Annotated in this window: 48 protein-coding genes (2 of these 48 cut by a window edge); 19 read left to right on the top strand and 29 right to left on the bottom strand. The window is 68.0% G+C overall.

All coding sequences use genetic code 11. The annotated features are described in order from the left end of the window. Positions 1-2,673, bottom strand: the 5' portion of a protein-coding gene (locus ABZ827_RS24075; RefSeq protein ID WP_357240742.1) for a PD-(D/E)XK nuclease family protein. It extends 1,206 nt beyond the left edge of the window; only the first 2,673 of its 3,879 coding nucleotides appear in the window; its start codon is at positions 2,671-2,673; its stop codon lies beyond the left edge, outside the window. A gap of 171 nt (positions 2,674-2,844) precedes the next feature. Here ABZ827_RS24075 and ABZ827_RS24070 point away from each other — a divergent pair, with 171 nt between their 5' ends. The 4 genes from ABZ827_RS24070 to ABZ827_RS24055 all read left to right on the top strand — a co-directional run bounded on the left by ABZ827_RS24070 (position 2,845) and on the right by ABZ827_RS24055 (position 6,701). Beyond that, positions 2,845-3,618 (top strand): alpha/beta hydrolase, encoded by a 774-nt coding sequence (locus ABZ827_RS24070; protein WP_357240629.1) that lies wholly within the window; start codon positions 2,845-2,847, stop codon positions 3,616-3,618. A gap of 9 nt (positions 3,619-3,627) precedes the next feature. Continuing rightward, positions 3,628-3,924, top strand: coding sequence for an MGMT family protein (locus ABZ827_RS24065; protein ID WP_357240626.1), 297 nt, complete (start codon positions 3,628-3,630; stop codon positions 3,922-3,924). A gap of 60 nt (positions 3,925-3,984) precedes the next feature. Further along, positions 3,985-5,874, top strand: a complete 1,890-nt coding sequence (locus ABZ827_RS24060; protein WP_357240623.1) for an NTP transferase domain-containing protein — start codon at positions 3,985-3,987, stop codon at positions 5,872-5,874. A gap of 101 nt (positions 5,875-5,975) precedes the next feature. Beyond that, a complete protein-coding gene (locus ABZ827_RS24055; RefSeq protein WP_357240620.1) occupies positions 5,976-6,701 on the top strand; it encodes a MerR family transcriptional regulator in 726 nt (241 codons plus the stop codon). A gap of 112 nt (positions 6,702-6,813) precedes the next feature. Here ABZ827_RS24055 and ABZ827_RS24050 read toward each other — a convergent pair whose 3' ends face one another. From ABZ827_RS24050 to ABZ827_RS24025, 6 genes are all read right to left on the bottom strand, one after another. Next, positions 6,814-7,242 (bottom strand): type II toxin-antitoxin system VapC family toxin, encoded by a 429-nt coding sequence (locus tag ABZ827_RS24050; protein ID WP_357240617.1) that lies wholly within the window; start codon positions 7,240-7,242, stop codon positions 6,814-6,816. After that, positions 7,239-7,499 carry a CopG family transcriptional regulator gene (locus ABZ827_RS24045; RefSeq protein ID WP_357240614.1) on the bottom strand — a complete coding sequence of 87 codons (261 nt, stop codon included), beginning with the start codon at positions 7,497-7,499 and terminating at the stop codon, positions 7,239-7,241. The genes ABZ827_RS24050 and ABZ827_RS24045 overlap by 4 nt, the downstream gene beginning before the upstream one ends. 129 nt (positions 7,500-7,628) lie before the next feature. Continuing rightward, positions 7,629-8,369 carry a respiratory nitrate reductase subunit gamma gene (gene narI / locus ABZ827_RS24040; RefSeq protein ID WP_357240611.1) on the bottom strand — a complete coding sequence of 247 codons (741 nt, stop codon included), beginning with the start codon at positions 8,367-8,369 and terminating at the stop codon, positions 7,629-7,631. A 205-nt stretch (positions 8,370-8,574) separates the two neighbouring features. Beyond that, positions 8,575-9,255, bottom strand: coding sequence for a nitrate reductase molybdenum cofactor assembly chaperone (gene narJ / locus ABZ827_RS24035; protein WP_357240608.1), 681 nt, complete (start codon positions 9,253-9,255; stop codon positions 8,575-8,577). Positions 9,256-9,286: 31 nt separating this feature from the next. Continuing rightward, positions 9,287-11,026, bottom strand: a complete 1,740-nt coding sequence (gene narH / locus ABZ827_RS24030) for a nitrate reductase subunit beta (RefSeq protein WP_357240739.1) — start codon at positions 11,024-11,026, stop codon at positions 9,287-9,289. Positions 11,027-11,152: 126 nt separating this feature from the next. After that, complete coding sequence (locus ABZ827_RS24025; RefSeq protein WP_357240736.1) at positions 11,153-14,839, bottom strand: nitrate reductase subunit alpha; 3,687 nt, start codon at positions 14,837-14,839, stop codon at positions 11,153-11,155. A 586-nt stretch (positions 14,840-15,425) separates the two neighbouring features. Between ABZ827_RS24025 and ABZ827_RS24020 the strand changes: the two genes are divergently transcribed. After that, the gene (locus ABZ827_RS24020) at positions 15,426-16,085 is read left to right on the top strand and encodes a hypothetical protein (RefSeq protein ID WP_357240605.1); all 660 of its coding nucleotides are present in this window, start codon (positions 15,426-15,428) and stop codon (positions 16,083-16,085) included. 11 nt (positions 16,086-16,096) lie between these two features. On the opposite strand, the gene ABZ827_RS24015 is transcribed toward ABZ827_RS24020, so the two are convergent. The 4 genes from ABZ827_RS24015 to ABZ827_RS24000 all read right to left on the bottom strand — a co-directional run bounded on the left by ABZ827_RS24015 (position 16,097) and on the right by ABZ827_RS24000 (position 23,312). Beyond that, the gene (locus ABZ827_RS24015; RefSeq protein WP_357240602.1) at positions 16,097-17,083 is read right to left on the bottom strand and encodes an alpha/beta hydrolase family protein; all 987 of its coding nucleotides are present in this window, start codon (positions 17,081-17,083) and stop codon (positions 16,097-16,099) included. A 60-nt stretch (positions 17,084-17,143) separates the two neighbouring features. Further along, positions 17,144-17,917 carry a DUF6875 domain-containing protein gene (locus ABZ827_RS24010; protein WP_357240600.1) on the bottom strand — a complete coding sequence of 258 codons (774 nt, stop codon included), beginning with the start codon at positions 17,915-17,917 and terminating at the stop codon, positions 17,144-17,146. A gap of 46 nt (positions 17,918-17,963) precedes the next feature. Then, positions 17,964-22,286, bottom strand: coding sequence for an AMP-binding protein (locus ABZ827_RS24005; protein WP_357240597.1), 4,323 nt, complete (start codon positions 22,284-22,286; stop codon positions 17,964-17,966). 393 nt (positions 22,287-22,679) lie between these two features. After that, on the bottom strand, positions 22,680-23,312 hold the full coding sequence (locus ABZ827_RS24000; RefSeq protein ID WP_357240594.1) for a TetR/AcrR family transcriptional regulator: 633 nt from the start codon (positions 23,310-23,312) through the stop codon (positions 22,680-22,682). A gap of 106 nt (positions 23,313-23,418) precedes the next feature. On the opposite strand from ABZ827_RS24000, the gene ABZ827_RS23995 reads away from it, so the two are divergent. After that, positions 23,419-24,663: an alcohol dehydrogenase catalytic domain-containing protein gene (locus tag ABZ827_RS23995; RefSeq protein ID WP_357240590.1), complete on the top strand. Its 1,245-nt coding sequence runs from the start codon at positions 23,419-23,421 to the stop codon at positions 24,661-24,663. Positions 24,664-24,698: 35 nt separating this feature from the next. Here the strand turns inward: ABZ827_RS23995 and ABZ827_RS23990 are convergent, their stop codons facing one another. From ABZ827_RS23990 to ABZ827_RS23965, 6 genes are all read right to left on the bottom strand, one after another. Continuing rightward, positions 24,699-25,592 carry a sirohydrochlorin chelatase gene (locus tag ABZ827_RS23990; protein WP_357240733.1) on the bottom strand — a complete coding sequence of 298 codons (894 nt, stop codon included), beginning with the start codon at positions 25,590-25,592 and terminating at the stop codon, positions 24,699-24,701. A gap of 113 nt (positions 25,593-25,705) precedes the next feature. After that, the gene (locus ABZ827_RS23985; RefSeq protein WP_357240587.1) at positions 25,706-26,929 is read right to left on the bottom strand and encodes a uroporphyrinogen-III synthase; all 1,224 of its coding nucleotides are present in this window, start codon (positions 26,927-26,929) and stop codon (positions 25,706-25,708) included. After that, complete coding sequence (gene nirD, locus ABZ827_RS23980; RefSeq protein WP_357240584.1) at positions 26,926-27,324, bottom strand: nitrite reductase small subunit NirD; 399 nt, start codon at positions 27,322-27,324, stop codon at positions 26,926-26,928. The genes ABZ827_RS23985 and nirD overlap by 4 nt, the downstream gene beginning before the upstream one ends. A gap of 174 nt (positions 27,325-27,498) precedes the next feature. Next, positions 27,499-30,027 (bottom strand): nitrite reductase large subunit NirB, encoded by a 2,529-nt coding sequence (gene nirB / locus ABZ827_RS23975; RefSeq protein ID WP_357240581.1) that lies wholly within the window; start codon positions 30,025-30,027, stop codon positions 27,499-27,501. Positions 30,028-30,051: 24 nt separating this feature from the next. Beyond that, complete coding sequence (locus ABZ827_RS23970; RefSeq protein WP_357240579.1) at positions 30,052-31,563, bottom strand: nitrate/nitrite transporter; 1,512 nt, start codon at positions 31,561-31,563, stop codon at positions 30,052-30,054. A 281-nt stretch (positions 31,564-31,844) separates the two neighbouring features. Further along, on the bottom strand, positions 31,845-32,999 hold the full coding sequence (locus ABZ827_RS23965; protein WP_357240730.1) for an MFS transporter: 1,155 nt from the start codon (positions 32,997-32,999) through the stop codon (positions 31,845-31,847). A gap of 170 nt (positions 33,000-33,169) precedes the next feature. On the opposite strand from ABZ827_RS23965, the gene ABZ827_RS23960 reads away from it, so the two are divergent. Together ABZ827_RS23960 and ABZ827_RS23955 are read left to right on the top strand one after the other, a co-directional pair. Continuing rightward, the gene (locus ABZ827_RS23960; protein WP_357240576.1) at positions 33,170-33,838 is read left to right on the top strand and encodes a FadR/GntR family transcriptional regulator; all 669 of its coding nucleotides are present in this window, start codon (positions 33,170-33,172) and stop codon (positions 33,836-33,838) included. Positions 33,839-34,042: 204 nt separating this feature from the next. Further along, positions 34,043-35,533, top strand: coding sequence for an MFS transporter (locus ABZ827_RS23955; protein ID WP_357240573.1), 1,491 nt, complete (start codon positions 34,043-34,045; stop codon positions 35,531-35,533). 64 nt (positions 35,534-35,597) lie between these two features. Here the strand turns inward: ABZ827_RS23955 and ABZ827_RS23950 are convergent, their stop codons facing one another. From ABZ827_RS23950 to ABZ827_RS23940, 3 genes are all read right to left on the bottom strand, one after another. After that, the gene (locus ABZ827_RS23950) at positions 35,598-36,452 is read right to left on the bottom strand and encodes a TIGR02569 family protein (RefSeq protein WP_357240570.1); all 855 of its coding nucleotides are present in this window, start codon (positions 36,450-36,452) and stop codon (positions 35,598-35,600) included. Between the two features lie 122 nt (positions 36,453-36,574). Next, complete coding sequence (moeZ, locus tag ABZ827_RS23945; RefSeq protein ID WP_357240567.1) at positions 36,575-37,756, bottom strand: adenylyltransferase/sulfurtransferase MoeZ; 1,182 nt, start codon at positions 37,754-37,756, stop codon at positions 36,575-36,577. Between the two features lie 242 nt (positions 37,757-37,998). Then, positions 37,999-39,066 carry a DUF3152 domain-containing protein gene (locus ABZ827_RS23940; protein WP_357240564.1) on the bottom strand — a complete coding sequence of 356 codons (1,068 nt, stop codon included), beginning with the start codon at positions 39,064-39,066 and terminating at the stop codon, positions 37,999-38,001. A gap of 229 nt (positions 39,067-39,295) precedes the next feature. Here ABZ827_RS23940 and ABZ827_RS23935 point away from each other — a divergent pair, with 229 nt between their 5' ends. Beyond that, positions 39,296-39,952 (top strand): TetR/AcrR family transcriptional regulator, encoded by a 657-nt coding sequence (locus tag ABZ827_RS23935; protein WP_357240561.1) that lies wholly within the window; start codon positions 39,296-39,298, stop codon positions 39,950-39,952. Between the two features lie 53 nt (positions 39,953-40,005). Here ABZ827_RS23935 and ABZ827_RS23930 read toward each other — a convergent pair whose 3' ends face one another. The 3 genes from ABZ827_RS23930 to ABZ827_RS23920 form a co-directional block, all read right to left on the bottom strand. Continuing rightward, on the bottom strand, positions 40,006-40,233 hold the full coding sequence (locus ABZ827_RS23930; protein WP_357240727.1) for a DUF3107 domain-containing protein: 228 nt from the start codon (positions 40,231-40,233) through the stop codon (positions 40,006-40,008). 124 nt (positions 40,234-40,357) lie between these two features. Further along, positions 40,358-41,059, bottom strand: coding sequence for a ferritin-like fold-containing protein (locus ABZ827_RS23925; RefSeq protein WP_357240559.1), 702 nt, complete (start codon positions 41,057-41,059; stop codon positions 40,358-40,360). A 41-nt stretch (positions 41,060-41,100) separates the two neighbouring features. Further along, positions 41,101-42,237: an alpha/beta fold hydrolase gene (locus ABZ827_RS23920; protein ID WP_357240556.1), complete on the bottom strand. Its 1,137-nt coding sequence runs from the start codon at positions 42,235-42,237 to the stop codon at positions 41,101-41,103. A gap of 1,083 nt (positions 42,238-43,320) precedes the next feature. Between ABZ827_RS23920 and ABZ827_RS23915 the strand changes: the two genes are divergently transcribed. The 5 genes from ABZ827_RS23915 (at position 43,321) to ABZ827_RS23895 (ending at position 48,356) form a co-directional block, all read left to right on the top strand. Continuing rightward, positions 43,321-45,087, top strand: a complete 1,767-nt coding sequence (locus ABZ827_RS23915) for a DEAD/DEAH box helicase (RefSeq protein ID WP_357240724.1) — start codon at positions 43,321-43,323, stop codon at positions 45,085-45,087. Positions 45,088-45,285: 198 nt separating this feature from the next. Beyond that, a complete protein-coding gene (locus ABZ827_RS23910) occupies positions 45,286-46,572 on the top strand; it encodes a PQQ-binding-like beta-propeller repeat protein (protein ID WP_357240552.1) in 1,287 nt (428 codons plus the stop codon). 37 nt (positions 46,573-46,609) lie between these two features. Next, on the top strand, positions 46,610-47,116 hold the full coding sequence (locus tag ABZ827_RS23905) for a nitroreductase/quinone reductase family protein (protein ID WP_357240549.1): 507 nt from the start codon (positions 46,610-46,612) through the stop codon (positions 47,114-47,116). 66 nt (positions 47,117-47,182) lie between these two features. Continuing rightward, positions 47,183-47,782 carry an acid phosphatase gene (locus ABZ827_RS23900; RefSeq protein WP_357240546.1) on the top strand — a complete coding sequence of 200 codons (600 nt, stop codon included), beginning with the start codon at positions 47,183-47,185 and terminating at the stop codon, positions 47,780-47,782. Positions 47,783-47,849: 67 nt separating this feature from the next. Further along, entirely contained in the window at positions 47,850-48,356 is a 507-nt protein-coding gene (locus ABZ827_RS23895) for a GNAT family N-acetyltransferase (RefSeq protein WP_357240543.1), read from the top strand. Positions 48,357-48,386: 30 nt separating this feature from the next. Here the strand turns inward: ABZ827_RS23895 and ABZ827_RS23890 are convergent, their stop codons facing one another. After that, positions 48,387-48,806: a hypothetical protein gene (locus tag ABZ827_RS23890; protein ID WP_357240540.1), complete on the bottom strand. Its 420-nt coding sequence runs from the start codon at positions 48,804-48,806 to the stop codon at positions 48,387-48,389. 872 nt (positions 48,807-49,678) lie between these two features. Here ABZ827_RS23890 and ABZ827_RS23885 point away from each other — a divergent pair. After that, positions 49,679-50,626: a diacylglycerol kinase family protein gene (locus ABZ827_RS23885; protein WP_357240537.1), complete on the top strand. Its 948-nt coding sequence runs from the start codon at positions 49,679-49,681 to the stop codon at positions 50,624-50,626. A 252-nt stretch (positions 50,627-50,878) separates the two neighbouring features. Further along, positions 50,879-51,133 (top strand): WhiB family transcriptional regulator, encoded by a 255-nt coding sequence (locus ABZ827_RS23880; protein ID WP_357240534.1) that lies wholly within the window; start codon positions 50,879-50,881, stop codon positions 51,131-51,133. A gap of 223 nt (positions 51,134-51,356) precedes the next feature. On the opposite strand, the gene ABZ827_RS23875 is transcribed toward ABZ827_RS23880, so the two are convergent. The 4 genes from ABZ827_RS23875 to ABZ827_RS23860 all read right to left on the bottom strand — a co-directional run bounded on the left by ABZ827_RS23875 (position 51,357) and on the right by ABZ827_RS23860 (position 54,427). After that, entirely contained in the window at positions 51,357-52,871 is a 1,515-nt protein-coding gene (locus tag ABZ827_RS23875) for a histidine kinase N-terminal domain-containing protein (protein WP_357240531.1), read from the bottom strand. A gap of 91 nt (positions 52,872-52,962) precedes the next feature. After that, positions 52,963-53,178 (bottom strand): biotin/lipoyl-binding carrier protein, encoded by a 216-nt coding sequence (locus ABZ827_RS23870; protein ID WP_357240528.1) that lies wholly within the window; start codon positions 53,176-53,178, stop codon positions 52,963-52,965. A 305-nt stretch (positions 53,179-53,483) separates the two neighbouring features. Beyond that, entirely contained in the window at positions 53,484-53,738 is a 255-nt protein-coding gene (gene rsrA, locus ABZ827_RS23865) for a mycothiol system anti-sigma-R factor (protein WP_357240721.1), read from the bottom strand. A 20-nt stretch (positions 53,739-53,758) separates the two neighbouring features. Then, positions 53,759-54,427 (bottom strand): sigma-70 family RNA polymerase sigma factor, encoded by a 669-nt coding sequence (locus ABZ827_RS23860; protein ID WP_357240718.1) that lies wholly within the window; start codon positions 54,425-54,427, stop codon positions 53,759-53,761. 293 nt (positions 54,428-54,720) lie between these two features. On the opposite strand from ABZ827_RS23860, the gene ABZ827_RS23855 reads away from it, so the two are divergent. Both ABZ827_RS23855 and ABZ827_RS23850 read left to right on the top strand, forming a co-directional pair. Then, complete coding sequence (locus tag ABZ827_RS23855) at positions 54,721-55,212, top strand: aminoacyl-tRNA deacylase (RefSeq protein ID WP_357240525.1); 492 nt, start codon at positions 54,721-54,723, stop codon at positions 55,210-55,212. A gap of 104 nt (positions 55,213-55,316) precedes the next feature. After that, positions 55,317-55,622 carry a hypothetical protein gene (locus ABZ827_RS23850; protein WP_357240522.1) on the top strand — a complete coding sequence of 102 codons (306 nt, stop codon included), beginning with the start codon at positions 55,317-55,319 and terminating at the stop codon, positions 55,620-55,622. Between the two features lie 51 nt (positions 55,623-55,673). Here the strand turns inward: ABZ827_RS23850 and ABZ827_RS23845 are convergent, their stop codons facing one another. Then, positions 55,674-56,540, bottom strand: coding sequence for an SOS response-associated peptidase (locus tag ABZ827_RS23845; RefSeq protein ID WP_357240519.1), 867 nt, complete (start codon positions 56,538-56,540; stop codon positions 55,674-55,676). A gap of 184 nt (positions 56,541-56,724) precedes the next feature. Here ABZ827_RS23845 and ABZ827_RS23840 point away from each other — a divergent pair, with 184 nt between their 5' ends. Continuing rightward, positions 56,725-57,671, top strand: the 5' portion of a protein-coding gene (locus ABZ827_RS23840; protein ID WP_357240516.1) for an aldehyde dehydrogenase family protein. It continues 559 nt past the right edge of the window; only the first 947 of its 1,506 coding nucleotides appear in the window; its start codon is at positions 56,725-56,727; its stop codon lies beyond the right edge, outside the window.

Here is a 57,671-nt window from a genome sequence, read left to right as displayed (position 1 = left end):
ATGGTCCACCAGGTCCTCGGTATGCAGCAGGGTGCCCCGCGGCCGCGGATCCGGCCAGATCCCCTCCTGCACACCGGCGACCGCGACGACCTCCCATTCCCGCCCGGCCGCGGCGTGCGCGCTCAGCAGATCGACGGCTTCGTCCTGACGCGAGGGCGCCGCCCGATCCTGCGCGATCTGCTGCTGGGCCAGGTATTCCACGAAACCCTCGAGAGTGGCGCCCGGCAGCCGGTCGGTGTATCCGGCGGCCGCGTCGAACAACGCGACCGCGGCGTCGAGATCACGATCGGCCTGTGTTCCGGCCGCCCCACCGCGCTCGGATTGCGCCAGCCAGCGTTTCTCCAGCCGCGATCCGGTCCACAGCGCCCACAGCACATCTTCGAGACTGCCGTCGGCACGCCGGACCCGGCGGGCACGGTCGAGTGCGCGCACCGCCCGGTTCAGCGGCGCGACCTCGACCTCGGTCAGCCCCGCGAGGACCCGTTCGTCGCCGGAACCGAGAAGCAGTTCCCGCAGGATGTCCATCGAAGGGCGGTCGGCGACCGGTACGGCGGGATCGGAGTCGGGTGCGGCGTTGCCGGCGGCACGGTCGCCGTAGGCGCCGGCGGGTCCACCGCGATCAGCGGAGACGGGACCATCGGTGCCGGCCCGGGAGGCACCCGAGGAACACGCCGGAGCGGGGCCTCGGTCCGGGATCGATCGCCCGGCGATATCGCCGCCTCGGTCGTCCGAGCCGAACTCTCCGGGGTCTGGAGGGAGCTCGTCCTCCTGATCCTCGGGGTCAGGGGGGAGCCCGTCCCAGGGGTCGACGGCGAGGCGGTCTTCTTCGAGACCGAACCAGTTCTCGTCCTCGGCTCGGCGGTCCACATCGCGGAATGGGTCGCGATCCGGCCCTTCGCCGGGTCGCAGTCCCCGCGACGACTCGGTATCCAGCAGGAGGTGGTCGTCCGGCGATTCGGGCGGACCGGCCGGTGCCGGAGCCGGATCGCCGGACTCCGGCGCGGTCCGGGCGAGTTCCAAGGTGGTACGCCGGATACCGCGGCGCAGGCGGCGCAGACCGATCTGATCGGCGCCGCCCAGCGGGCCGCCCAGCAGGTCGAGCGCATCCTCCGGGCCGAACAGCGATTCCGTGGACCCGGTCCCCCGGCGGGCGGCCTCACTCGCGAGCACGGCGCGCAGCGCGAGCAACATCCACGCTGCGCCGCGACGGCGGGCCAGCGGAGTGTCGTTCACGGGCTGCCGGACCGGCACCCCGGCGGCCAGCAAGGCCCGGCGCAGGGGCGGTAGCAGCAGCGGTACCGACCGCACGATCACCGCCATCTGCGACCACGGCACCCCCTCGGTGAGATGGGCGCGGCGCAGCTGGTCCGCGATCAGCGAGGCTTCCTTGGCCGGGCTGCCGAGTACCCGCACACGGACCTGCGCGACCGGTTCGGGGATCGCCGCGTCCTGTTCACCGCGTTCCGCGGGACCCAGGTCGCCGAATGTGGTGCGATGCGCGGCGCTACCGGGCAGGCGGGCGGCGATCCGCGCAGCCGTGGTGTGCACGGCCGGCCCCGAACGGTGGTTGGTGTGCAGGATGATCCGGCGCGCGGCCGGGACCTCGAGCTCGGTGAGGAACCGGGCGTCGGCGCCGCGGAAGGTGTAGACGGACTGGTCGGGGTCGCCGGCGATCACGGTGGTTCCGGCGCCTTCGGCGAGGGCTCGGACCAGCATCGCGGCCTGCGGGTCCAGGTGCTGGGCGTCGTCGACGAGCAGGCAGCGCAGCCGGGCGCGTTCGGCGGCCAGCAGATCGGCATCACCGGCCAGCGCGTCCAGCGCGGCGCCCACCAATTCCGCCGCGTTCAGCGCGGGCGCCGAGGCCTCCGGGGCGGCCACGCCGACCGACCAGCGCAGCAGCATCGCCTGTTCGTAGCGTTGCGCGAACCGGCCGGCCGCCACCCAGTCCGGCCGGTCCTGCCGCCGGCCCAGTTCGATCAGATCCTCCGGGCCGAGGCCGCGTTCGGTGGCGCGCAGCATCAGGTCGCGGAGTTCATCCGCGAAACCGGTCAGGCTCAGCGCGGGCTGGAGTCGCCGGGGCCACAGGTCACCGGCACCGGCGGCGATATCGGCCAGATCGCCGCGCAGCATTTCCCGCAGTACCGCGTCCTGTTCCGCGCCGGTGAGCAGCCGCGGCGGCGGATTCCCGTGCCGGGCGGCCTGCCGGCGCAGGATCCCGAAGGCGTACGAGTGGATGGTGCGGGCCAGCGGTTCGCGGGTCGCACCGGAGATCGACGTGCCGAGGTCGGCCCCGGCTGCGGCCGGGTGCGGGTCGGTTCCCGGATCGAGCAGATGGGGATCGGCCCCGGAAAGGTCGGCGGGCGACGGGTCGCCGAGCGGAAACAGCGCCAGGTCGGCGGGAGCATGCGAATCCGGTCCGCTGTCGAAGACGGGAGCGCAGACGCCCCAGTGAGCCAGACGTTCGGTGAGCGAGTCCCGCGCGGCCGCCGCGGCCTGTTTCGAATGGGTGAGCAACAGCACCGACTCCGGGTCCGCGCCGCCGGCGATCCGCGCGACCGCCACATCGACCAGCAATGCCGACTTCCCGGTTCCGGGACCGCCGAGAACACGCCATATCCGGCCCGTACCGGATTGCGTGCCGGTTGCCGGCGCGGTGGCGAACAGCGCGCGAATACCGGCGCCCCAGGTCCGAGCCCGGGGAGCCGATGTTCTCCGGCGCACCAGCCGCACCGGCCTATCCGAACGCACCACGACCGCTATTGCAACAGACGGGGCCGACACCGCCGGTACCACGTCCGACCCGCGGGCACTGCGGGTCCGGCGCACCGCGATAAGAATGTCACCGTGTCCACACTGCATGTTCACCGATTCGGCCCGGCCACCGGCCCGGTGCTCCTGGCTCTGCACGGTCTCACCGGTCACGGCAAACGCTGGGCAGACCTGGCCCGGTTACTGCCCGATATCCGGGTGATAGCTCCCGACCTGCGCGGACACGGTCGCTCCACCGCGCTTCCGCCCTGGGACTTCGAAACGATCGTGGCGGATCTGGTGGAATTGCTCACCGCGGAAACCGACGAACCGGTGGTGGTGGCGGCCCATTCCTTCGGTGGCGCCTGCGCCCTGCATCTCGCCCGACAGCACCCGGACCTGGTCCGCAGTCTGGTCCTGCTGGACCCGGCGGTCGCGCTCGACCCGGAATGGCTGCTCGATATCGCCGGGTCCACCCTCGGTTCCGCGGACTACACCGATGTCGAGGAGGCCAGGATGGACAAGCTGGCAACGGGCTGGGGCGCGGCCGACCCCGAGGTCCTGCAGGCGGAACTCGACGAACATCTGGTTCCGGCCGAGAACGGACGGGTCGGCTGGCGGGTGAGCCTTACCGCGTTGATCGCCTATTGGGGTCAGCTCGCCCGCGAGCCGGCGCTGCCCCCGGCGGATCTGCCGACCGTGCTGGTGCGCGCCGCCAAGGTGGACCCGCCGTTCCTCACCGAGCCGGTGCGGGCGGCGCTCGGCGAACGGCTGGGGACGAATCTCACCGTCGAGGAGTGGGACTGCGAGCATATGGTCGCGCAGGTCCTCCCGGAGCGGACCGCCGCCGTGATCCGCGCGGCGCTGTAGGGCGCGCCGATGGTCACCAGCGACGAGCAGATCGAACGCGTCCGCGAACTGGTCGCGTCGATACCGGCGGGCCGGGTCGCCACCTACGGTGATATCGCCGCGGCGGCGGGCTTGTCCACACCGCGCACCGTGGGCTGGATCATGCGCACCGATTCCGGTGATCTGCCCTGGCACCGGGTACTCGGCGCATCCGGCAGACCCGCGGCCCACCTCGCCGATCGGCAGCTCCGGCTGCTCGCGGACGAGGGCGTGCCGGTCGAGGACGGGCGGGTCGACCTGCGCACCGCACGTCATAGATTTCCGTGACCTGGAGAGCCGGTCCACCGACCGGCCGCGTCGTCCCAGACGGCGAATAGCATGACCCGTATGCCGAATTCCGCGCCCGCCCCGGACGTGATCGTGCTCGCCGGGGGCAGGGCCAGCCGTATGGGTGGTATCGACAAACCGGGCCTCGTGGTCGGCGGGCGATCGATGCTGGAGACCGCGCTGGCCGCCGTGGCGACGCTGGGACGCACCGTGGTCGTCGGCCCCGCGCGCCCGGAATTGGACGCCGCGATCGTGCAGACCCGCGAACCCGAACCCGGGTCGGGACCGGTGGCGGCCGTCGCTGCCGGGCTCGCCGCCCTAGGCGACGATATTTCCCCCCATCTCGTGATCCTCGCCGCCGACCTGCCGTTCCTCACCGCGCCGGTGATCGGCGAACTGCTGCGCCACAGCGCGGATTTCGACGCGGTTTTCGCCGCGGATACCGATGGCAGGCCGCAGTACCTCATCGGGGTGTGGCGATCCGACGCGTTATCGGCCCGGCTGGGTGAACTCGGCAGTGTGGTCAACCAGCCGATGAAAGCGCTGGTACCCCGGAATACGAAGATCGTGCCACTGGCCGGGGTCGACGATTGCGATACCCCGGGTGAGATCGATGCCGCCCGCGCGGCGCTCGCCGAAGATCCGGTGCGTGATTCAGGCCACCACGGGCCGCTCGCGGCCGAGTCCCCCCGGAACGTTTCCACACCGATTCCCGGCGCCACCGGTATATCGATCTCCGGAACCGAAGCGCCGCCGCCGGCCGCGGCCCGGACACCCTCCGCCGGAGCATCTATCCCGCTGGATCGGGCCCGGGAAATACTGTGCGAGAGCCTGTCTCGGTTACCTGAACAGCACTGCGAGCTGAGCACCGCCCGCGGCGCGGCACTCGCCGCCCCGATCACCGCACTCGGCGCACTGCCCCGTTTCGATGTCTCGGCGATGGACGGCTACGCCGTCCGTGGAGACGGCCCCTGGGAGCTGCGCGCCGATATCGGGTTCGCGGGCGGGCAGCGCCCGAACGGCCTGCTCCCCGGCGAGGCGGTACGGATCGCCACCGGCGCCCAGATCCCCGAGAGCACCACCCGGGTCCTGCGCGACGAATTCGCCCGATACGACGGGCGGCTGCACCGGCTCCCGCAGACCCCGGAGCGTTCCGATATCCGCCGCCGTGGGGAGGACCGCGAGCCTGGCGACGTGATCGCCCCGGCCGGTTCCACGGTCACTATCGCGCTGATTTCCGCCGCCGCCGCGGTCGAGGTCACCACAGCGGCAGTACGCGGACCGGTCCGCGCCCGAATCGTCATGACCGGCGACGAAATCCGCAGCACCGGCCCGCTGCAGGCCGGGCAGACCAGAGATTCGATCGGCCCCGTCTTGCCGGGGCTCCTCGAGCCACACGGCGTGCGGGCCATCGACCAGGTCCATCTCCGCGATACGGCCCACGGTTTCGACCAGGTCCTCGCGACTGCCACCGATTGCGATCTCCTCGTCGTGGTGGGGGCAACCGGCGGTGGCGCCGCCGACCAGCTCCGCGGAGCCCTCGACCGCGCCGGATCCCGAATCCTGATCCCCCGCCTGTCCCTACGCCCCGGTGGTTCCACTGTGGTGGCCGAAATGGATTCGACAACAACAGTTCTCGGCCTGCCCGGCAATCCCTTCGCCGCGGTCGCCACCCTGCTGGCCCTGACCCCGGCCCTCGTCGCCGGCCGCACCGGCGCACCCCCACCCCCGTCATCGATCGGCCCGCTACACAATGCCGCCGAAATCGCCGGCCCGGTGGCCCGGATCATCCCGGCCCGGCATGCCGGGCCCCCGGCGGGCGGCTGGATCGGCGATACCTCGATCCGCACCGCACACCTGGGCGGATTGATCGACCGGGACGGCCTGGTCGTCGTCCCGGCCGACGCCCGAGACGGTGTGGCGGCCGAGTTCATCCCGATGCCCCACTGATCCGCGTCGCGGGACACTTGACTATGCCGTAGCGGCACAGTTCACCCTGGAGTACCCGCTCGGCGCGCACGTGCCGGCAGAGCCGATCCGAGGAGCCGATCATGTCCTGGAGTACTCGTGAACTCGCCGAACTCGCCGGCACCAGCGTGCGGACGGTGCGGCACTATCACGATGTCGGACTCCTCGAACAACCCGAACGCCACAGCAACGGCTACAAACGCTACGGCGTCTCCCACCTGCTACGCGTGCTGCGCATCAAACGCCTGTCCGACCTCGGCATACCCCTGTCGCGGATCGCCGGGATGGGTGACAACGAATACCCGCACGAATCACTGCTCGCCCTGGACACCGAACTGGCCGCAACCATCGAACGCCTCCAGCGCATCCGCATGGAACTCGCCCTCATTCTCCGTCAGGGCACACCCACCGATCTCCCACCCGACCTGGCCCCGATTACCACAGAGCTCAGCGAGGCCGACCGCGCCTACACCGTCATCATGAACCGTGTCCTCGGCCCGACGGCGCTCGGTTCGCTACGCGAAATGCTGACCGCCATGAACCCCGGCGACCCCACCATGGCCGAATTCGACAATCTCCCCGCCGACGCCGACGAGCAAACCCGCGCCGACCTGGCCGAACGCGCCCTCCCCTACGTCCGGAAACTCCACGCCACCTACCCGAACCTCGGCTCGGTCGACGATTCCCCGGTCGGCCCGCAGCGCGCGTCCCAGGCACTCGCCCTGGCCCTGAAAGACCTCTACAACGAAGCCCAGTTCGACGTCCTCATCCGCGTGAGCCGCCTACTCACCACGTCCGAACAGGACTGACCCGGCGAAGCGGGACCAGTTCAACCGGTTGCCCGACAGGTATCGCAGTGTGAGCGCCTCGTACGATCCACCAGAGTCGCCGCGCCACGATCTCGCCGGGGCGCATGCGCTACTACCGGAGCGGATTTACCCATTTCACACCGGTGAACCTGCCGAAATCTGTGTCGTTGGAGTGGATTTCACCCTGATTCTCGATTGCGTAGGCCGCGATCTGGGCATCCGTTGTCAGATTCCCTGCCGTACCGATCTCGATCAGTAGATTCAGGGCGATTCGCAGATGACTCGGCCCCGGGACCAGGAGGTCGACATTCGGCTGCGCCAGCCAGCTGTCGAGGTACCCGACAGCATCCGCGACCGGCAACGGCGATGCGAGCACACGTCCGCTGGTGCTGATCCGTAGAAAACCGAAGAGGGCTGGTTGGGTCAGCCCCACCCGTGTCGGGCTGTTGAGAGTCTCCTCCAACCACACCCGGGCACGCGCATGCTGCGGGAAGCCGGAGACCACCGCATAGAGCAGGAGGTTGACGTCAGGGATTATCACGAAGTACGCCGTGAGTTCTCGACGATCGCCTCGTCCTCCATTTCGTCGGCCAACTGATTGAGCCTCGACGGATCGAATCCTGGCCGCAGGGCCGATTCGTGTGGAGTCAGTCGGTACGGTTCCCCCGGGGTCACCTGCGGTTTCAGTGCACGGCGAAGTGCATCGTTGATTATCTGCTTCCGCGAGACGTGCTGGCGGCGGCTGGCGGCTTCGATCAGCTCGGTCACGTCGTCGTCGATGGTCAAGGTGGTCCGCATGGAGACATCATGATGCCTCTGTTTTCTGACGTCAAGGTGCTCCAGTCAGAAGAACAGATCTCGAATCACCGCCGACTGAGCAGCTGCACCCGTTCTTGTCCGCGCCCGGCCCGTGGCACCGACGTTTGCTCAGCGCCAGCGTTCCGGGGTGACCGGGGCTTCCCAGGCGCGGGCGTAGCGGCGTTTGTCGGGGCCCGCGATTTCCTTGCTGCGGTAGACGACGTAGGGGCGGACCAGGTAGCCGACCGGGGCCGAGAACATGTGGACCAGGCGGGTGTAGGGCCAGACCGCTACCAGGGCGAGCACGAACAGGCCGTGGGCTTGGAAGGTCCAGGGGGTGCCGACCATCAGTTCCGGTTGCGGGCTGAGGGAGAAGAGGCTGCGGAACCACGGGGAGACGGTTTCGCGGTAGTTGTAGGTGCCCCACAGCAGGTTGCTGCCCATGGTGTTCAGCAGGCCGGTGATCAGGGCGCCGGCCAGCAGGAGGTACATGAACTTGTCGTTGGTGGTGGTCGCCTTGCGGACGGCGGGAACGGTGAAACGCCGGTACAGCAGGATGCCGATACCGGCGATCACCATGAGGCCGGCTGCCGAGCCCGCGGTCACCGATACCAGGTGATAGACGTGCTCGCTGATACCCACGGCCGCGGTCCAGGATTCGGGGATCAGTACACCGAGTACGTGCCCGAAGAACACACCGAGCATGCCGAAGTGGAACAGCGGGCTGCCCATACGCAGCAGCCGGGATTCGTAGATCTGTGAGGAGCGGGTGGTCCAGCCGAACTGGTCGTTGCGGTAGCGCCAGATATGGCCCAGTACGAAGGACGTGAATGCCACATAGGGCAGGCTCATCCACAAAAAAGTCGTCACTGGGCCCTCCTCGGAGCAGGTTCATGTGGTCCGCGGGCGGCGGAGTGCGTACGGAGGTATCGCATCACCGGGCCGACCTCCGCGGAACCGGTACATCCGGTACGCCGAGACCGAAGCGCAAACAGAGATATCGCTTCATCGGGCTGCCTCCTCGAACCAGGTACATCCGGTACGCGGAGGCCGCAGCGAAGGCGGAGGTATCGCATCATCGGCGGCCTTCCGATCGGTCCGGCATCGCCGGGTCCATGGCGAAAGGTTCCAGGCCGACCTCTTCCTCGGGTGGGCCCTGCGCGGCGAGTTCGGCGATCTTGCGCCGGTCCGCGGTGGTCGGCGGGGCCAGGGTCGCCACCACGGCGGCCAGGACACCGGCATAGGGCGAGCCGGCGTCGGACAGTGACAACCGCAGTAGCTCGATCACCGGGACGTGTTCGCCGAGAAGCCGTTCCCCGCCGACCGGGTCGACGGTGGCGGCGAATTCCAGGAGCACCGGCAGGTGGTCGGGGAGTTCGCTGTCGCCGAGTTCGACACCGGCGTGGCGATAGGCGTGTTTGAACCGCAGCAGCGCCATACCGCGTTTGCGGGTGTCGCCGTAGGCGTAGAAGGTGAGGTGCAGGCTGGCGCGGCGGCGCATATCGAAGGTTTCGACGTAGTGCGCGGCCAGGTCCAGCTGCGGGGTGACGCGCAGGTGTTCGCAGAATTCCGATAGGTGGGCGCGGATCGGTTCCGGCAGCTCGTCTACCGCCGCGGTGACCTGGTCGAGCATGGTGATCGTGGCGGTGGCGGGATAGTCGAGCAGCAGGGCGGCGGTGCGCCATACGAGCCGGCGATCCCGTTCGCTCATCGCGACCGCGGGTTCGGGCCGGCGGCGGAGTTTCAGGAGAGCCATCGTGCGCTCCGCTCGCCGAGCGCCGGGCCCGTCACCGGCCGACCTCCGAGGTCCGCGGCGCGCTGTCGCCGTTCGTGTTCACCGCGGAACCGTTGCCGGACGATCCGTTGCCCGGTTTCGGCGCACCGGTGGACGATCCGTTGCTGCCGTTACCGTTCGCCGCGGCGTGCCCGCCGGACCCGTTCCCGTTGACCGGCACCAGTCCCTCGGAACTCTTCCCGTCCCAGTCGAGCAGATTGATCCGGCCTGACTTATCTTCCGGCGCGGCACTATTGGAATCCGTGAGATGGAACTTCTCGACCATCTGATCGAAGGCGGTCATCCCCGGCCCACCGTCGTTGTCCAGGCTGCAGCCGGTCGCGAGCGAGTCCAGTTCGTGGGCCTGGGCGCCCGCGCCGGTCGGGATCACATAGCGGTGTTCGTATTTCGCGATCGCGAGCAGCCGGTACATGGCCTCGATCTCCTCCGGTTGCAGCCGCACCGAGGGCGCGATCGCCGGGTCCGGTTCCTGCCCGAGATTGATCGACCGCATGAACGCGCGCATCCCGGCGAGCCGCTGCAACGCCGCGCGCACCGGGCCGACTTCACCCGCGGTGAACAGTTCGGCCAGGTACTCCACCGGGATCCGCAGCGCGTCGATGGCGCCGAAAAGGTTCGCGTGGTCCTCGCCGTCGTGCCCGGTTCCGGACAGCACATCCACCACCGGCGACAGCGGCGGTACATACCAGACCATCGGCATGGTGCGGTATTCCGGATGCAGCGGCAGTGCGATCTGGTAGTCGACGATGAGTTTGTAGACCGGTGAATCCTGTGCGGCCTGAATCCATTCCGGCGAGATCCCGGCGCGTTCCGCCTCGGCGACGACGCGCGGATCGTGCGGATTCAGGAAGACCCCGAGCTGGCTGGGATAAAGATCCTTGTCCTCGGTGACCGACGCCGCCTCGAGAACCGCGTCCGCGTCGTAGAGCATGACACCGATATAGCGCAGCCGGCCGACGCAGGTTTCCGAGCACACTGTCGGAATGCCGACCTCCACCCGCGGATAGCAGAACGTGCATTTCTCGGCTTTACCGGTTTTGTGGTTGAAGTAGATCTTCTTGTACGGGCAGCCGGTCATGCACTGCCGCCAGCCGCGGCATTTGTCCTGGTCCACCAGGACGATCCCGTCCTCGGCGCGTTTGTAGATCGCGCCGGACGGGCACGAGGCCGCACACGACGGGTTCAGGCAGTGCTCGCAGATGCGCGGCAGGTAGAACATGAAGGTCTCTTCGAATTCGAGCTTCACCTGCTCGGAGACCCGGGACAGCAGCGGATCCTTGGCGACCTGTTCCGGCCCGGAACCCAGATCGTCGTCCCAGTTCGCACCCCAGGTGACCTTCGTATCGTCACCGGTGATCAGCGATTTCGGCCGGGCGACCGGGGTGGTGTCGATGGCCGGGGAGGACAGCAGATTGTCGTATTCGTAGCTCCAGGGCTCGTAATAGTCCTCGATGGTCGGCAGATCCGGGTTGGCGAAGATATTGAGCAGCCGCTTCAACCGCGACCCCGATTTCAGGGTGAGCTTGCCGCGTTTGTCGAGCGTCCAGCCGCCCTTCCATTTCTCCTGATCCTGGTACTGCCGCGGATAACCCTGTCCGGGCCGGGTTTCCACATTGTTGAACCAGACGTATTCGGTGCCACCGCGGTTGGTCCAGGCCTGTTTGCAGGTCACCGAGCAGGTGTGGCAGCCGATGCATTTGTCCAGATTCATGACCATGGCCATTTGCGCCATCACACGCATAGGAATCCTCCGTTGTCGCGGGTAGCTCGGGGGCGGCGCATCAGTGCCTTTTTCGACGTGACCGGGACCGCTACGTGATTACACTGCGCTACTTTCTCCGCGCTCGACCCGATCACGTCAGTACTCGACCTTCTGGCTGCGGCGGCGGATCGTGGTGACCTCGTCGCGCTGGTTACCGGTGGGGCCGTGGTAGTTCAGCGCGAACGACTGCTGGGCGTAGCCGCCGATGAGATGCGTGGGTTTGATCATGATCCGGGTCAGCGCATTGTGGATACCGCCGCGTTTACCCTTGCCCTTGAAGGCGGCGCCGTCTCCCGCGGTTCCCTCGATCCGCGGGACGTCCACCGCCCGGTCCTGCGCGTGGTACATGAACACGGTGCCCTCGGGCATCCGGTGCGAGACGATGGCGCGGGCCACCACCACACCGTTGCGGTTGATCGCCTCGATCCAGTCGTTGTCGGCGACCCCGATCTTGGCGGCGTCCTTTTCCGACATCCAGATGGTCTGCCCGCCACGGGAGAGGGTCAGCATGTGCAGGTTGTCCTGGTAGGCGGAGTGGATCGACCATTTGGAATGCGGGGTCAGGTACCGGACGGTGACGCCGTGATCGCCCACCTCGCCGACTCCCGGTTCGGAGAACAACGCGGTCATATCCAGTGGTGGCCGGAAGGTCGGCAACTGCTCACCGAGCTCGATCATCCAGTCGTGATCCAGATAGAAATGCTGGCGGCCGGTGAGCGTATGCCACGGTTTGAGCCGTTCGGTGTTGATGGTGAACGGCGAATACCGGCGGCCGCCGGTTTCGCTGCCCGACCATTCCGGCGAGGTGATCACCGGTACCGGACGGGCCTGAGTGTCGGCGAACGTGATCCGCTTGCCCTCGTGTTCGGCCGCCAGATCGGCCAGTTCGGTACCGGTGCGGCGTTCGAGAGCATGGAAACCCTCCACCGCGAGGCGGCCGTTGGTGGTACCCGACAACGCCAGGATCGCTTCGGCGGCCTGGCTGTCCTTGGCCAGCGACGGCCGGCCCTGCGCCACCCCCGACACAACCGTTCCGTTAATCCCCGCGAGATATTCGACCTCGGCGCCGGGATGGGTGGCGACCCCCTTCGTCGTGACGCCGAGCGAATCGACCAGCGGCCCCAGCGCGGCCATCTTCTCGGCGATCTTCGGGTAGTCCCGTTCGACGACCACCAGCTTCGGCATGGTCTTACCCGGGACCGGTTCGCACTCCCCGGCTTTCCAGTCCAGCACCCGGCCACCGGCCTGCGCCATGGCGTCCGGTGAATCGTGCTGCAGCGGTACCGCGACGATATCCTTGCGGACACCGAGATGTTTCTCGGCGAGCCAGGAGAAACCGCGGGCGATCCGGTGGAACGCCTCGAAATCGGTTTTGGCCTCCCACGGCGGCGAGATGGCCGGGGTGAAGGCGTGCACGAACGGGTGCATATCCGTCGAGGACAGATCGTGTTTCTCGTACCAGGTGGCGGCCGGGAGCACGATATCGGAGAACAGCGTGGTGCTGGTCATCCGGAAATCCAGCGACAGCAGCAGATCCAGTTTGCCGGTGGCGGCTTCGTCGCGCCAGACGAGTTCCTCGGGCCGGATCCCGGTGGTGTCGTCGGTCTGCAGATTGGAGTCCGCGCCGAGCAGATGCCGGTGGAAGTATTCGTTGCCCTTGCCGGAGGAGCCGAGCAGGTTGGCCCGCCACACCGTCAGCACCCGGGGGAAGTTCTCCGGGGCGTCGGGATCCTCGCAGGCGAAACGCAGATCGCCGGATTTCAGTCCGCCGACCACATGCTCGGCCGCCGAGCGTCCGGCGGCTTCGGCCTCGTCGGCCAGGTCCAGGGGATTGCGGTCGAAGGTCGGGTACGACGGCATCCAGCCCAGCCGGGTCGCCAGCGCGATATTATCGGCGGCCGTGCGGCCCGCGAATTTACCGCTGCCCAGGGGCGAGGAGAAGGCGTCGGCGGTGAACGGGTCGTAGCGCCACTGGTCGTTGGTGAGGTACCAGAAGATCGTGCCCTGCATCTGCCGCGGCGGGCGCTGCCAGTCCAGGCCGAAGGCGAGGGTGGACCACCCGGTCACCGGGCGGCATTTCTCCTGGCCCACATAGTGGGCCCAGCCGCCACCGTTCACACCCTGGCAGCCCGTGAGCAGGGTCAGCGTGAAGAACGAGCGGTAGATCTCGTCGGAGTGGAACCAGTGGTTGGTCCCGGCGCCCATCAGGATCATCGACCGGCCGCCGGAACGCTCGGCGTTATCGGCGAATTCCCGCGCGATCCGCCGGGCCTGAACAGCGGGGACGCCGGTGATGGCCTCTTGCCAGGCGGGTGTGTACGGCTCGGTGGCGTCGTCGTAGCCGGTGGGCCAGGTGCCGGGCAGCCCCGGGCGGCCCACGGCGTACTGCGCCAGCAGCAGATCGAAGACGGTGGTGACCCGCTTCCCGGCGACCACCGTGGTCGGCACACCACGCGTCAGCACACCCGGGGTATCGGTATCGAACCGGGGAAACTGTACGGCCGCAACTGTGTCCGACCCCACCCTGCTCCCACCCGAGTCGGTACGGCCGTACAGCGTCAGGAGCGGCTCGACGCCCCCGAGATCCAGATTCCAGCGCCCGGCCCCGTTCTCGCCGAACCGATCCCCCAGCGATCCGTTCGGCACCACCGGCGCACCGTCGGAATCCAGCAGCACGGTCCGGAATTCCGCGCCCTCGTCCTCGTTGCCCAGATCGGCGGAGGTGAGGAACTTCCCCGGCACCGCGACCCCGTCCGCGCCTTCCTCCACCGTGATCAGGAACGGCAGGTCGGTGTACTTGCGGACATAGTCGAGGAACCGCGGCGTACTCCGGTCGACGAAGAATTCCCGCAGCACAACGTGACCCATGGCCATGGCCAGCGCGGCGTCGGTCCCCGGCCGGGCGGCCACCCATTCGTCGGCGAACTTGGTGTTGTCGGCGTAGTCCGGCGACACCACCACGACCTTCTGGCCGCGGTAGCGGGCCTCGGTCATGTAGTGGGCGTCCGGGGTGCGGGTCACCGGGACGTTGGAACCCCACATGATCAGGTATCCGGCGTCGAACCAGTCCGCCGATTCCGGCACATCGGTCTGATCGCCGAATACCTGCGGCGACGCCACCGGGAGGTCGGCGTACCAGTCGTAGAAGGACAGCATCGACCCGCCGAGCAGCGAGATGAACCGGGCCCCGACCGCATGACTGACCATGGACATCGCCGGAATCGGGGAGAAACCCGCGACCCGGTCCGGGCCGTACCGCTTGATGGTGTGCACATGGGCCGCGGCCGCGATCTCGGCGGCCTCCCACCATTCGGCGCGGACGAACCCGCCCTTACCGCGGGCCGTCTTGTATTTCCGGGCGCGTACCGGATCCTCGACGATATCGGCCCAGGCCAGCACCGGATCCTTGAGTTTCTGTTTGGCCTCCCGGTACAGCTCCAGCAGCGTGGACCGCACGTACGGGTACCGGACCCGGGCCGGCGAGTAGGTGTACCAGGAGAACGACGCGCCGCGCGGGCAGCCGCGGGGCTCGTATTCGGGTTTGTCCGACCCCACCGACGGATAGTCGGTCTGCTGCGATTCCCAGGTGATCACACCGTCTTTCACGTAGATCTTCCAGGAGCACGAACCGGTGCAGTTCACCCCGTGGGTGGACCGCACCACCTTGTCGTGCGACCAGCGGTCGCGGTAGAACTCGTCGGCACTGCGGCCACCGACCTTGTGCACCGTGCGATGGTCGGCGGAAACCTCGCCGCGCTGGAAGTATTTCCCCAGCCGCAGCAATGCGTCGCCGGCGCCCGGGTCGCCGGGACGGGTGTCCGAAGCGGTATGCGGCGAGCCCGGAGTACGTGAAACAACCACGACGCCCCCTTTTCTGCAAGCGGTGAGATCGGGCTGATGTGTTCGACTGTAAGGACGCCGCCGGACCAGGCCAAACGGCCTTCTCACAACGAAAAAGGCCAGGTGGTGAGCTGTGAGGTCACCGCAATCCGACGGTCACGGCGGGCCCGGTCGCGACCTCGGCGGTAGGAAGAACCACCAGGGAAAACAGGGGTGCCGGCCGCTGATCCGCGCCACGGCGGGCCCGATCGGGGCAGCACGGTGAGACTTCGGAAATCGGCGCTTCTCCGGCGGTTTACATTTGTTTACAGATACCGGAGTGGCCGTCGTCACTGCTGAGCGCGGCGCGGCGGCGCTTCCTGGGCCTGGGAAGGCGACCGCACCGGCCCCGGACAGGGATCGTCTACGCTGACTGCCCGATCCGACCGCATCGGCGGTCGCTCGAGCACATTCGAGGTACACGATGTTCAGCGATTGCCGACGGGGTCGCAGGCGGAAGCGGATAACCACCGCGCTCGCGGTGGCATTGGTGACAGCGGCCGGAACGGCGCTGCTGCCCGGGCCGGCCGCGCAGAGCACACCGAACGTGACCGTCCATCCCGGTATGGAGATCCGGCACACCGCCATCGCCGACGGGAAATCGGTCGTCAACCGCTGCACGATCGGACTCACCGGGTCGATCGGATCGGCCCGGTACGCGGTGACCGCCGGCCACTGCTACCACCCCGGCATCGTCACGGACGCGCACGGAAACCCGATCGGCTGGTTCGAATTCAACCGCCCGGACGAGGGCCTGAAATTCGGCTTCGCGCTGATCCGGCTGTACGACGGTATCGGCGTCACCGCCTCCATGGGGCAGTTCGGGCTGTCCACCATGGATATGAAACCCCAACTGGGACAAGAGATCTGTAAGCTCGGTGCCACCACCGGGTGGAGCTGCGGAAAGATCACCGAAGCCACCGAGGAGTGGCTCTACGCGACAGACGCGCTGGGCGCCGAGGGCGGCGATTCCGGGGCCGTGGTCTACCGCCAGACCTCCGACGGCCATGCCGCGTTCATCGGCATCCTGGTCGCCTACGACGACGCACAAGGCCGCAGCGCGATCGTGGAACCCGCTGCCTGGCTCTTCGACCAGATCGACCGGTACGGCCCCACCCGTGATGATCCGTTCATCTGGTACCGAGTCTGATCCGGGCCGGCTCAGACCCCGAGAGCACCCGCGAAAACCGGCCAGGACCGGTGCAGATCGTCCTGCCAGTACGCCCATGCGTGGGTGCCCGGATGGAAGTTCACGGTCGCCGGGATCCCCTGGGCGGCCAGGGCGGCGGCCAGCGGGCCGCTGCAGGCGTTGACGACGGATTCCATGGCACCCCCGACGAGCATCCGGTCCGCCAGCCGCAGCGGATCGCCGTCGACCCCGCGCGAATTCAGTACCTCGTGCTCGCCCGGACCGCCGGTACCGGAGGAGATATAGAGCGCCGTCCCCCGCAACCGGTCCAGGTGCAGCATCGGATCATTGTCCAGCCAGGCCGGATGGCCGGGCCCGCCCCACATATTGGTGGCGTTCGCGCCGAACGGCGCAAGCTGTGAGTACACGATCGCGCGGGCGATCGGATCACTGGTCCGGGTGCAGCCGCTGTACGCACCGACGGCCCGGTACAGGCCGGGCGTGTGGATCGCCAGGTTCAGCGCCGAGGTCGCCGACATCGACAGACCGGCCACCGCGTTGCGGCCGGTCATCCCGAACCGTGCGTCGAGCAGCGGCGGCAATTCGCGGGTGAGGAAGGTTTCCCATTTGTTGCGGCCCAGCGCCGGGTCGTCGGCGATCCAGTCGGTGTAGTAGCTGGCCCGGCCGCCCATCGGCACGATCACATTCACCGGTTTATCGGCGAAGAATTCCGCCACATCGGTACGCCGCATCCACGGGCCCCCGTCTTCACCGCCGTCGACGGCGTTGAGCAGGTACAGCGCCGGAGCGCCGGCACCGGGATGTGACATCCACAGGGTGATCGGCTTGTCCATGGCGGCCGAATGCACCACCACCTCGAACTGCCGACCCCCGAGCGGGCGCACATCCAGAATCCGGGTGGGCCCCTCCGCGGCCGCGGGCCCCACCGCGATTCCGGCCGGTATCAGCGCGAAACACAGCGTGAACAGGTACACCAGGCAACGCGGCAGCCGGTACATGCCGAGGTTTCTACCACGTCGCAAACCCGGTCCGGTGGCAAATCACCGGCCCGGCGGCAATCATCCGGCGTATTCGTCGCGGGCATGTACCCGCAACGCGGTGATCGCCCCCGCGTTCATCTCGGGCACCCGCATCCGCTCGGCGATCGACCACCGCAGCGCCCGCGGCAGTTGCGGCGCGATCTTGCTGAAATACGCGTACAGCCAGTCGGTGCGCGCGACCAGGAACGGATAGTCGGTGGTCATCATGGGGCGGATCACCAGCATCGGCAGCGGTGCGTCCAGCGGGTGGAAGGCGGCGTTCCACAAACCCGGCACCCGGCAGCCCGGATAGAACTGGCCGAGCATCAGGCCGTCACGCACCAGATCGGACTTGTGGCGGCGGTGCGCGGTGTCGATCCTGTCGTACCGGACGAGGTCCGGGAAAACCGTCACCGAGGCCAGCCACCGGGCGTCGGTTTCGCTCGCTCGCAGTTGGTTGTAGAGCTCGTGCGCATCGCGGACCACATCCGATATCTCCTCGAGGGTGAGGTCGTCGCCGCCGGGAACTACGGCCGCCCAGAGGGCGTGCCGCGCCGCGGTCTGCCGCATGAACGGGCATACCGGACCTTCCCGGCCGAGCTCGGGGTGCGGGTGCAGGAGATGGTCGGCGATCCAGTGTGTGAGCACCTCGGCGTCGGGAAAATCACGGGACCACCGCGCGGAGTCCTTGTAGACATCCCGCCACAACCAGCCCGTGCGCGGGCCGATATGCGCAGGCAGCGGCACCTCGGCCGGAGCCGGGGGCGGCACCCACCCTGTCACCGGCGGGATCATGGCGCGGTACCCGGTCACAAAGCCTCCTTCGAAGCAGGTACAGGTGGTCGGCGCAGATATCGCATCATCGGCCGGCCACCGTTTCGGCGAGCCGCGCCAGATGCCGGGCCAGAATCGGGCCGATCACCGCGACGACCTCGGGATTGGTCAACTGCCCGTGGGCGGCGTCCACCGGGTGCTCGATCAGCTCACCGGCGATATACGGTCGCCACAGCCGCGCGTCGAGGAGTTCGGTCATACCGCGGGTCGCCGAGAAGTACAGCAGGTCGCCGTCGAACACCCGGGGCCGGTAACGGGCCGATACCTCGACTCCGGAGATATAGGCCCGATGCAGGCGGTCCAGCTGGTCCGCGGTCAAACCGGTGCCCAGTGTGGCGCCCGCGGCCGCCAATTGCGCGGCAGCCTCGGTGGCGGTGAGTTCCGGGGCCCGCGCGACCTGATCCTCATCGGGTTCGTCGCCGAGCAGATGCGTCAGCAGATCCCGCATCCGCGGACGGGGCGGTGGCGGCGAATCCTCCGGGAAGACGACACTGTCCAGCATCGCCAGCAGGGAGACCGTGCGGCCGAGATCGCGTAACCGCACCGCGACGGCATGGGCCAGCTGGCCGCCGAGCGACCAGCCGAGCAGCTGGTAAGAACCCTCGGGCTGGACGCGCAGGATCTCCCGTACATAGCGATCGGCGAGGGCGCCGGCCGTGGTGATATCCGGTTCGCCGGAGGTGAGCACCGGCGACTGGACCCCGTAGACCGGACGGTCGTCGATCCAGCGGGACAATCCCGCGTAGCACCATGCCAGCGGCACGGCGGAATGGAAACAGAACAGCGGCGGACGAGAACCGCTGCGGCGCAACGGAAGAAGAATCTCCAGTCCTTCCGTCGCCGCGGGCTCGAAACTGTGACCGTTCACCGATCCGTTTCCCGAATACGGCGACGCCGCGGCGGGCGATCCGTCGATTCCGGCACCCGCCGCAGTCGTCCCGGGTCGCGCGGCAGCGGCCGTCGGATAGCTCGCGATACGGTCGGCCAGATCCACCACCGCCGGCGTCGTGTACAACCAGCGCACGGTGACCGGCACGCCCGTCGCCTCGGCGAGGTCGGCCGAAAGAGCCACACCCAGTAGCGAATTACCGCCCAGGGCGAAGAAATCGTCGTCCAGGCCGACATCCGGCCGGCCGACGGTGCGGCCGATTCGTTCCGCGACGAGCCGCTGCGGGCCGGTCTCCGGTGCGCGATAGGCGCGCGGCAGCACCGGTTCGGGCAGCCGGTCGCGGTCCAGTTTCCCGTTGGCGGTCAGCGGAATCCGATCGATCTCCACCACCACCGCCGGGACCAGCGCGGCGGGCAGCGCACCGCGCAGCCGGCGCAGCGTGACGACCGGATCGAACCGGCGGCCCGCCGCGACAACGACGTAGCCGATCAGGCGGGCACCCGGTCCCGGTCCACCCGCGACCGTCACCACTGCCTGGGCGATCTCGGGGCACGCGGTCAGCGCCGATTCGATCTCACCGGGTTCGACCCGGCGGCCGTGCAGGGTGAGTTGCCGATCGACCCGGCCCAGGTACTCGTAGCCACCGGGATCGGCACGCAGCAGATCCCCAGTCCGGTACAGCCGCTCACCGGTACCCGCCGGATCGGCGACGAATCGGGCCGCGGTCGACGCCGGATCGTGCAGATAGCCGAGCGCCACCCCGGGGCCGCCGACATACAGTTCACCGCGTCCCCCCACCGGCACGGTCCGCAGCCGCCGCTCCAGCAGTCGCGCGCGGACACCGGGCAGTGTGGGTCCGACCAGGACCGGATCGTCCGGCGGCAGCGGATCGCTCTGCGTCGTCATCACGGTCGCCTCGGTCGGACCGTAGCCGTTGTACAACCGCACCCGCGGCGCCCAGCGACGCACGAGTTCGGCGGACGGGGTCTCGCCACCGGTCACCACCGCCCGCAGGCTCGGCAGCTCGGCCGGATCGAGCGTGCCGAGTGCGGCGGGAGTGCTGAGCAGATGGGTGATACCGGCCGTCCGGATCAGGTCGGCGAGCTGTCCACCCACCGCTGCCCCGGGCGGGGCGACGACCAGCCGCGCCCCGGCCGCGAACGCGGCGAGCAACTCCAGCAGGTGAGCGTCGAAGGCAGGAGAATGTGCGTGCAGGACAACGGAATCCGTTCCTACCCCGTAATGATCGACAATGTACTCGGCGAGCATGCCCAGCCCCCGGTGACCCACGACCACCCCCTTCGGCGTACCGGTAGTACCCGACGTATGGATCAGGTAAGCGGGATGATCCGGGCGCAATTGCGCCCAGGGGACCTGACTCTTCCCGGCTTCCTCTCCCCGGGCACCCGGCCGCGTCCCCGATGCCGGGCCGGGCTTCCCGGCTCCGGTGCCGCCGTCCGCTCCGGCCACGCCGTTCGGCCCCGGCCCGGACACCGGCCGTTCAGCCCAGTCTGATGCGTGATCAGTTGCGGCATACGGTATTTCACGCGGACGAACGACCGTCTCATAGCGATCTCCCGCCACTGACCGCCCCGCTGCGCCGGAACCGTTCGAGCCCGCTCCGGCAGCACCATCCACCTCCAGCCAACATATCCGCCCGGCGACTTCTCCGTTCCCGGCGCCGGCTGGGCGAACGTCGTCGGCTCCGGGCAGTGCCGGCCGCGCCCCCGCAACAGTGAGCCCCAACCGAATTAGCCCCGCTGTCAGGACCGTCGCGATTCGATCCGGCGGATCGGCGGGATCGATCGGCACGAAGTAGGCACCCGAGGTGGCGACCGCCCAGATCGCGACCACCGATTCGATCGAGCGCGGTATCACCACCGCTACCGGCACCCCCGGGCCCGCACCGCATTCGGCCAATTCCCGGGCCCAGCCGCGGGCCAGATCGTCCAGTTGCCGATACGTCAGAGACCGGGTCGCATCGCTGATCGCGACCGTCTCCCGATGCACCGAACGCATCCCCGCGCGCAGGATCTCCGGTAGCAGCGTCCCGGCTGCCGACGGCATTCCCGCACGGAGGTCCTGCCCGCGCGGACTTTCGGGCGGTCCGGCCGCGGAACCCGCCGCGCCCGCCGTGCCGACGGGCACCTCGAGGTATGCGACGAGGTCGCCGGGTGCGGCGGCGAGGAAGCGGTCGAGGTAGGCCAGGAATCCCCGGTGGTACCAGGCGAGGGTCGCGGCGCTGTACCGGGCGGGGTTGCCGTGGAAGTCGATACTGATGGTGCGCTCGTCGGGCCCCAGCTGGTAGACGTTGACCAGCAGATCCTCCACCGGACCCGACGACAGCAGCTGCGCGTGCCCGGTGAGCGGACCCAGCCGCATCGGTTCCACGAACCCGAGCACATTGATCGCCGGCCCGAACCCGCCGCGTTCCACCCGGCCGTCCCCCCGGTCACGCTGGATATCCTCGTACGGATATCGCTGATGACGCAGCGCCGCAAGGATTTTCGCCCGGACCTCGGTGAGCGCGGCGCCGACGCTCCCCCGCGCGATATCGGTCAGCCGCAACGGCACCACATTCGCCACCGACCCACCGGAGCGGCGCAATACGGCGGTGGTGCGAGCCGGTACCGGCAGCGCCACGACGGGATCGTCGTTCCCGGTGAGCTGGGAGAAATAGCAGGTGAATGCCGCGATCAGCAGTTCCCCGAAGGTGGCGCCGTGCCGGGTGCGGGCCACCGCGATCGAGCCCGCTGTCCCCGGTTCCAGCAGGGCCGAGACGCGATGGGGTCGCGTCCGGGGCGCCGCGTGATGCCCGGCCAGCCCCAGCGGCTCGGCCAGACCGGACAGTGCGGACAACCAGTACTCCCGATCGGCGGCGACCCGTGCCGACCTGCGATAGGCATCTTCCGCGGCGAGCAACCCCGCGGTGTCCAGTCCGCCGGGCCCCTCCGGCTCGGTGCCGGTGACCGCGGCCCGGTAGAGCTCCCCGGTGCGGCGCAGCAGCGCGACGGCACCCACGCCGTCGAGAACCAGATGGTGACTGCGCAGATACAGCAGGTGCCGGTCGGCTGACACCCGGTACAGGATCGCGACGGTGAGCGCGTCGGTCCGCGGATCGAGAGGTGTGAAATGGTCTTCCTCCATACCCCTGAGTGCCTCGGCTACCGGATCCGGACGGCCGGTGAAGTCGCGAACGGCGAACTCGAGGTCCGCGTCCGCGAGCATTTGCTGCCGGGGCGCGCCATCCACCGAAATCACCCGGACACAGGGTGATTCGATCTCCCGGGCGGCCCGGCGGCCGCACGCGCGCATCAATTCGACCTCGAGCGGTCCGCACAGGTCCAGGTACATCGCCACGGTGTTCGGAATATCCGGGTACAACTGCTGGGCCACCCACCAGCGCAACTGGGCGGCCGACAGCGGAAGAAGATCCGGTTCCGTTCCCTGGTATGTCACCTCGACCGCGCCTCCTGCGTCGTCCGGTCGGCTCCGGCACGGTACAGCGCGCAACACCTATATCCACGCATCGTCGGGGCAACTGACCCGGCCACTACGCCTACCTGCGGAAATCACCTTGGCCGAACACTACGCCTGCCGAGCCGCGCAAGACAGGTATCCCGCGTACCGATGGCACGGGCGATATCACCGGCGGACAACAGCCGGATTCCCGGCCCGCCGGCCGGGGCCGCGCCGATACCCTTATACGCACGACGAGTGGATACGAGCACCGCCGATATCGACGAACCCCGCGGCCACACCCGCCTCGTCACCATCGGGTAACACCGGGACCCGGACGCCTCGCCGCCTGCCGAGACACAGCGCATTTCAGGCCGTGGTCCGGTGGAACGTTCAATACGATTCGAGCCGCTCCAGGACGGCGAGCACGAGAACCTGGGTCGCCGCGACCACCTGGTCGCGAGCGCGGCGGCGATCGTCGAGCAGCCACTGGGTGGCGACGGTGGTGATGGCGCCGATGATGCCCTCGGCAATGATCTGCAGCTGCGCCGGCGGTAGCGGGCACACCGAGAACGCCTCATCGGCCAGCGCTCGCACCGAGGTCCCGAAACGTTCTGTCTGCGCGGCGTATGCCGTATCGATCGATGCGCTGACACCGAGGATTTCCAGCAGGGTGATCCGGGCGTGCCTGGGATCGTTGTCGATCGCGCCGAAATATCCGGCCAGTGCCGCGTGCAGTCGCGCGCCCATCGAGTCGGGTGCGGCGATTACCGCGTCGACCATCTCCTGATGGATCTCACCGGCGCACCGCTGATAGCAGGCCAGCAACAGAGCTTCACTGTCGGAGAACGATTCGTAGAAGTAGCGCTTGGACAACCCCGCTTGCGCGCAGATCTGTTCGATCGTAGTGCTGCGGTGCCCGACGGTGCCGAAAAGGTCGATACCCGCGTCGATCAGGCGCTCGCGCCGGGCCGCGACACGTTCGTGCGCCGCGGCTCCTCGATATGCGCGCGATGGGCTCGACATATCTGGATGTTGACACAGCTCATTCCCGTCAGGAAACTGGAACCACGCAGTTCCTGAAACGCCCGGCATGTGCGCGGTCGCCGCGTCGACACCGGAAGGCATACCGATGACGGCCAATACAGCAGAATCGACCGAATCCACCGTGCGGGCCCGCCCCGGTTTCCTGCATTACGCCGCGCTACTGACCCCCAACGCACTGTCGGCCGCCCGCCTGCCCCTGGACCGCGACGTCAGGCCACGCGTCGACCGGATCACCGAGGTCGCCCGTGGGGTTCGGCGCGCGGGTCGCCGGCGGATGCGCGGTCTCGTCGCCGCACCCGGCGGGCGACTGCGCTGGCGATCCGTACCGGAACCCGGACTGCCCGGCCCGGAGGGCGCCCTGGTCCGCCCCATCGCGGTCGCCACCTGCGATTTGGATCGCGCAATGATGCTGGGCCGCACCCCATTTCCGTTACCACTGCATCTCGGGCACGAATGCGTCGCCGAGGTCACCGATATCGGCGACGCGGTGACCTCGATACACGTCGGAGATCGAGTAGTGGTGCCGTTCCAGATCAGCTGCGGCCGATGCCAGGCGTGCCGCGCGGGTTTCACCGGAAGCTGCCGTTCGGTGCCGCCGGCCGCGATGTACGGATTCGGGATCACCGGCGGGCTCTGGGGCGGAGCACTGGCAGATCTCCTCGCCGTCCCGTACGCCGACGCCATGCTGGTTCCCCTGCCCGGCGGTGTCGAGCCGGCGGCCGCGGCCGGGGTCGGCGACAACATCTGCGATGCCTACCGTCAGGTCGCGCCACATCTACCGGGTCTGCTCGCCACCGACCCCGATGCCGAAGTCCTCATCGTCGGCCGGATCGACAGCCACAACCCGCTCACCTCCAGCACGCCGCTCTACGCGGCCCAGATCGCCCGTGCCCTCGGCGCCCGGAATATCAGCGTTGTCGACGGCCGCGCCGCGGTGCGTGCACGTGCCGAATCGCTCGGTGTCCGAGCCCTGGATCCGCGCCGGCACCGGTCCTGGCCCACGGCCCCGCTGACGGTCGACAGCACGGGCACACCCCGGGGCCTTCGGCGAGTACTGGCGCATACGGCGCCCGACGGGATCTGCACCTGTGTGTGGTCGCTGCATCGCCGGGCGAGTATCCCCTTGGCGGCGGGCTACGTCCGCAACGTCACCCTGCACGTCGGGCGCAGCCATGTCCGCGCCGTGATGCCCGATGTACTCGACCTCATGGCCACCGGCCGGCTCCGGCCGGAACTGGTGACAACGCTGGTCGCCGGATTCGACGATGCGCCGGAGGCACTGCGGGAGCACTGCCACGGTGACGCGATCAAAACCATCCTGACAGCCTGAGTGCCGTTATCCGGCCGGAGAGTACGGCGATCCGGTCAGGCGCGCGAACCGGCGCCCGGCCGTTGCGCGCTGTACCCGCCGGATCCCGCCGACCTCCGCGCGAACCGGCCGGACTGTTCCCGGACGGCGGCGCGGTAGCGGTCCGCGATCAACCGGACCACGGCGGGGTGCACGCCGATCGGATCGGCGACCCCGGTCGCGCCGACCCGCTGGAGGCGTTCGTGGAACAGACCGTGCGCCAAGAGGTACGACGCGATGAACACCCGTTCCTGCCCCTCCGCGCGCAGTCGCGCCACCACCTCGGGGACCCGCGGCGCGCCTGTGGCGACATACGCCGTACGTACGGGTGTCGCGAGTTGCGCGGTCAGCATGGCGGCGGCCCGGCGTACATCGGCGCGGGCGCGCGGGTCCGAGGAGCCGGCCGCCGCGAAGACCACGGCATCGCCCGGATTCCAGCCGGCCGCGCGCAACCGCACGGCCATGATCCGGGCCAGCGCCGGGTCGGGGCCCATCGCGGGCGTAACCGTCACCGCGGGATGAGCGCTGTCGCCCACTTCCCTCGGTACGTCCTGATAGACGTGGTACCCCGAAGCCAGGAATGCCGGAACAACCACGGCCGGAACAGGATTCGCCGAGTTCTCGGACCTCGCGGTGAGGTCGCGCAGCACTTCCGACGGCGCGGGACCGAGAACGTCGACGAACGCCGTGCGAACCACCGCGCCCACAGCGGGCGCACCGGTGGTGGCCGGTTCCGAAGGTGGTTCGGCGATACAACCGCACCCCGGGAACCCGTGCGCGCCGGGAAGGATCGCCGCCCGCCGATCCCGGTTACTCGCCCCACCGGCAGAGCCGTGTGCGCAACCCGTCCCGGATCCGTCCGGCCGACGACCCAATTCACGACCCACCGCCTCGGCCAGCGCGGCGATCATCTCGACCCCCTTACCGCTGCGGGTTCCGTGCGCCACCAGGACCAGCGCGGGAACCTCCGGCCGACCCGGCCCAGGCGCCTCCTGCCGACCTGATCCGGGCGCCTCCGGCGCGGTCACCCGGGCACCACCGTCCGCACATAGCGGGTGTTACGGGCCGGAACTGCGGCCGGCGGCACGGTGGGTTCGGCATTGTTGTCGGTACATTCGGCGGGATCCATCGCCAGCCGGTAGCCCCGTTTGACCACCGTCTGGATCGCCTTCGGCGCTCCCAGCCCCGCCCGCAAACGGGCGATCGCGGTCTCCACCGCGTGCGTATCGTCGCCACCACCGGGCAGGGCGGCCAGCAGATCCTCCCGGGAGACGACACGACCGGGATGCCGGGCCAGCGAACGCATCAGCGCCATCGGTGCGGGTGCCAGCTGTTTCACCGTGCCGTCCACCACCACGCACGCACCGCGCACGCTGATGGTGTGACCCGCGGCGTTGATCCGGCCGGCGCGGCGCGGCAGCTCCTCGGCCACATGGCGGGCAAGAGCACCCAGCCGCGCCCGGCCGGGCATGGTGACCGGCACGCCGAGTTCCTCCAGTGGCGCCGCGGTGATAGGGCCGACGCAGGCCGCCGGGACCCGGCTGCGCAGGGCGTGCAGCAGCCCCTCCAACACACCGGTTTCCTTGGCGCGCATCAGCATCGACGCCACCGCCGGAGCACTCGTGAAGGTCACACAGTCGATCGCGGAGGTGACAATGGCCTCGATCATATTGTCCATCGGGCCGCGATCGGCCGGCGGTTCCCACCGGTACACCGGCACCGGCACCACATCCGCGCCCGCGCAGCGCAGCACCTCACAGAAGTCCGGGATCGGTTCCCATTCGGTGGTCGCGCCGTGCAACTGGACCGCGATCCGCACCCCTTCGACCCCTTCGGCGAGCAGATGGTCCAGGACCTCCGCCGAGGATTCGGAGGCCGGCGACCACTCCTCACGGAGTTCCGCGGCCCGGATGGCTCCCTTGGCCTTGGGACCGCGGGCGAGCATGCGGGTACCGCCCAGGGTGGAGCGCAGTTGCTCGGCCAGCCCCCAGCCCTCGGCGGCCTCCATCCAGCCCCGGAATCCGATACCGGTGGTCGCCACGGCGATCCGCGGCGGGGCGGCGACAAGCTCCTCAGTCACCCGTTGGAGTTCGGTGTCGTCGGCCAGCGGGATGATCCGGATGGCCGGCGCGGACACGATCGCCGCACCTCGGCGGGTGAGCAGGGTCGCGAATTCCTCGGCGCGCCGGGCTGCGGTGATGCCGATGGTGAATCCGGCCAGCGGGGCGCTCGTATCCGGGACCGTCATACCGGAATGCCGCTCGTGGCCACGATGGCGGGTTCATCGGAGATCGAGACGAGTCCGTCGTCCACGCGTACGGAATATACCGGCAGCGACGTGGTGTCGTTGTCCAGGCACCGCCCGTCGAGCAACGAGAACGCCTGCTTCAGCAACGGCGACGCGACCACCGGCTCACCGCCGCGGTCGCCGACGATCCCGCGCGACATCACCGCCGCGCGGCCGAAGGGGTCGATATTGCCGACCGCGAACAGCGTGCCCTCGGGCAGCAGGAACAGCGCGGCCTGCTCACCATTGGGCAAAAGCACCGCGACTCCGCGTCCGGGGATCAGATAGTCGAGTCGGCAGGCCTGCGTCCACCGGGTGGTGGCCGGGGCAACTCCGGGTGTATCGACAATTGTCATGATGCCTCCTTCGAAGGCGGTACATATGGCCGTCGGAGGCCGCGGCGCCGGTGGAGGTATCGCTTCATCGCTGGTCTCCTCCACATGCCTTACCCATTGGTACCGACGTCCTGTTTCCTGGCGGTTAAGCCGTCATTTCCCACTCGTAGCGATAGCGCCGCCACGACTCCGCGCCTACGCTCCTTTGCTGCCCACGGGCATGCCCGGCAGGCCGAGCAGCACCGGAACCTTGCGTTCGCCGCTGTCGTCGAACGAGATGGTCGGATCAGCTTCGGCAGGGGCGTTGACGAAGGAGACGAAGCGCGACAGCTTCTGCTCGTCGTCGAGCACCGCGGCCCATTCGTCGCGGTAGCCGGCCACATGCGCTTGCACGGCCGCTTCCAGGTCGGCTGCGATCCCGAGACTGTCCTCGCAGACCACCTCGCGGACATAGTCGATACCGAGGTCCTCCTGCCACGGTGCGGTGCGCTGCAGCCGATCCGCGGTGCGGACGTAGAACATCAGATAGCGGTCGATATAGGAGATCAGTGTCTCGTCGTCGAGATCGCCCGCCAGCAGCACCGCGTGTTTCGGGGTCAGGCCGCCGTTGCCGCCGACGTAGAGGTTCCAGCCGTTCTCGGTGGCGATCACACCCACGTCCTTGCCGCGGGCCTCGGCGCATTCGCGGGCGCAGCCCGAAACGGCCAGCTTCAGCTTGTGCGGCGACCGCAGACCACGGTAGCGCTTCTCCAGCAGCACGGCCATCCCCACCGAATCCTGCTGACCGTAGCGGCACCAGGTGGAGCCGACGCAGCTCTTCACGGTGCGCAGCGCCTTCCCGTAGGCATGCCCGGATTCCATTCCGGCGTCCACCAGGCGCTTCCAGATGAGCGGCAGCTGTTCGACCCGGGCGCCGAACAGATCGATACGCTGACCGCCGGTGATCTTGGTGTAGAGACCGAACTCCTTGGCGACCTCACCGATCACGATCAACTGCTCGGGCGTCACCTCACCACCCGGCATCCGCGGCACCACCGAATAGGTGCCGTTCTTCTGCATATTGGCCAGGAAGTGGTCGTTGGTGTCCTGCAGCGCGGCCTGTTCGCCTTCCAGAATGTGATCGCTGGAGGTGGAGGCCAGGACGGAGGCGACAGTCGGCTTACAGATATCGCACCCCGAACCCTTCCCGTGCCGGGCGATCAGCTCGGAGAAGGTGCGGATACCGGTGGCCTGCACGATCTGGAACAGTTCGGCGCGCGACTGCTCGAAATGCTCACACAGCGCCTTGGACATCTCGACGCCGGACTGTTCGAGCACCTTCTTGATCATCGGCACACAGCCGCCGCAGGAGGTACCGGCCTTGGTGCACGCCTTGATAGCCGGGATATCGCAGGCGCCCTCGCCGATGGCACCGCATATCGCGCCCTTGCTCACATCGTTGCAGGAGCAGATCTGCGCTTCGTCGGGCAGTGCGTCCGCACCCAGTTCCGCGCCGGCCGGGGAGATCAGCGCCGCGGGTTCGGCCGGCAGCGGCCGGCCGACCAGCGGACGCAGCGCGGCGTACTGGGTGGCGTCGCCCACCAGGATCCCGCCGAGCAGAGTCTGGGCGTCGTCGGAGATAACCAGTTTCGCGTAGGTGCCCCGGGCAGCGTCGTGCAGCACCACCGACAGCGCGCCCTCGGTCTTACCGTGGGCGTCGCCGAAGCTGGCGACATCCACACCGAGCAGCTTCAGCTTGGTGGACATATCGGCGCCCGGGAACTCCCCGGCGCCGCCCAGCAGCCGGTCGGCCACGATCTCGGCGGTGGTGTAGCCGGGGGCGACCAAGCCGTAGCAGACGCCCTCGATCGCGGCGCATTCGCCGATCGCGTAGATATTCGGATCGGAGGTGGCCAGGCCCAGATCGGTGATGATGCCGCCGCGCGGACCCACCTCGAGGCCCGCGTCGCGCGCGATCTGGTCCCGCGGGCGGATACCCGCGGAGAACACCACCAGGGCGGCGTCGATCACCTGATCGTCGGACAGCGTGATCCGCAGCCGCTCGGCCGGTCGGGCTTCCTCGGCGCGCTCGATACCGGCGGTGCCCACCCCGGTGTGCACCCGCAGCCCCAGATCGGTGACCAGGCTCTCCAGGATCGCGCCGCCGCCCTCGTCGACCTGCGCCGGCATCAGGCGGTCGTTGTACTCCACCACGTGCGGAGTCAGCCCGAGCAACCGCAGCGCGTTGGCCGCCTCCAGGCCGAGCAGACCGCCGCCGACGACCACACCGTGTGCGCCCGGACCGGCCGCCTCGGCGGTGGCCTTGATGCCGTCGAGGTCTTCCAGAGTGCGGTAGACGAAGCATTCCGGGTGTTCGTGCCCCGGCACGGGCGGCACGAACGGATAGGAACCAGTGGCCAGGACGAGCGCGTCGTAATCGAGCACCTCACCGCCCGTGGTGGTGACCTTCTGCGCGTCCTTGTCGATCGTCTCGGCACGCTGCCCCAGGCGCAGATCCACCAGCTCGTCGCCGGTGTACTCGTTACCCGGTAGCGCCAGCGACGCCGGATCCCAGGCGCCCACATAGGAGGACAGGCCGACCCGGTCGTAGGCGGCCAGCTTCTCCTCGCCGAGCACGACGACCTGCCAGCTACCCGCCTCGTCCCGGGAGCGGAGCGCCTCGACGAACCGGTGCCCGACCATGCCGTGGCCGGCGACGACGACTGTTTTGCGCTGTGCGTTCATGGTGTCCTCCGTGGAGATCCGGTATCAGACCGACGACCGGGCGGACCGGGATTCGGTGGGCTTGGCTGTAGTGCGGGTGCCGGATTCGGCCCGTCGGACCAGGGCCTCGGCCGCGGCGACGATTTCGCGGTCGGCCACCGGGCGGCCGGGACGGCGCAGGAACACCGTCCAGGTGACGAGGGCGCAGGCGATGTAGAACGCCATGAACACCCAGAAAGCGGTGGTCGCGGACTGTGTCGAGGCGTACGACGACCGCAGCACCAGGTTGATGCCCACACCGCCCAGCGCGCCGATGGCGCCGACGAATCCGATGAGCGCACCGGAGGTGTTCTGGGCCCAGGCCGCACGGTCCGCGGGACTGGCGTCGAGACTGCGGGATTTGGCGTCGAAAACCGACGGGATGATCTTGGTGACCGACCCGTTGCCGACACCGGACAGGATGAACAGCGCCACGAACCCGGCCACCAATACCGCCAGCACCGGGCCGGAGAACCCGGTATCGGAACCGTCGGCGACCGTCGACGCGACGGCCACCACAACGGCCGCGACCATCATGGCCGCGAAGGTGAACAGGGTGACCTTGCTGCCGCCGATCCGATCGGCGAGCTTGCCGCCGTACGGGCGGGCCAGCGATCCGAGCAGCGGCCCGATGAACGCGATCTGCGCGGCATGCAGCGTCGCCGCCGCGGCGGTGGCCCCGCCGGCCACGAAACTGATCTGCAGGATCTGGCCGAAGGCGAAGCTGTAACCGATGAACGAACCGAACGTTCCGATATAGAGAAACGAAACCGCCCAGGACTGCGGCACTTTCAGCGCGGTGAGCATAAAGGACAGATCGGCCTTCTGATTCGGCAGATTGTCCATGAACAGCGCCGCCCCGAGTCCGGCCAGGACGACCAGCACCAGGTAGGCCGCACAGATAACCGAGGCGTATTCGTTGCCGAGTGCGGCGATGATCAGCAGACCGAACAGCTGGATGACGGGCACGCCGATATTGCCGCCACCCGCGTTCATTCCCAGGGCCCAGCCCTTGAGCCGCTGCGGGTAGAAAGCGTTGATATTGGTCATCGACGAGGCGAAATTGCCGCCGCCCAGACCGGCGAACGCCGCCACGATCAGGAAGGTCGTATAGGACGTACCGGGCTGGTTCACGAAGTAGAGCGTGAGCAGCGTCGGGATCAGCAGCGCGGCGGCGCTGAACACCGTCCAGTTGCGACCACCGAACCGGGCTGTCGCGACCGTGTACGGGATACGCAGGATCGCGCCGACCAGGGTCGGTACCGCGACGAGGAAGAATTTGCCGGCCGCGTCGATACCGTAGGTCTCCGCCGGCATGAACAGCACCATCACCGACCAGATGGACCAGATCGAGAATCCGATATGTTCGGCGACAACCGACCAGATCAGGTTGCGCGTGGCGATCTTCTTACCGCCGGCCTCCCAGGCCGCGGTGTCCTCTGCGTCCCAGTGCTCCAGTTTCGGCCGCCGGAAGAACGCCGATACGGCGCCGCGGCGGCTTTCTGTCTGTGTGCTCAAGGGGCCTCCCAACGTGGTTCGACCCCACGTTAGGAAACAGGTATTGCCGCAATGCTGCCCAAAATGACCACCGAATCAACGGTTTCTCACGCGGTCCGAATCGCACAGGTGAGAAACCGGCACTTGTTAACTCGGTGTCACAGAAGCGTTTCCGAGCGTCAAGAAATGCCCATTTTCGCCGATCGGCGCGGTGAGGGGCTGCGGAAATGATGACCGGCGTCACTCCCACGCGCAACTCGGGGAGAGAATCCGCGCCGGCACCGGGCCCCGGCCGCAACGATTCAGGACACGGCGGGGCTGTCCTCCAGCAGTCGCGGTTTACACGCCTGCCATGCCCCGATCAGCAACACCACCACCGAGACACCGAGCAGTGCGAACGGTGCCGTCCAACCACCGGTCACGGTGTGCAGCATCCCGAACACCAGGGGTCCGATACAGGCCAGCGCGTAACCGACGCCCTGCGTGAACCCCGACAGCGCGGCCGAACCGGCGGCGGTCCGGGTCCGCAGATTGATCAGGGTGAGCGCCATCGGGAAGGTGCTGGGGCCCAGGCCGAGGATGACCACCCACAGCACCGGCGCGCTCATCGGCGCGACCAGCAGGCCGGCGAAGGCCACGAGGAAGCACACCGCGCAACCCACGGCCACCGGGAAAGGATTGGCCAGGCGGGCCGCGACGGTCGGCGCCGTCAGCGCCGCGATCAGGCCCATGAGCGCGAACAGCGCGACCATCGAACCGCCGAAGGCGGCGTCCGCACCCGCGTCGGACAGGATCGTCGGCAGCCAGGTGAACACGGAGTAGGTGGTCAACGAGGTCATACCGAACATGGCCGACATTCCCCAGGCCAGCGGCGAGCGCCACAGCTTGGGCGCCGGTCCGGACGCCGCGGGTAGTCCGGTCGTATCCGCCTTATCGTGTCCACGCCGGCCGCGTATGACGCCGATCCACGGTACGGCGGCGGCGAAACCGAGCAGCGCCCACACTCCCAGCGAGACCCGCCATCCGTGCGCCTCGGCGAGCGGAACGGCCACCAGGGCGGGCAGGACGGTGCCGATCTGCACCATGGTGATGTAGAGCGCGCTCACTGTGGCGACCCGATCGGGGAAGTACCGCTTGACCAGCGGCGGGACCACGATATTGCCGATACCCATCCCGCCGAGGGCGAGCGCGGAGAACAGCAGTAGTTCGGTGGTTCCCGAGACCAGCACGCGAGCGAGCATGCCCAGGCCCGCCGCGGTCATCGCGGCCAGCACGGTCCACTCCAGGCCGAGCCGTCGCACCAGCAGGGGCGTCAGCAGGCCGGTCACCGAGAACATCAGGGTCGGGATCATGCCGAACACACCGACGACCGCCGTGGAGTAACCGATATGTTCGCCGATTTCCTCGGCCAGCGGAGTGAAGGCGGTGACGGCGACCCGGAGGACGAGCGCGGACATGATGATGGCTGCCAGTACCAGGAGGCGACCCTCGATAAGGGTGCGACGCCGGCCCGTGGTGAACGGGTCGGCCGGACGGGTGGCCTCGGGCAGCGCTGCAGTCACCGAGAAATCATAGGATGACCCTATGAGTGGGACAAGGGAGTTGTGACGGGCGGTACTCTGTCGACGTGCAAAGCGTACGCCGCACCAGCCTCATCGCCCAGGTCACCGAGCAACTGAAAGACGATATCCGCTCGGGACGCTGGCCGATCGGCACGCGGATCCCCACCGAACCCGAACTCGCCGAACTGACCGGTACCGGCCGCAATACGCTACGCGAGGCCGTCCAGGCCCTGGTACACGCCGGCATGCTGGAACGGCGCCAGGGTTCGGGTACCTATGTCATCGCCACTTCCGAGGTCGGCAGCACCCTTGCCAAGTACTTCGGCGAGGCCGCCGAACGCGATGTCCTGGAATTACGCCACGGCCTGGAAGCCACCGCGGCCGCGCTGGCGGCCCACCGCCGCGACGAATCCGATATCGCCGCGATGAAGCAGCTGCTCGAGGAACGCAACCGGCTGTGGCATATCGATCGCGCGGCCGCTATCGAAGCCGATGTGCAACTGCACCGCGCGATCGTGGTCGCCAGCCATAACGCGGTCTATCTGGAGTTCTACGATTCCGTTCTCGGCACTATCGAATCCTCGATCCGATCGCGTACCGCCCGGATCGAGGACTGGTACAGCGCCGAGCACAGCGAACTGGTGCAGGCCATCACCGACGGTGACGCCGAACGCGCGGCCAAGACCACCCGCTGTTTCCTCGACGCCCTGCTGGCCGACTATCCCGACCGCTGAAGTTCCAGCGACGTTACGTAGCAATCACCCGGATATTCCGCGCCCGTGAGCGGGATTTGCGCCGATCGTCATTGCGCGCTATTCGGTTGAAACACCCGGCTTCTAGCGTTTTCTCACGTCACAACACCGCACTCGACCGCCCGGCCGCCCAGGCCGGGCACCCCGGTTCCGGCGGGATGTCGAGCCATGACGAGAGGGGCGCCGATGACCGCGATTGTCGACACCGGCCATCAATCACCCGATACAGCAACATCTTTCACCCACCAGCGGCGCGGGCGCTGGATCGAGCGGTGGGAACCCGACAACGAGCGGTTCTGGGAATCCGGCGCCGACCGTACCGCCCGCAAGAACCTGACCTTCTCGGTATTCGCGGAGAACCTGGGATTCAGTATCTGGGTCATCTGGGCCAGCGTCGTCACGAGTATGGGTGCCGCCGGGTTCTCCTTCCTGGACGGTCTGGGCAGCGGTAACCCGGTGGCGGTGAGCAATGCCCTGCTGCTGACTTCCATTCCGACACTTGTCGGTTCGACTCTGCGGATCCCCTACACCTTCGCCATCCCACGCTTCGGCGGGCGCGCCTTCACCGCGTTCAGTGCGGGCATGCTGCTGATCCCCACCCTCGGGCTGGTGTTCTTCATCAACCAGCCCGCGACCCCGATGTGGGTTTTCGTACTGCTGGCCGCACTGTCCGGGTTCGGCGGCGGCAACTTCTCCTCGTCGATGGCCAATATCTCGTTCTTCTTCCCGGACGGCAAGAAGGGCGCGGCGCTCGGCATCAACGCCGCCGGCGGCAACCTCGGCGTGGCCCAGACCCAGCTGCTGCTGCCGCTGCTGATCACCCTGGGCACCCATCTGACCGCGAAGGACGCGGCCGGATACCGGTTCGGCATCACGCTGTCGGTACTGATCTGGGTGCCGTTCATCCTGGCGGCCATGTTCGCCGCACTGCGCTATATGGACAGTCTGGCCACCGCGAAATCCGACGGCCGCTCCTACAAACTCGCCCTGACCAACCGGCACACCTGGGTGATGGCCTTCCTGTACATCGGCACGTTCGGGTCGTTCATCGGCTTCTCGTTCGCGTTCCCGACCCTCATCAAGGCCAATTTCCCCGACCTGGCGAATATCGGCTGGATCAGCACCATCGGTAACCTCGCGTTCCTCGGCGCGTTCGTCGGATCGTTCTCCCGGCCCTTCGGTGGCTGGCTCTCGGACAAACTGGGCGGCGGCGCGAAGATCACCATCGCGGTGTTCGCCGGTATGGCGGTCTCCGTGGCCCTGATCATGGCCGCACTGGAGATGCAGAGTTTCCCGCTGTACCTGCTGGCCTTCCTGGTCCTGTTCGTGCTCACCGGTATCGGGAACGGCTCCACGTATCGGATGATCCCGTCCATCTTCAGTGCCGAGGCCAAGAAGTACGCGGCCGAGCACGGAATGGATCACGCCGAATCGGCCGCGTCGGCGAAACGGCAGGCCGGTGCGGCGATCGGGGTCATCGGAGCGGTCGGGGCGTTCGGTGGATTCGTCCTGCAGCAGGCACTGCGCCTGTCCAACACCAACTTCGGCAGCATGGAACCGGCCTTCTGGGCCTATGCCGGGGCGTTCCTGGTGATGGCCGGAGTCACCTGGTGGTTCTACCGCCGCACGTCCTTCGCCGCGGCCCGGGTTCCCTCCCTGGCCTACGCCAACGTGTGACACGGCGCAGCCGCACGCGCGAGCCGGCCGGTCGGATACCGGCCGGCTCTCGCGATATCCCCGGTCACACCATGAATCGCACCATATCGGCGGTACGCACCAACCCCGGTAGCGCCTCCGGGGTCGACCGGGGATGCAGCACATGCACCGCCAGCCGGAAGATCACCGCGCGCAACAGCATCTGCGGCCATTCGGGCAGATCGGCCCACCGTTCCAGCAGACCTTCGTCGGCACCGCCCCACGACAGCGCATCCACCACGATCACCCCCGCTGCCCACGCCGGCGGCCGCCAGTACGGGGTGATATCGGTGAGCGCCGGAGTCTGCGCGCCCGCGAACAACACGGTGCCGAAGAGATCCCCGTGCACGAGTTGCGCCGGCGTATGGACCGTTCTGCGCAGCGTGGCGAGCTGTCCGATCAGTTCGAGACTGTGCCGGCCGTCCGGGGAGTTCTCCATCACCGCGCCCGCCGCCCGCAGCGTCCGCAGCGGCACCGCCTCCCACGCCGCCCGGTCCGCGGCCACGAAAACGTCCACGTCCAGCCACGGTGTCACCGGCGGCTGGGACAGGAACCGGGGCCGGTCCAGGGTCGCGGTCGCCTTGTGCAGCCGCAGCGATACCGAGACCACCTCGTCGTGCCGGGGCTCCGGCGACCCGGTCATATAGGTATCGCAGCGCCAGCCCGACACCACATACCGTCCGTCGGTGGCCCGCACCGGCCGGGCCAGGCGCAAACCGTCCACTCGCAGGCTTTCCCGGGTCTTCGCCGACCACGCCGCCCGGGCGTGATCGGCGACGGGACTGAGCACCACATCACCGAGGCGCCAGCCGCCCTCCCAATCACCGAGGGCGACCGGGCTCATTTCGCGCAGACCGAATGTGGCCCGCACATGCTCGGGGGGTTCGACTGTGGTGGTCACGGCCGTACCGTACTCCCGGGGCCGAGCCGCTACAGTGCGCCACACCGTGCCGTAGCCGGGCCGCGACACGCCGACCCGGCACGTCCGAACGGGGAGGCTCCACCGCCTCCCCGTTCCCCGGCTCAGTACACCGGCAGGGAGGGATCCACCTGATGGGCCCAAGCGATAACGCCACCTTGCAGGTGGGTCGCGTCGGCGAATCCGGCGCGTTTGAGCGCGGCCAGCGCTTCGGCCGAACGCACCCCGGTCTTGCAGTGCAGCACGATCTTGCGGTTCTGCGGCAGTTCGGACAGCGCCTCACCGGAGAGGATCCGATCCTTGGGGATCAGCGTGGCGCCCTCGATATGCACGATGTCCCACTCCACGGGTTCGCGCACATCGATCAGTTCCACATCGCCGGCGTCGAGCATGTCCTTGAGTTCCCGGGCGGTGATCGTCGACCCGGCCGCCGCGGCCTGGCCCTCTTCCGACACCACACCGCAGAATGCCTCGTAATCGATCAACTCGGTGATCGGCTGGCGGGCCGGATCGCGGCGCAGTTTGATCGTCCGGTAGCTCATATCGAGTGCGTCGTACACCATGAGCCGCCCCAGCAGCGGGTCACCCATACCGGTGATCAGTTTGATCGCCTCGGTGACCATGACCGAGCCGATGGAAGCGCACAGCACCCCGAGCACACCGCCCTCGGCGCACGACGGCACCATCCCCGGCGGCGGGGCCTCCGGGTACAGATCGCGATAGTTGATCCCGCGATCGTCCGGGGCGTCCTCCCAGAACACCGAGACCTGCCCTTCGAACCGGTAGATCGAGCCCCATACGTACGGCTTACCGGCCAGCACGGCGGCATCGTTCACGAGGTAGCGGGTGGCGAAGTTGTCCGTGCCGTCGACGATCAGGTCGTATTCGCGGAACAACTCCACCGCGTTCTCCGGTTCCAGCCGGATCTTGTGCAGGCGCACGTCGATCCCGGAATTGATCTCCAGAATCGAATCGCGGGCACTATCGGCCTTGGGCCGGCCGATATCGGATTCACCGTGGATGACCTGCCGCTGCAGATTCGAGGCATCGACTTCGTCGAATTCGACGATGCCCAGCGTCCCCACCCCGGCGGCAGCGAGATACAGCAGGGCAGGCGAACCGAGGCCGCCCGCACCGATCACGAGCACCTTCGCGTTCTTCAGCCGTTTCTGCCCGTCCATCCCGAGATCGGGAATGATCAGGTGGCGACTGTACCGGGCGACCTCGTCCTTGGTCAGCTCCGCCGCGGGCTCCACAAGCGGGGGCAGGGACTTCGGTGATGACACGTCTGCGAACTCCTCGTATCGATAGCCGGGTGGCGGTGTGTGCGCTGGTGCGGCTGTATGGGCGGTGGCCCGTAGCCGATGCGGCGGCCGGTCGCATCGACGTCGGTTCCGGGTACAACGCGGCCGCGCCGAGCATTCTTCCCGCGGCTCGCGGGCGCCCCGCGCCCGGGCTCAGCCGCCGCCCCGCGCCCGGGCTCAGCCGCCGCCCCGCGCCCGGGTTCGGCCGCCGTTCTGTCCCGGGTTCAGCCGCGCGGATACGGCCAGGGGTTGAAGCGGCAGGTCTTACCGTCCATCGGCACCACTCCGAACGGGTCGAGGGAGGCGATCTCGTTGTTCGCCGTACCGAAGGTCTGCTGCATCATCACCGGCGCCAGCCCTCCTTCGCTCTCACACGGCTGATGCGCGTGATAGCCGATGGCGTGACCCACCTCGTGATTGATCTGGTACTGACGGTAGGAACCGATATCGCCGTCGAACGCCGGCGCCCCGCGCACCCAGCGCGCCTCCGACAGCACCACCCGGGTCTGATCGGAGTTGTAGCAGGAGGAATCGATCGGGATATCGAAACCGCAGGCCGTGCGGGTGGTATCCCGCGCGGTGAGCGAGATACGGAAATCCGGGACCCCGCGGTCGATGCGCTGGAACGCGAACTTGCGGTCGTGCACCCAGCTCTTCGGGTTACCGAGGGTGGATTCGACCAGCTGGGCCACGGAATCGTCACCACCGAACGCCCGGGTGTCGATACCGTTCTCGATTTCGACCGTATAGGTGAAGGTGTACTGCTCACCCGCACCGACCCGCGCCGAGCTGCCGGGGACGATCCGCCAGTCACCTTTACCGGCTTCGGTGAATTTCCCGCCCTCGGGCAAGGCACCGATGGGCAGATCCTCGGGGAAATGCCCGTCACCCGGCGGAGCGCCGATAACTCCGGCGCTCGCCGGCGGCGTCCCCAGCGCGCCCAGTGCCGGATCCGCGGGATCGGCATGCGTCCCCGGCCCGGCACGGACGGCGTCGACCACTACGAAGGCGGTGAGCGCCAGCAATAACGGAAGCGCGTACGCGCGCCAGCCGTAGCGTGCGGCGAAACGCCGCAGACGCGTCCATCCGCCGTTGCCCGAGCCGGCGCCGGCGCCACGTGACGGTGACGCGGTGGGATCCCACTGCGCGCGCAGCGGCTGCCGGGACTCGTCCACCCGCGCGACCGCGGACCCGGCCTCGGCCTCGGTGGGCTCGGCGACCGCGAGGTCTGGATCGTGGGGGCGGTGCGCGTCGCGCCCGCCGCCGGAGGATCGGTCCGGTCGGTCGGTCACGGGGTCCACACTCTCACAGGCCCTCTGTACCGGGGTCAACGGCGGTGGTCGAGGTAGCCGCGGGGGCTTTGGTCCGGACCGATCGGCGGGGTGTTCGCAGCACACCGCGCCGATCCCGGCCGGTACCGGGTTCCGCGACCCGGGTCGGCAACAGCACTGTGAGCGAGTATGGTGCTCGAAAGACCCGGTACACACCCCTTTGCCGGGGAATCGACTGGGAGATCCGAATATGACCGACCTCGTGGACCGGATGACGTCGCGCTCCTCGTCCGGCACCGCCCCCAAACGTGGCACCCGGCTTCCACGTGACGAAAGACGTCAGCAGCTGCTGATCGCCGCCAGCGAAGTTTTCGTGCTCCGCGGCTACCACGCCGCCGGAATGGACGAGATCTCCCAATGCGCCGGCGTCAGCAAACCGGTGCTCTACCAGCACTTCACCAGCAAACTCGAACTGTATCTGGCTGTCCTGCAGAACTATGTCGACATGCTGGTCTCGAGTGTGCGCCAAGCGCTGCGCTCCACCACCGACAACAAACAGCGGGTCCGCGCGGCCGTCGCCGCCTACTACGATTTCGTGGACAACGAGATGCAGGGTTTCCGCCTCGTTTTCGAATCCGATCTCACCAACGAACCCCAGGTGCAGCGCCGCGTCGAACAAGCCACCGAAGCCTGCGTAGACGCCGTGTACGACCTGGTCGCCCACGATTCCGGGCTGGACCCCTACCGGGCCCGGATCCTCGCCGTGGGCCTGGTGGGCGCCAGCCAGTTCACCGCCCGGTACTGGCTCGAGGCCGACCGCCCCATCCCCAAGGACGAAGCCGTCGACACCACGGTCGCGCTGGCCTGGGGCGGCCTCAAGCACGTCCCACTTCATCCGATGCCGTAACGCACGAAGCCCCCGCCGATCGGCGGGGGCTTCGAAGTTTCCGGACCCCGGCCTCAGACCGCGGCGAATCCGACCTTGCCACCGGTGACGGCCCCGATCTCCACATAGGCGACCTTCGTGGCCTGGATCAGGTACTTCCGCCCCTTCTCGTCGGCGAGAGCGAGGACCCCGCTCGTGGCACCCAGCGCCTCGGACACCAGAGCCTCGACCTCGTCCGGGGTCTGCGAGCTGGCGATCACGAGTTCACGCGGGCTATCCGAAATACCGATCTTGACCTCCACGGCCAACCTCCGAACCTAGAGTCCTGTGCTGTCCCCGCAAGGTTAGTTGAGCCCCCGATCAGGCCGGTACACCCCCGGCTGCGCCCTCAGTGAACAAGCCACCTCCACCAACCCGGCGCGTCCGCTAAAGCCCCAGCACCGCCATCCGCTCGGCATGCGCCGCCTGCATCCGGTCGAAAAGCGTCGCGATCCCGTTCAGATCCCCCGTCGCCGCGAGAACCAGTTCCGTCAATTCATCACGCTGCGCCATCACATACTGAGCCTGCGTGATCGCCTCACCCAGCAGACGCCGGCCCCAGAGAGTCAGACGGTCACGTTCCGAGCGGCTCGCCGCCACCGCCCCCCGGACCTCCTCGATCACGAACTCCGAATGCCCCGTCTGCGCCAGCACATCCCGCACCACGGCCGCGACCTCCGGACTCAGCGCCCCCGCGATCTCACGGTAGAAATCCGCCGCGATCCCATCGCCGACGTGGAACTTCACCATCGATTCCAGCCAGGTCGACGGGTCCGTGGAGCGATGGTAGTCATCCAGCGCCCGAGTGAACGGGGCCATCGCCGTGTACACATCCGCACCGCGTTCGGTGAGCGCCGATTCGAGTCGTTCGAAGTGCGCGAGTTCCGCGGCCGCCATCCGGGCCACCGCGACCTTTCCGCGCAGCGTCGGCGATAACGCCGCCTCCTCGCTGAGCCGGTAGAACGCGGATATCTCGCCGTAGGCCAGTACCGCGAACAGATCGGTGACACCCGCATGCTCGGCGGGAATCGCGGACGTGGCCGGCTCGTTCGGCGTAACACCCGGCGCGGCGGGTGACTGTGCTCCCATGGAACTCCAGCGTAGTACCTGCCGAATACCGGCGACCGGGGTCACGCCGGTGTGGTGAGGAACTTGTCGAGGTAGGCCCAGGTGGTATCGCGGGCGGTGGCGCCGGTCAGGATCGCCAGATGACCGCCGGGCGCGGTCTCGTAACGCACCGATCGGGCACCGGTGAGAGTGTGCAGGCCACGTTCGACCGCGCGGGCCGGGGTGATCACATCCGACGGCCCACCGACCAGCAGCACCGGCGCCGTGATATCGGCAAGGCGGATCCGCTCGGACCCGAAGCGGACCTCCCCGCGGCCGATCTCGTTGCGGAGCACCAGCCGGTTCCACAGCTGCTGATACGTCCGCCCGGGATAGCCCGGCATATCCGCCATGAACCGGTCGATCGCCTCCATCCGCGCCAGCGATTCGGTGCGCGCCAGATTCCCCGCCACGAACCAGGGCCGCTTGACCTCCCGATCCCAGGCGGTGATCCGATACGCGAGCTGGGTCAGCGGCGCGGGAACACCACCTACCGCGCCGAGTACAGCACCCACGGCGGCGCCGGTGCCGGTACGCCGGGCGAGCGCGGCCAGCTGCGGTGTCCCGGGCATCGCGTTGTAGTCCAGCGGCGACCCGATCGCGGTGATGGACCGGATCGGCAGGCCGGTGTCGGCGGCGGCCGCCAGCAGCGCCATCGTGCCGCCCAGCGACCAGCCGACGAGATCCACCTGCGGTTCCCCGTCGCCGCCGACCCGATCGGCGGCGGTACGCCGGATGGCTTCCGGGATGATGTCGTGCACCCAGTCCTCGAACCCCATCCCGCGGTCGGCGTAGGTGATCTCGCCGTAGTCGATGACGTAGGGCGCGCGCCCGGTCTCGAGCAGGAACTCGGCCAGGCTCTGACCGGGCCGCAGATCGAAGCAGCTGGCCGGCGCGGCCAGCGGCGGGACCAGCAGGACAGCGGGATTCGAACGGTCTCGACCGGCGACCGGGGCGGGCTCGTACCGCCGCAACTGACGATGCGGTTCGTCCCACAGCACGGTCGCGGGTGTGGGCCGGGGACCCTCGACACCGTCACCGAATGTCAGCGCCCACGCGTTACGCGCGGCCAGCTCGACGGCCCGAGTCAGTGCGCCCTCGGGATCGACCACACGCACGGCACGATCCGCCAGGGCAATACCTCGATCTGCGATACTCACGATCCGATTATCGCGTGGCTACCGGGGGCGCTGGTCGGGGGCCGGTCAACCCTGTGTCTCCACTCTGGGCGGGTCGCTGCGCTGTGTCTACGGCGGCAGCCACCGGCGTCGCGGTGGCGGGGCCCTGTTAACCGTGTGAGCGGCGTGAATCGTGCGCTCACCGTGGTCTCGGGGTGCACCACGTGCTCACCGTGGTCTCGGGGTGCACCACGTGCTCACCGTGGTCTCGGGGTGCACCACGTGCTCACCGTGCTCCCGGAGTGCACCACGTGCTCACAGTGCTCCCGGAGTGCACCATCCGTGAAGGGGCGGGCTGTAATTTTGGAGCCGCTCCGCGGCTCGAGGGCGGGGCCCCGGGTAGCCCGGTTCTTCACTCCGGCGCTCAGTCGCTGCGCTCCTTCGCTCTGTCGCTCCAGAACCGGGCGGGCCCCGCCCCGGAATGGTGGCCGTCCGACGAGGTAGGGACACGCCGAGCGGCGGTGTCGAGTTCAGGGGCCCTTGAAAGTTCCATAACGCCGGTTGAACACGCCCAGTGGTGGCGCGGAGACACCGTGCCTCGCCCCGATCGAACGTGCCCAGCGGTGGTGCCGAGTCTTACGAAGCCCTTGGAGGTTTTGGCCCGGCCCTGCTTTCAGCGCTCGAAGCGGATGCGGCGAAGCCGCGAGTCTCGAGTGCTGAAAGCAGGGCCCGAGGGGGGCCGAAACCCCGCGCGCCGGAGGCGCGCCAAATAACACAGCACCCCTCCGCGGACCAGGGCACCGAAAAGCCCAGCTACAATCGCTAGCGGACATCCGAAGAATTCGGCCGATCCGTTGGAATCGGCAGCGCCGAGAGTCGCGCACCGCGGGTGCGCCGAGCGGTGGAGCGGAATTCCGCGGGGTCCACGGAAAATGTGCGCGCACCAGATCCGCATCACCGATGCGCTGCGCCGATGTCCGAGCTTCGCTGCCCGATCGCGGGCATCTGCCGACATCCGGCGGCGGCCCGGGTGAATATCGCAGGGCGGATCCGTGGTCGTCGCGGACCGGCCGGTCCGCCCCACGCCTCGTGCGCGTGTAGCGCGATACGAGGGAAGGCACGAACCTGAGCAAGATCACAGTCGAACCGGAACCGGGTCTGGCGGAAACGCTGCTGACAGCCGAGCTGGACGCCGGACATACCGCACCGACTTTCACCGAATTGGGTGTGCGTGACGAAATTGTCCGCGCATTGGGTGAGATCGGTATCGAACGTACTTTCGCAATCCAGGAACTCACCCTGCCGCTGGCCTTGGCCGGTGAAGATCTCATCGGCCAGGCCCGGACCGGCATGGGTAAAACCTTCGGGTTCGGGGTTCCGCTGCTGCACCGGATCAGCACGATCGAATCCGGTACCAGCCCGCTGGACGGCACTCCCCGCGCCCTGGTCATCGTGCCGACGCGCGAATTGTGCCTGCAGGTGACCAAGGATCTCGAGAACGCGGCGAAATACGTCACCAGCGACCGGGGCCCCTTGCGGGTGACCTCGATCTACGGTGGCCGCCCGTACGAATCGCAGATCGCGGCCCTGCGCGAAGGCGTGGATGTCGTGGTGGGGACACCCGGACGTTTGCTGGACCTGGCCGATCAGCAGCATCTGATCCTGGGCAAGGTGGGCGTCCTGGTCCTCGACGAGGCCGACGAAATGCTCGATCTGGGCTTTCTCCCGGATATCGAACGCATTCTCGGCATGGTGCCCGATAAACGGCAGACCATGCTGTTCTCGGCGACCATGCCGGGCCCGATCATCACCCTGGCCCGTACATTCCTGACCCGGCCGACGCATATCCGGGCCGAGGAACCCCACGATTCGGCGGTCCACGATCGGACGGCCCAATTCGTCTACCGGGCACACGCTCTCGACAAAGGCGAATTGATCGCGCGGATACTGCAGGCCGAGGGCCGCGGTGCCACGATGATCTTCACCCGCACCAAACGCACCGCCCAGAAGGTCGCCGACGAACTCGGTGAACGCGGATTCGCGGTCGGCGCCGTGCACGGTGATCTCGGGCAGATCGCCCGCGAGAAGGCATTGGCGAAATTCCGCAAGGGCACCATCGATGTCCTGGTGGCCACCGATGTCGCCGCGCGCGGTATCGATATCGACGATGTGACCCATGTCGTCAACTATCAGTGCCCCGAGGACGAGAAAACCTATGTGCACCGCATCGGCCGCACCGGCCGGGCCGGCCGGACCGGTGTCGCCGTCACTCTGATCGATTGGGACGAACTCACCCGCTGGGGCGCGATCGACGCCGCGCTCGGGCTGGGCATCCCGGAACCGGTGGAGACGTATTCGCGGTCACCGCATCTGTTCTCCGATCTCGGGATCCCCGAGGGTGTCACGGGTACCGTGGGCGCGCGGAAACCGGAGCGCGAACCGGATGCCGTGGTGGTCGAACGCCCCGCGCGGGCGCCGCGCAAGCGCAACCGGAAGCGCACCCGCGGCGGCCAGTCGGTCGACGCGGGCACGGCCACAACCGATTCCAGCAGTGCGACAGGCACCGGCGAATCCGACGCCGGCGATACCGGCAGCTCGGCGAGTTCCGGCACCGAATCCGGTCAGACCGACGCCCCTGCCCGCCGACGGCGGCGCCGGCGTCGCTCCGCGGCGGGCGACGATATTCCGAGCGGCGATACCGCCGAGGCCGGCGATACCGAAACAGCCGAGCCCGCCGGCGCCGAGAGCGCCGATAAACCGGCCCGGCGCAGGCGCCGCCGGAAACCGGCCGCGCAGGACGCGACCGGCGGCGAGGCATCGGCCGACGGCGCCGCGGACGATTCGGTCCGCACGGCGCAGGCCGCGTCGAACGGCAGCACACCGCAGGATTGATCCGCGGCGAGAACCGGTCCCGGGCCGGCGGTCATCGGACCGCCGGCCCGGTCCGTATCAGTACCGGTTCCGCCGCACGCGGCCGTCGTTCGCCGGCCGGATACATCGGCGACATCCGTCAGGTGTGCCGCCGTATCCGGTCCGGACGTGCGCGGGCTGCGAATGGGCTGTCCCGAAGCACCCATTAAGCTCGCGTACGTGCTCGCACCAGAGCGGCGAACGCGCGCCGATGTCATCACCGCTGCCGCGATCGCTGTCGTCGTGGTGATCGCGGTGGTGGTGGCATGGGTGAGCAGCGATGCCGCCGGTACCGAATCGGTTGTCGCCGACCGGCCGGCCGGGCCCCCGGTGGCGGCCGGAGAACTCCCCGGCGAACTGCAGGAACTATGGCGCGCGCCCGATACCGCCACCACCCGTGCGCTCACCTCCGAGGGTGTGGCCGTCACCGGGGAAGGCGGCACGGTCACCGGGCACGATCTGCGGACCGGTGCACAGGTGTGGCGATACACCCGCGATCTGCCGCTGTGCGGCGTCGAGGCGCAGTTCGGGATGGTGATCGCGGTCTATCGCAGTGATCGCGGCTGCAGCGAGACCACCATGATCTCCGCTGCCGACGGCCGCCGCCGGACCGCGCGCAGCAGCTATATGGACGATCAGGTCCGGCTCTCCGTGGACGGCACCTACGTGGTGGCGCAGGGGCCGCGGCGGCTGGAGGTTTGGCGCTCGGACCTCGTCCGCACCCTCGAATACGGTTACGTGGACGCCAAAGAGAACTGGAAGACCCAGCCGCGTCAGGGTTGCGACCTGCGCTCGGCCGCCTCCAGCCCGTCCCGGCTGGTGGTACTCGAACGGTGTCCGGACGATCCGTCGAATCGGCTCACCGTCCTGGCCCCGGCACCGAAGGACGACAATGTGCCGGAGGAGTACGGCTCACGGATTCTGGAGGGGCCGGGGGCGGATTCGCCCGATGCGCGTGTTGTCGCGGTATCCGACAACAGGATCGCGGTCTATCAACCCGGCACCGCCGGACCCGATCCGGCCGCCCCGCGCCTGACGATATTCGATGCCAAGGGCACTCCGATTGTGGTGCAGGAACTCTCGGCTCCACTCGACGAAACCAGTACCGCCACACGGATCGGTTCGGCAGTCCTGGTATTCACCGGGAACAGCGTAATCGCACTGCAGGCCGGAACTTTCGAACCGTTGTGGACCGCGGCCGACGCGCTCGGCACACCGGCGCTCATGGCCGACCGGCTGCTGATCCCCGTCCCCGGCGCGATCGCGGCCCTCGATCCGGCCGACGGTGCCGAGGTAGCCCGGATTCCGGTGGATCGGCCGGGTTATGGCGGCGGCCCGATCTCCCTCGCGGTCCTGGGCAATACGGTGTTCGAACAGCGCGACGGCCAACTCGTCGCGCTGGGCGACCCCGATGCCGCCGATACGGGTGAGGCCGATACCGGCCGACCGGCAAAACCACTGCGGTGAAACGTTTTTGTCGGTACCCGCGGGCACACTGGCCGGTATGACAGAAGCAGCCCGGCCCACCGATTCGGCCCCCGCGGCCCAGTACTCCCGTTACGACGATCCCGACGCACCGTGGAACCGGTTCACCGAACAGGATCCGGCGGTCTGGAATACGGAGGTCATCCGCGAATTCCGGGCGAACGGCGGACGGGTCGGCGGTGACTACGCCGGGGCGACACTGCTGCTGCTCACCACCACCGGGGCGAAATCCGGTAAACGCCATGTGGTTCCGCTGGGCGCGCTCTACCGCGACGATATCCTCTACGTCAGTTCGCTCGTCGACGGCGGCTATCCCTCCTGGTATCACAATGTGCGGGCGGATCCCGCGGTGATCGTGGAACTCGGCGATCACGTCTACCACGCCGTGGCGCGAGTCCTCACCGGCGCCGCCTACGACGAGTTCGCGGCCTGGGTACTCGCGAACAACCCGTTGCTGGCCGATTTCCAGGCCACCACCGAGCACCCCATACCCCTGGTGGTGCTGACCCTGGCGCCTTCGAACTGACCGGGCGAGCGGGCACCGCGGCCCCACCTCGACCGGCCGCGAACGGAGCCGGGCATCATGGTGCGTATGCCCGGCTCCGAGGATGCCCGTGTAGTACTGCTACGCCACGGCGAGACCAGCTGGTCGGTTCAGCACAAGCACACCGGACGCACCGACCTACCGCTCACCACGGCCGGTGAGCGCCAGGCCGCGGCGGCCGGAAGGGTCGTCGCCGGGCTGGGGCTGCGCGATCCGCTGATCCTGGCCAGCCCCCGGGCCCGTGCCCGGCGTACCGCGGAACTGGCCGGGCTGAACAACGCACAGGTCGAGCCGGACCTCGCCGAATGGGATTACGGCGAGTACGAGGGCCGCACCACCCCGGAGATCCGCACCGACGACCCCGAGTGGACCATCTGGACCGCGGCCGTACCGGGCGGTGAATCCGCCGACGAGATCCGCGCCCGTGCCGATCGCATACTGGACGGCGCGCGGAACGCGCTGGGAGCTCGCGATGTGGTTCTCGTCGGCCACGGGCATTTCTCTCGCGCCCTGATCGCGCGCTGGCTGGGCTTCGAGGTCCGTGAAGGCCGCCGCTTCGCGCTGGCGACGGCCGCAGTCAGCGTCCTGGGCTATGAACACAGCGAACCCACGCTGTGGGCGCACAATTTACGTCCGCCCACCGAATGAGAACGCCGGAACAGTGGCCCACCCGATACCGACGGTCCGCGGGCCGACCCGCACCGAGGAGTTTCCTGTGTCCGTGACATCGAGCCCCGTCGTTCGCCGTGCCGAACCCGGCGATGTGCCCGCGCTGGTCGGCCTGGTCTACGACCTGGCCGAATACGAGAACGCACGACACGAGTGCACCCTCACCCCCGACCAGCTCCATACCGCCCTGTTCGGCCCCGCGCCGGCTCTGTTCGCCCACGTAGCCCTATTGGAGGACCGGATCGCCGGGTGCGCGATCTGGTTCCTGAACTTCTCCACATGGGACGGCGTTCACGGCATCTACCTGGAGGACCTCTACGTCACACCGGCGGCCCGCGGCACCGGACTCGGCCGTGCGCTCCTGGCCGCGCTCGCGCGAGAAGCCGATACCCGCGGCTACAGCCGGGTCAGCTGGTCGGTCCTCACCTGGAACACACCCTCCATCGGTTTCTACGAATCCCTGGGTGCCCAGGTCCAGGACGACTGGGTGGGTTACCGCCTCACCGGGCCGGCGCTGAGCGAACTCGCCGCCACCGCGACCCCGGAGCGGTGAGCGAACGATCCGGAAACGCGCATTTCCAGCTCATTCCTCGCCGACAGACCCGTATTCCTGCGCTGCCCAGCGCGAGGTTGCCGGAGCGAACAACAGGCCCAGCGCACCGAGCGCCACCACGCCGAGCACGGTCCCGAACAACGGCTGATCCGAGCCGAACAACAGCGACCACACCACCGGCAGCAGCAACAACTGCGTGATCACCGCGATCGCCCGCCCCCAGCGCTGCCCGAGCAGCAGGCCGATCCCTGACGCGAGCACCGCCCCACCGAGAATCCCGAACCACATGGCCGTGCCGTAACCGCTGATCGCGTCTTCCTCGTGCCCCAGCAACGCCCGCACCACCAGCACAGCCGCCACGGTCACCGCGACCGCGCCTTCCAGCGCCACCAACCCACCCGCACCGCGAACGGTCCCGGGCACACCACCGACGTCTTTTCGCTCGACCACCCGCCCAGCTTAGGTTGCCGGTTCCCCGGTACACCGACGCGCGCGGTCCAACCGCCCACGCCAGTTCTTTACGTCACACCTCGGACCGTCCGGTCACCGAGCCCCTCCGGACAACCCGGCAGATCTCCACCACTCCCCCTTGCAAACCATGACCCCATCCACGCTCACACCCACGAAACATCAAGGCGCAGATATATTTTCCGAATCTCACCCGATCTCCGAGATACTCGCGGACCGACCGAACCGCCCCGCCCAGAACAGCCCGGGCCCCGGCCCCACAGACGACACCAAACCACCCATCCCCCAACCGCGGACAGCGACCCCTACCCCGCAAATCCGCTCCCACACCCTCCGCCCCCCAACCAACCAAATTCTCCGCCGCCCTTGGGCGCGTTCGACTCCCCTACCGCCAGTCCGTCCGCATCCGCCCCCCGTTGCCGCCGTCGCCGCAGACGCGTTTCGATCCCCCTACCGCCAGCCCCTGTCCGCATGCGACCCCACCCCCGTTTCCCCGCCGCCCCGGGCGCGTTTGTTTCACCTACCGCCGGCCCGTCCGCATCCGACCCCACCCCGTTGCCGCCGTCGCCGCCAGGCGCGTTTGATCCCCCTACCGCCAGTCGGCCCGCATCCGATCCTCACCCCCGTTTCCCGCATGCGGCCGGTCAGCGTTGGTGGTTCGGGGCCCGTCTCGTTCTGGAGCGACCAGAGCGAAGGAGCGCAGCGACTGAGCGCCGGGAGTGAAGAACGAGACCAAGGGGGCCCCGAACCCCGCGACGCCGCAGGCGGCGCCAAAAAACACAGAACCTTCCCGAACAGGCCCGCTCCCCACCTTCCCCGACCAGCCCGCCAAAAACACAGCTTAAGCTACCAACGTGCGGACGTTGTTGATCGTGAATCCGAATGCGACCTCTACCACGGCGGCTACCCGGGATCTGCTCGCGCATGCGCTGGAGAGCCGGACCCAGTTGACCGTTGCGCACACCCAGCATCGTGGTCATGCCGCCGAGCTGGCGCAGTGGGCGGCGACCAACGAGATGGATCTCATCGTGGTGCACGGGGGCGACGGAACCGTGAACGAGACGATCAACGGTTTCGTTCCGCTCCCCCAGGTCGACGACGGGCAGGCGTGGCGGCCCAGGCTCGGCATCATTCCCGGTGGTTCGGCCAATGTTTTCGCACGGTCGCTCGATATCGAACCCGACCCGGTCGCGGCGACGAACCAGTTGATCGATCTGCTGAAGGCCGGCGACGGTGATCGCCGGATCGGGCTCGGTATCACCGATGATCGGTGGTTCTGTTTCAGCGCCGGTGTCGGGCTCGATGCCGACGTATGTGCCGCGATCGACGCCAGTCGCGCCAAGGGCCGGTCCGCGACTCCCGCCCGCTATGTGCGCACTACGGTGGCCCAGTTCTTCCGCACCAAACGGGCCCAACCGGAAATCACGGTGCATGTTCCCGGACGCGATGCCGTTTCCGGAGTTCATTACGCATTCGTCACCAATACGAGTCCGTGGACTTATCTGAACGCGACACCGGTACGTACCAATCCGGGTACCACATTCGAATCCGGTCTCGGAGTGTTCGCCGTGCGAACTATGGCGTTACTGCCTACACTGCGCCTGGCGACGCAGTTGTTGTCGCCACACTCCGAGCCGAAGTCGCGGAAGCTGTTTCGTGACGACGATGTTCCGTCGGTGCGCATCACGAGTGCCGAGCCGATCGGCCTGCAAATCGACGGTGACTTCATCGGCAGGCGCGACGTGGTGGATTTCACCGCTGTGCCGGACGTCCTGGACGTGGTTGCCCCGCGACCGGTGTGAAAGTGGCGTATCCGGGAAATAGATCCCGTTTGTGCTGCGGAAACCGGCGTAGGCGAGTAAAAAGGACTGCGGCAGGTCTCCTAGTGGGGCCTTCAGTGCGTGAGCTTCCCCACGGTGCATCGGATACCTATTGACATCTACGGTGTTCGTGAAAGCATTCACAAGCAACCGTGCGGAAACATTCAGTTCGCACAAGTGAACGATCCAGCAACCGATCGGCGCCCTGTGGCGCCCTACAAAGGAGCAGAAGGAATGGACTGGCGCCATAAGGCCATCTGTCGCGATGAGGACCCTGAGCTGTTTTTCCCGGTGGGCAACAGTGGTCCTGCGCTCGCGCAGATTGCCGATGCCAAGCTGGTCTGCGCCCGCTGCCCCGTTACCGCCGACTGCCTGTCCTGGGCCCTGGGCTCCGGGCAGGATGCCGGTGTATGGGGCGGTATGAGCGAAGACGAGCGGCGCGCGCTCAAGCGCCGCAATGCGCGCACCCGCACTCGTACGGCTGTCTGAGAACGCGGGGAAGCGACGACCGGACCCTTTCCCCAGCCCGGGTCCGGGGAGTCGCTGATTGCCCGGCACCAGTAAATCTGGTGCCGGGCCGAAGTTTTTCAGGAGCCGGTGCGGGATTATCCGGTGATTTACCGGACTACCGCCCGAAAAAATATCTCCGGTGTTTTCGACCACAGCCGATCATGACTATGCATAATTGAAACCGGCGAGTTTCCGTCAGGTATCAGCGTGCCGCCCGACGTCCCAGTGGCACCCGCAGTACCGCATCCGTCCCGATATCGGCACCGGGATGCAATCCGATCGAACCGCCCAATTCCGCGGTCACCAGAGTGCGCACGATCTGCAACCCGAGACTGTCCGACGATTCCAGACTGAACCCGGCAGGCAGTCCGCGGCCGTCGTCGCTGATTATCACGTCCAGCCAGCGGGCGGAGCGCTCCGCGCGAATGGTGACCGTCCCGTTCTGACCGCCGTCGAAAGCGTGCTCGATGGCGTTCTGGACCAGTTCGGTCAGCACCATTACCAGCGGCGTGGCCCGTTCCGCGGAGAAAACACCGAGGGAACCCGCTCGGCGCACGGTGATCCGCGCGGTGTGCACGGTGGCCACATCGGCCATGATCGGCAGCAACCGGTCGACGACCTCGTCCAGATCGACTTCCTCGTCCACCGACATGGACAGCATCTCGTGCACCGAGGCGATCGAGGTCACCCGGCGCACCGATTCGGTGAGTGCCACCCGCGCCTCCTCGTTCTCGGTGCGCCGCGCCTGCAATCGCAGTAGCGCCGCGACGGTCTGCAGGTTGTTCTTCACGCGATGGTGTATCTCGCGGATGGTGGCATCCTTGCTGAGCAGCGCCCGGTCGCGCCGTTTGACCTCGGTGACATCCCGCACCAGGACCGCCGCCCCCGCCAGCTCGCCGTGCGGCCGCAGTACCAGCGTGCGCAACAGCACCGTCGCGCCGCGCGCCTCCACTTCCATCCGCCGCCCGGTGCGACCCGCGAGCGCGGCTTGGATATCGCCCACCACCTCCTGGGCGTCGAAGGGGTCGGTGATCAGCGACCGCGTGGTGGTGGCCAGATCCTGTCCCGCCAGATCGGCCTGTAGGCCCATCCGGTGATACGCGGACAGCGCGTTCGGGCTGGCATAGGTGACGATCCCTTCGGTGTCCAGCCGGATGAATCCGTCACCGGCACGGGGACTGGAATGCGTCGCCGCACGATCCTCCGTGGTCGGGAAGGTTCCGTCGGCGATCATCTGGCACAGATCATCGGCACAGGCGATATAGGCGATCTCCAGACCGCTGCGCACCCGCGCCCGCTGCCGGTCGGTATCACGGCTCAGCACCGCGATCACATCGTCCCCGCAACGCACCGGTATCGCCTCACGGATGGCCTGTACGGGGTAAGGGTGGTAGACACCGGCAGCCTCGCCCTCGCTATCGGTGCGCACGATCTCGCCACTGGTCAGCGCGTCGAAAACCTGTGAATGATCGGCACGCCGAGCCACTGTCCCGACCAGATCTTCGAGATGGGCGGTCGGCGAGGTGGTCGGCCGGCACTGCGCGACACAAACGATATCGGCACCGGCCCCGATCGGCCCCGCCCCGACCCACAGCAGCAGATCGGCGAACGACAGGTCGGCGAGCAACTGCCAGTCACCGACCACTCGCTGCAGATGATCCACCGCCACCCCGGGCAGATCGGTGTGTTCGGCCAGCAGATCGCTCAGTGTGGACATGAGACCGAGCTAAGCACAGTGTTTTTTGGCGCGCCTCCGGCGCATGGGGTTTCGGCCCGGGCTGGCCGAGCATTGCCGCGGCGCGCAGGCTTTAGTCGATAACAGCGATGAGGTCGCCCTGCTGGAGGACCTGGCCGGGCTTGACGGCGATGGACGCGACCGCGCCGGCGCTCTCGGCGATCACCGGGATCTCCATTTTCATCGATTCCAGCAGTACCAGCGTCTGGTCCGTCACAACCTGTTCGCCGACCTCGACCTCGACGGTGAGCACCGTGGACACCATTTCCGCCCGCACTTCTTCCGCCATGACACCTCTTCAGTAGGTTCGTTCCGGCACCGGGTCCCGCGGCCCGCTGTACCGCCGTCGGTACAGCCAATCACACGTGGAACAATGGCCGGGATCAATATCTACTCCCCGCAGTCGCGGGAAACGTCCCCAGGAGGGAGCTACCCATGGGTAAGCGTGGCCGCAAGAAGCGCAGCCGTAAGGGCAACGCCGCCAATCACGGCAAACGTCCCAACGCCTGAGCCACCCGGCACCAGGCTCGGAACAGACCGAACGCCCGCACTCTGCGAGAGTGCGGGCGTTCGTGTTCGTCGCGGTCCGGGAGCTCACTCCTCGGTGGTGACCTTCGCCGAGCGAGTGCGGATCTCCACCATCAGACGTTCGCGCAGCGAATCCGGGGCCTTGTCGCCGCCGCATTTGCGGCTCAGCATGCCCTTGATCTTCTCTTCGATGCCGTACGCCTCGATGCAGGGGGCGCAGTGGTCCATATGGTGCTGTAGCCGCTCGCGGGTGCGGTCGTCACATTCACCGTCGAGCATCAACCAGACATCGGCCAGAACGGCCGTGCAGTCGAGCTCCATATCGGGGTCATGCTCCGTGCTCACTGCTTGACCTCCTGGCGCACCGCGGCGGCGGTATCGGCGTTCCCGGACTCGGATGCGGTGCGGTTGAAGCCACGTTCCCGCGCCACATCGGCGAGCAAACCCTTCAGCTGTTTCCGGCCGCGGTGCAGCCGGGACATCACCGTACCGATAGGTGTGCCCATGATGTCGGCGATTTCCTTGTACGGGAAACCTTCGACGTCGGCGTAGTACACCGCCATCCGGAATTCGTCGGGCAGCTGTACCAGCGCGGCCTTGATGTCGTCGTCCGGGAGCGCGTCCAGCGCCTCCACCTCGGCCGAGCGCAGGCCCGTCGAGCTGTGTTCGGCGGTGGCGGCGAGTTGCCAGTCGGTGATCTCGTCGGTCGGGTACTGCGCGGGCTGGCGCTGTTTCTTGCGATAGGAGTTGATGTAGGTGTTGGTGAGGATCCGGTACAGCCAGGCACGCAGGTTGGTGCCTTCTTTGAAGGATTTGAAACCCGCGTAGGCCTTGACGTAGGTCTCCTGAACCAGGTCCTCGGCGTCGGCCGGATTGCGCGTCATCCGCAGTGCGGCACCGTAGAGCTGGTCCAGCATGGGTAGGGCGTCCCGCTCGAACCTCCGGTCCAGTTCCGCGCCGGTCTCCGGCTGCTCGGCAGGCCGCTCGTCGGCGCCGGTTCCGGTCGCCACGTCGTCCTCGCTCGTCACACGTGTCCCTTCGATTGGTTCACCAGCCAAATCTACCGGGAGTGTGAAGTCGGAGAAGAACCGCGTGCGCGCCGGGCCCGGATCGTGCGTAATCGGGCGTGGTTCGACAAGAACGGGCACCGTCGCTCCTTCGCTCTAGTGGGGTTTCCACATCGGTGGCCGGTACCGGCCCGCCCGATGTGCTGTATCTGCCGCGTACAACCCGCCGCCCCCGCAAAGTGTTCCCCGACCATGGCAAAGCCGATCCGACCCGGTCGCCGGTAAGCTCCCCGGGCATGGCAGCAGGCGCCACACCGGCGGTCCGGGCACTGGTCGCGGACGGGGCCGGGCATACCGTGCACAGTTACGATCACGACCCGCGCAGCGACTCCTACGGCAGTGAAGCCGTGGACGTTCTGGCCGGACGGCTCGGGGTGGAACCGCGGCAGATCTTCAAAACGCTGGTACTCGAACTGTCCACCGGCTCGCTGGCGGTGGCCGTGCTACCGGTTCCCGACACCTTGTCCTTGAAGGCGGCGGCCGCGGCTCTCGGTGTCCCCAAAGCGAGCATGGCCGATCGAGCGAAGGCCGAACGCGGTACCGGATACGTGCTCGGCGGTATTTCCCCGCTGGGGCAGCGGCGGCGGCATCCGACCGTTCTCGATATCTCGGCGCTGGGGTGGGAGACCGTGCTGTGCAGTGCGGGCCGCCGCGGCCTGGAGATCGAACTGGCTCCGGGCGACCTCGTGCGGCTGACCGGCGCCGTCACCGCCGCAGTCACTGCCTGATCGCGAACGACTCTCCGCGCGCCGGGCGGTAATTAACCAGGTCACGGGGTCTCGTATGCGTTACTGAGAGCGACCGATGGACCGACCCGAGGATGTGATGCGATATGTCCCCGCGCAAACCGCTGCGCACTGTGTTCTTCGCTGTATCCGCGGCCGCGGCGCTGACCGTCGCCCCCGCCCTGTTGACAACTCCGCTCGCGACGCCGGTCGCGCTCGCCGCCCCGAGCGGCCAGTACCCGCTCGGGGGCGAGGACGGCGCCACCGAGGACACACCGGAGAAGGGGCCCGCCGAACGTGCCGAGAAGGCAGGCGGCGGCATCGTCTCCGAGGCCATCGATCTCAGTGCCGACCTGCTCAAATGCGGCCTGAGTATCGCGACGGAGGCCGTCAGCTGCCCGCTCGGCAGCTGATACCGGCCGCGTTCCGGGGCAGTATCGAACTGCCCCGGAACGCGCCCGGTCTCACAGCAGCGTCGCCTGTTCGGCGGTGCCGTCGGCCGGGGCCAGCAATTCCGGGCCGTTGTTCTTGACACTGTTCACCAGCGTCGACACCGGACGCGCCGTGATCTGCGCGACCAGGGCTTCGCTCGGCGGTTCCAGTAACTCCCCGGGCGCCGGGTGGTCGGGATCCAGCCACGCTGCCCAGTGTTCGCGTGGCATGGGCAGGGGCATCCGGTCGTGTATCCGGGTGAGGTCACCGATCGCGTCTGTGGTGAGGATGGTGCAGGACAGCAGGGGCTGGGCCGCTTCGAGGGAGCGGTCGCGCCACACCGACCACAGGCCGGCCATGTAGAGCCGCGAACCGTCCGCCGGCGCCATGAAGTACGGGTGTTTGATCACCTTGGGGTTCTTACCCCGCCCCGGGCCCGCCGGGTCGGGTTCGACCAGCCATTCGTACCAGCCGTCCATGGGGACCAGGCAGCGGCGGTATTTCACGGCGTCCCGGAACGACGGCAGACCCACCGCCTTATCGGCCCGGGCGTTGAACAGGGGCTTCCCTTTGACCGGAACACCCGGCTCGGCGGCTTTGGTCCAGTGCGGGATGAGCCCCCAGCGCATCCGCCGGATACGCCGGCGCGGGGTGTCGCCGGAGTGTCCGTGTTCGTGCCGGTCCACCACGGTGAGGATCTGCGTCGTAGGGGCGACGTTGTAGTTCTCCCACGGCCGCCGGCCCGGCTCACCGGGCCAGGATTCGGCCGTGCTCGATTCGTTCGCGGAGGAACTGCCCGCGCGAATACCCGAATCGGTGGCGGGTTCGGTTTCGTCGAGGGCGTCCAGCTCCGCGGCGAGACGACCAGGGTTGGTCGTCGTCGCATATCGTCCGCACATACGTCGATGGTCGCACCGGATACCGACAGATCGCGACAATTCCGTCCGGGAGGACGACAATAGGGGCTAGTACTGGGTGACGTGTTGAGAGTTATGTCCTAACATTCTCTCAACGGGGACGAGGTGGTCACAGGCTGCCCGTTCGCGCGCGCAGCTACCGCCCTACTTCCGCAGAGGAGATCCTGTGACAACCACAGAAAACGCCACCGAGAAAGCGTCGGTGCTCACCTCGGTCGATCCGGCCACCGGCGCGACGCTGGCCACCTATCCGATCGCCGACGAAAAAGCCGTCGCGGACGCCGTGGCCAAGGCCCGCGCCGCCGCTCCCGTCTGGGAAGACCTCGGCTTCGACGGGCGCAAGAAAGCCCTGCTGCGCTGGGCGAGCAAGCTCGTCGCCAAATCCGACGAATTCTGCGAACTCATCCACGCCGAGAACGGCAAACCGCTCGATGACGCCTTCCTCGAGCTGATGCTGGCGCTCGAACATATCTCCTGGGCGGCCAAACACGCCAAGAAGACGCTGTCCCCGAAGAAAATCCCCTCGGGTGCGACGATGGCGAACTTCTCGGCCCGGATCGAGTACCGGCCACTGGGCGTAATCGGCGTGATCGGTCCGTGGAACTATCCGGTGTACACGCCGAACGGTTCCATCGCCTATGCGCTCGCGGCCGGGAACACTGTTGTATTCAAGCCGTCCGAATTCTCCACCGGTATCGGCAATTTCGTCGCCGAGGCGTTCTCCGAGGCCAACCCGGAACTGCCCGAGGGCGTTTTCCTGGCCATCAACGGTTTCGGTGCCACCGGCGCCGCCCTGGTGAAGTCGGGCGTGGACAAGGTCGCGTTCACCGGCTCGGCCGCCACCGGTCGCAAGATCATGGCCTCGGCCGCCGAGAAGCTGACCCCGGTGCTCCTGGAATGCGGCGGTAAGGACCCGGTCATCGTGGCCGACGACGCCGATGTGAAGGCCGCCGCCGATGCCGTCGCCTGGGGAGCAACGTCCAACAGCGGCCAGACCTGCGCGGGTGTCGAGCGGGTCTACGTCGACAAATCGGTCCGTGAAGAGTTCCTGTCCGAGTTGACCCGCATCCTGAAGGATGTGAAACCCGGCTCGGAGGCCGGCGCCAGCTACGG

This window comes from Nocardia sp. NPDC019395 (genome assembly GCF_040632335.1).
Lineage (GTDB): Bacteria > Actinomycetota > Actinomycetes > Mycobacteriales > Mycobacteriaceae > Nocardia.
Note: the sequence above shows the minus strand (reverse complement) of the source record. Positions and strands in the feature narration are given on the sequence as shown.

Excerpts from the sequence above, each read along its gene's own strand:
- ABZ827_RS23850 (WP_357240522.1), top strand. The coding sequence starts at position 55,317 with ATGTCCCCGCGCAAACCGCTGCGCACTGTGTTCTTCGCTGTATCCGCG.
- ABZ827_RS23985 (WP_357240587.1), bottom strand. The coding sequence starts at position 26,929 with ATGACGGTCCCGGATACGAGCGCCCCGCTGGCCGGATTCACCATCGGC.
- ABZ827_RS24055 (WP_357240620.1), top strand. The coding sequence starts at position 5,976 with ATGTCCTGGAGTACTCGTGAACTCGCCGAACTCGCCGGCACCAGCGTG.
- ABZ827_RS23965 (WP_357240730.1), bottom strand. The coding sequence starts at position 32,999 with ATGTCCGCGCTCGTCCTCCGGGTCGCCGTCACCGCCTTCACTCCGCTG.
- ABZ827_RS24015 (WP_357240602.1), bottom strand. The coding sequence starts at position 17,083 with ATGTACCGGCTGCCGCGTTGCCTGGTGTACCTGTTCACGCTGTGTTTC.
- narH (WP_357240739.1), bottom strand. The coding sequence starts at position 11,026 with ATGGCGCAAATGGCCATGGTCATGAATCTGGACAAATGCATCGGCTGC.
- ABZ827_RS24060 (WP_357240623.1), top strand. The coding sequence starts at position 3,985 with ATGCCGAATTCCGCGCCCGCCCCGGACGTGATCGTGCTCGCCGGGGGC.
- ABZ827_RS23955 (WP_357240573.1), top strand. The coding sequence starts at position 34,043 with ATGACCGCGATTGTCGACACCGGCCATCAATCACCCGATACAGCAACA.
- rsrA (WP_357240721.1), bottom strand. The coding sequence starts at position 53,738 with ATGGAGCTCGACTGCACGGCCGTTCTGGCCGATGTCTGGTTGATGCTC.
- ABZ827_RS24065 (WP_357240626.1), top strand. The coding sequence starts at position 3,628 with ATGGTCACCAGCGACGAGCAGATCGAACGCGTCCGCGAACTGGTCGCG.
- ABZ827_RS23995 (WP_357240590.1), top strand. The coding sequence starts at position 23,419 with ATGACGGCCAATACAGCAGAATCGACCGAATCCACCGTGCGGGCCCGC.
- ABZ827_RS23880 (WP_357240534.1), top strand. The coding sequence starts at position 50,879 with ATGGACTGGCGCCATAAGGCCATCTGTCGCGATGAGGACCCTGAGCTG.
- ABZ827_RS24045 (WP_357240614.1), bottom strand. The coding sequence starts at position 7,499 with ATGCGGACCACCTTGACCATCGACGACGACGTGACCGAGCTGATCGAA.
- ABZ827_RS23905 (WP_357240549.1), top strand. The coding sequence starts at position 46,610 with ATGACAGAAGCAGCCCGGCCCACCGATTCGGCCCCCGCGGCCCAGTAC.
- ABZ827_RS24000 (WP_357240594.1), bottom strand. The coding sequence starts at position 23,312 with ATGTCGAGCCCATCGCGCGCATATCGAGGAGCCGCGGCGCACGAACGT.
- nirB (WP_357240581.1), bottom strand. The coding sequence starts at position 30,027 with ATGAACGCACAGCGCAAAACAGTCGTCGTCGCCGGCCACGGCATGGTC.
- ABZ827_RS23900 (WP_357240546.1), top strand. The coding sequence starts at position 47,183 with ATGCCCGGCTCCGAGGATGCCCGTGTAGTACTGCTACGCCACGGCGAG.
- ABZ827_RS23935 (WP_357240561.1), top strand. The coding sequence starts at position 39,296 with ATGACCGACCTCGTGGACCGGATGACGTCGCGCTCCTCGTCCGGCACC.
- nirD (WP_357240584.1), bottom strand. The coding sequence starts at position 27,324 with ATGACAATTGTCGATACACCCGGAGTTGCCCCGGCCACCACCCGGTGG.
- ABZ827_RS23990 (WP_357240733.1), bottom strand. The coding sequence starts at position 25,592 with ATGATCGCCGCGCTGGCCGAGGCGGTGGGTCGTGAATTGGGTCGTCGG.
- ABZ827_RS23875 (WP_357240531.1), bottom strand. The coding sequence starts at position 52,871 with ATGTCCACACTGAGCGATCTGCTGGCCGAACACACCGATCTGCCCGGG.
- ABZ827_RS23845 (WP_357240519.1), bottom strand. The coding sequence starts at position 56,540 with ATGTGCGGACGATATGCGACGACGACCAACCCTGGTCGTCTCGCCGCG.
- ABZ827_RS23870 (WP_357240528.1), bottom strand. The coding sequence starts at position 53,178 with ATGGCGGAAGAAGTGCGGGCGGAAATGGTGTCCACGGTGCTCACCGTC.
- ABZ827_RS23855 (WP_357240525.1), top strand. The coding sequence starts at position 54,721 with ATGGCAGCAGGCGCCACACCGGCGGTCCGGGCACTGGTCGCGGACGGG.
- narJ (WP_357240608.1), bottom strand. The coding sequence starts at position 9,255 with ATGGCTCTCCTGAAACTCCGCCGCCGGCCCGAACCCGCGGTCGCGATG.
- ABZ827_RS23925 (WP_357240559.1), bottom strand. The coding sequence starts at position 41,059 with ATGGGAGCACAGTCACCCGCCGCGCCGGGTGTTACGCCGAACGAGCCG.